The sequence below is a fragment of the Leptospira gomenensis genome, assembly GCF_004770155.1.
In the GTDB taxonomy this organism is placed as follows: Bacteria; Spirochaetota; Leptospiria; order Leptospirales; family Leptospiraceae; genus Leptospira; species Leptospira gomenensis.
In genome coordinates, this window is the sequence record NZ_RQFA01000080.1 from 173,015 (window position 1) to 230,685 (window position 57,671).

Here is a 57,671-nt window from a genome sequence, read left to right on the forward strand (position 1 = left end):
GTCCGGATAAAAATCTCTTGTTCCCTTGTAAGGGGCTGTGGTTAAAAAGTTCTTCTGATTTTCCAAGGCAAATTACTGAGTCTTAATGAAGTTCATATTTTTCTTCAATAGAGTCATATTTGCCTTTGCATCGTTGGAGCCAACTATTTCTGCACCTACGTGATAGATTTCTCCGACTTGGGAAATATGTCGGATATGAAACGCGAATCTTAAGGGAGCCTGCATCTTGAATGTGATGTCGGCCGTAAAAAACGGTTTGTGTAAAAAGGATTCGATCAGTTCGGATTCAGTGACTTCGAGTAGAATTCCACCTTCCGAAATATTCAAAACATTCTGTTTTACATCGAGCGCTTTGGTGTTTGAATCTCCCATTCTGGAATTAAAGATCTCCTCCATTTCCTTGTAAAGAGGTACGACTTCTTCGGATACGGGACCTTCCGTCGATTCGACCACGCCCATTGCGAAAATCTGCAGATCGTCTCCGTTCTTAAATGAAATCGGATAAATCAAAAGGGAACGAACCTTTCCGTTTTTGAAATAATGCGCCCTCTCCTCGAAGAGCAATTCCTCTTGAAGAATTTCCTTTAAAGGAAGAAGTTCTATTCCGGCGAAGTCGGGTTTCGTTTCCGAATCCAACGCGGTCGTATCCGGAATATAAATCGGTTTTTTATATTTTTTGACGAGCTCTTCTTCGGGACTTAAATCTTTGGAGGAACTGAAGATCAGGCGGGAGCCGGGATAAGCCTGTTTTATTTTTCGATTCAGATCGTTGAGTATGATTTGTCCGGAAGTTCCGAGTACTTTGGTGATTTCCAATTCTTTTCTAGGAATCAGGAATTTATGAGATACGACCTTTCCGATCAAACCCTCGATTCGAGGCGAAGTCCTTTGGGTTTTCGCTATTTTCGCGAAGACGGGTTTGCAGAAAATTTGGGTTTCCGTTTTTTCTATCACTTCGAATCCGATTTCGATATGTTTAGAAAGGGTTCTATATAGTACGAGTTCCTCTTCCACGTTGGTCAAAGTTGCATCTATCGGAAAAACAAAAATGCCGTCTTCCCTGATTTCCATCGGCTTTAATTCCTGATGAAAGGGCGATTCCTTCACCAACAAACCTTGAAAGTGGATATATTCCTTGAGAATATATTTTATCTTATTTACGTCTTGGATCGTTTCCCAAGATCTCGGAGCCTGTAGATATTTTTGATAAGCGACGTTCATGAAAACTCCTTAGAGTTTTCGGAAACCCACCCTTCGATTTTTTGCTCTTCCGTTTTCCGTTTCATTATCTGCATCCGGCTGCGAGTACCAATAAGCTCTGACCTTAATCCGTTTTTCAGAAATTCCTTTACTCAGGAGATATTCGTAAACGTTACGTGCCCTTTTGGCGCTCAATCTCGTATTGTATTCTTTTGAGGCGACGTTATCCGTATGTCCCCCGATTTCAATTTTATCGGACGCATTTTTCGATAGATAGTCTACAAGAGGATCCAATAACTTTTTGTGATCGTCCGTCATTTTTGTCTTATTAAATTCGAAGTATACCCGTAGATTATAGATCGGATCTACGTCCTTCTCCGCTTTAAGGTAAATCGTCACGACTCCGTTCTTGGAAATATTTTTTTGAATAATATTTACGCTCTCGGAAATATATTTCGGAGCGGTTGCAAACAACTCGAAGTCTATCTCGGGAAGTTTTTCGATCGTAAAGGCCTTTTTGTCAGCGTCGAGCGGTAGGTTTTCCCCTTTTCTGTTGGTAGGAGTGAATAAAGTAACTTTTGCTTCGGGGATTACCGCTTTGGTCGCGGCGTCCGCAACTACGACCTTAAATCCGGTCGAAGTTTTCGGTTCTTCGTTTTGTGTTACCGGATCGTTGTTTTTGACCGGTTCCTCGGCTTTTGCTTCCCCGGTTTTGATCGGAAGTAAGACATAAGTCCTGTAAACTTTCCTGTTTTTTCCGATGTTTCCCCGCAAATCCAATATGTCTTCTTGCGGATGGAAACCAGGTGAGCTGATTTCTATCTTATAAATTTTTCCGGTTTGTAGTACGGTATTGAAGTTGGATGGTTTTCCTTTGGTAAGATCCCCTCCGATACGTTTCGAGGTGATGACGTTCGCAGGTTTTGTTCCATCATAAATTTTTAATGTAGCATCGAGACCGATCATCGTCTTTTCGGAACCGTCCAAAACTAGACCCTTAAAATTGAGCGCGTACGAATTGCGAAGAGCTTCCGGAACTTGAAAACGATATATGTCGAACTGACCTTCTCCTCCGGAACGATTGGATGATATAAAGGCCCAGATTCCGTCTCTATCGAAACTGATTCCTTCGTTATCGAAACCTTCCCACTTATCGGTGTTAAACGGTTTGGGTAGAAGAAAAAGGGAGGATTGATCGATTTTCGGAATTTCGACGTTTTGAGATTTAACGGAAGTAGCTTTCGTTTCCTCGACGGTTTCTTCTTCGTCTTCCAGCATATGATCCAATGAGGATTTGTAACGGAGAAAGATACGATAGATCTTGAATTTTTTTCTTTCGTCTTCCCGATTGGAGCTGAAGTAGAGTTGTTCTCCGTCCTGATGTATAAACGGCAGGATTTCGCTCTCGGAAGAATTTAGCGGGGAGCCTAGATTTTTAGGCTGCGACCAAACCCCCGTTTTGAGATCGCGGGTCGAAATCCAAAGATCGAAATCTCCGTAACCGCCCGGCCGATCCGATGAAAAGATCAAAAACCTTCCGTCGGGAGAGATTGCGGGCATCTTTTCGTTGAAGTTCGTGTTGATCTCGTTGAGATGTTCCGGATCGGTCCATCTTCCCGTTTTTTTATCTTTGATCGTGCGGTATAGGTTCAGTCCTTCAAAGCCGTTTCTGCCATGGGTTTGATTTACCGTAGAGGTGAAATAAATTTCCACCGGAGAATTGTTTTCGTCGAAGAGGATCGAGGCACCTCCTTCGAAACCGTTCGTATTGAATAGGTTCGGTTTTTTAACTCCGGAAACGGAAGCGCGTTTTAATTCTTCCCTGATACTTTGGTTCATGTTGACCGGTTTCGTCCATTCTGCGGGAGCTTCCTTATCGAGATACTGGACGTTTTCGGAAATCCAAAGATCCATTCCTCCTTCGCCACCGGGTCGGTTGGATTGGAAGACGACGTATTTTCCGTCCGGGCTGACGATAGGATTGTATTCGTCGTTCTGCGTATTCAAAGGTTGTCCGAATTGTTTTTCCGGAAGATCGGGCAAAGGCTGCGAAAGTACGTGCGATCCGATGCAGAAAGTAAGGATAAAAAGAAACTTGGAAAGAAGACGCATGAATCACTCCAAAAAGAAAGTAGAACGAGGTGCCGTTTTTAGTTTTAATTTCAGGATCTCCTTTAAAGTATCGGTCTTAAGAGCGATATTTTAAAGATGGAAACCCTTCCGGATTCGAATTCTTCCCGCAGTTTACCGGTGATCTTCGGCGTTCTTAACATCACCGAGGATTCCTTTTCGGACGGCGGACTTTACATAAACAAAAAGGATTCCTTAAAACACGCGGAGGAAATGATTCTCGGCGGTGCGAACGTGATCGATGCGGGCGCTCAATCCTCCAACATCCAAGCCGATTTAGTGGGACCGGATGTGGAATGGCATAGATTAAACGAAGTGATTCCCGATTTGGTTGAAAAAAAAATCCGGGTGTCGGTGGATTCCTTTCAGCCGAGCGTTATCCGTAAATCTTTGGAGGCCGGTGCGGAATTCATCAATCATATCCGGGGATTCGTGGACGATGAATCGGTTTATGAAATTTCGAAATACTCGAATACTGAAAAGAAATTCATTCTGATGTTTTCGTACAATCGCGCCAACCGTGCTGGAATCGATTCTCACCTAACAACGGATAACGTAATTTCGGAAATAGTCTCCTTTTTTAGGGAAAGAAAAAAGGTTTTGATCGACGCGGGCATTTCCCAAGAACAATTGATCTTCGACCCGGGAATGGGTTTTTTTCTGAGTCCCGATTTTAGAGTGAGTTTCGAAGTCCTCAGAAAAATCGAATCCCTCCGGGAGGAATTTTCTCCGACGATGGTTTCGGTCGCTAAAAAATCCTTTTTAGGAAACGCGTTAGGCGGTCTTCCGGTTGCGGAACGTGAAATCGCCACGGCGGTTTCGGAGTTGTTTCTTTCCCTAAAAGGAATCGATTATATCCGTACTCATCAGCCCAAGAATTTTCTGCAAGCGCGTCGGATTTGGGATTTACTCCGAGCCTGAAACCTGTTTTCGAATTCGTTCGGTATCATCTTCCGGACTTGATGTCCTCCATCGCTTTTTTACCGGCGGGATTCAGGGTCGGAAGGATGTCTTCTTCCTTGATCTGAAGTCCTTTTGCCTGCATTTTTTTTACGTACGGAAGAAGAGGGCTAAGGTCCGCGTTGGGATTGACTGACAACAATATCCGTTTCCATAACTCCAAAAAAGCCAGAGTTTCCCTTTCCGAGTCGGGAGATTTGCGGATCCAATCCAGCGCTTCCTGGTAATTTCGTTTTTCATAATATGCTTTCGCGATATAATAATTGAGATCGGGAATTTTATCGTCCGTGGAATGAAGGTTAACGGCGAACATCAGAAGATCGTCCCATTTTTCCATATCGTGCGCCAAAAAAACCATAGAAGCCCGTGCGTTTTTGTTGTACGGATTGATTTGCAGGATTTTTTCGAGATAATAATACGCTTTTTCGAAATCGTGTTTTTCCAAAAAATAAGAAGCCAATTCTTCCCAGGAAACGACCTCCATTCCGGGAACTTTGGATTGAACGTCCAAAAACAAAACGGTCTCTTCCCTTCTATTTTGTGTGTTCCATATCTTTCTGAGTTCGTTGACTTGATTTTTCTTTGCTGATTTTAGATAGGAGGCGATTTCTATCTTGGCGCTTTCGTATTCGTCCACGAGAAAATACATCCGGATCAGATTGGAAAAGCAGATCGGATTTTGATCGGAGGATTTGAGACATTCCTTCCAATACGACTCAGCGTCGTCCAATAGGGAGTTTTTTGCGAACAAAATCGCCAGGTTATTTTTATCCTCGGGGGAGGTTCCTTTTCCGCGGAAGCCGCGCACCGCCCAAAGGGAGATCGGTTTCTCCAATTCCGTCTGCGAAAATTCAGCCGAATTCAAGTAAAGAAACTGAGGATCGCTTTCGAGAGTTTCCGCATAACGAATAGGATAGATGCAGGAACCTAAACAACAAACGAAGAATAGAAGGAATAAAAAAAGACGATTAATTTTCCTGAGCACCGGATTCTTCCAATTGTTTCTGAGCGTAGAGCATGTATTTCAAAGCGCGCTCTTTATCACCATGGAATAGATACATAAGCGAAAGATCAAGTGCATCCTGAGGATTGGGAGCAGCGAAGTCTTCCGGGTTTTCCTTGCTCATCTCGAATTTGGAGCGGAATTCCTCGAGTTTCTTTTTGGTAAGTTTTTCCAGAGAATCGAAAAAGGCGGCCTCATCCTGATTTTTTTTGCTCTCTTCGACCGCGTCCGAAAATTTAGTGAAGCCTTTGGATTGGGAAGTGGCCTGTTTTAAAATTTCGAAAGATTGTTTAAAATTTCCGAGTCGAGAATGGACTTCGGAGATCAACACCTGCATTCTGGAATCTCCGGGATACAATCCGTTTACCTTGGTCGCGGTTTCCAAACATTCCCGCCAGCGTTCCTTTTCGAATTGAAGCGTGGCCAAGGCGGTCAACGCCATTCGATTTTTCGGATCGAGACGGATCGCGTTTGTGAGATACAATTCCGTCTTATCGTCTTTTTCGATTTGTCGATAACAGTATGCGAGAAGGATATGCGATTTCAAAAATCTCTTTTCGATTTCCAGGGATTTTTTGAGGGAACGGATCGAAGTTTCGATTTCTCCCAATCGATACAACTCTACGCCGATATTGTAATATAGCTCCGGAGTTTTGGAGATCGATAACGCGTTTTGATAGATTTCGATCGCTTTTTTGGAATCTCCTTGTTTGGAGTAAAGAGCTCCCAAGTTGAGATACGACTTTTGGTATTTAGGCTGGGAGAGAATGATACTTTCGTAAAGTCGGATCGCTTCCGGATATTTTCCTTCCTTTTCCAACGCGAGTGCTTGGTTGAATTTTTTGCTTATATCCGTTCCGGTCATATACGAACTATCGGTTCGTTTTCCCTTGAGGACGATCGAAAAAGTTGTCATGGAATTTTTATAATCTACCGATTGGATAAAGGAATCACTAGGACCCGAGGGAACAAATGAAACAAATAGCAATTTTAGTTGCCCTGATCATCTTTACGTCGTGCGCTTCCGTCGAATCGAAACGCAGCGTCAGCGCGTCGGGCGATCCTTCCGAAATCTTTTTCGAAAAGGAAATCGCACCGATGGACAGGGAAGCGGCCGGATCCAATACCGGATCCACGAAACCGATCCGAAGATCGTTCGAGGAGGAACTGAACGTCGAAAAGTACGCGAAAGCGCAACCTCCTGAAAAAACGAACAATTCTTCCGGAGATTTCGACGAAATCGGAATGTCCTCCTGGTACGGAGCCAAGTTTCACGGAAAACCGACCGCAAGCGGGGAGAAGTTCGACAAAACCAAATTAACCGCGGCGCATCCGACTCTTCCGTTGGGATCCATCATTCGGGTTCAGAATTTGGAGAATCAGAAAGAAGTACTCGTGAAGATCAACGACCGAGGACCGTTCGTAAAGGATAGAATCATCGATCTTTCCGAAAAAGCGGCGGAGACTTTGGATTTCAAGGACGTAGGAATCGCAAAGGTTGGAATCAAAGTTGTCAAACGCGGAGGAGCCGGAAGTGAAGAATCCGAGGACTTGGAAAACGCGGACGACGAAGAAACTTTGCTCGGAGACGAAACCGGAAAACCGGAAAAACTACATCCGCAAAAATCCGATTATCCGAACAAACCTATTTCCGGCGGAAAATACGCCAAAGGTTCTCCCAAAGGATTTACGGTTCAAGTGGGAGTTTTCCGTGACCAAAACAGAGCCGAAACTTATAAATCCAGTCTGGGTCAAGAATACGGAGAAAAAACGTTCCTCTTTACCAGAGACGGTTTTTTCGTAATTCAAATCGGGGACTTTTCCGGAAGAAACGGAGCCGAGTCCCTCAAATCAAAATTAAAAAACGACGGAATCGATTGTTTCATTCCTAAAAAATAAATCCGTCCGTGGTTCCCTCGAAACGCCGTAATCGTTAAAACGTTACGGCGTTCGTGTTACCGATGGGAACGACAACTGTCCTCTTTCATTTTGGATCTGCATATTTCTTTGGCGAGTTCGACAACGGCGATTCCGCAAGTAGTGGAATTAGCATCCGTACATCCCGGATAAACGAGTAAAAGGGTGGGGTAACATTTGTCGAATTCCTTGATATCATCCGCGCACATTTGTTGGCTGGAGACGAGCAGGTTGCAATTTGTGATTTCTAATAAAAGAGCGATTGCGAATAAAACGGAGAAAATCCTTCTTTTCATGCGGCATATAGAATAGAAGGATTCGGAAAAATCAATTCCGAAACTTTCCTTTCCAACGGGTTGTTTCCGGCAAAAAAGGGCGAGGTAAACGTTATGCGGAACGGACGCACCGCGTTTTTATATTCCGCCTCCATGGATGAATTCGTCCAGGATTTCCTCCAAATTGTCCTTACTCGGTTTGGAAGCCGACTTGGATCCGTCTTTGTGGAGTGAATCCACCTCTTTCTGAAGAGTTTCGATTCTTTCCATCAAAAGGGAGAATACTTTGGCGACCGGATCCGGTATTTCGTTGTGATCCAACATATGTTCGCCTTCTTCTCCGATCGGCATTTTGGATCGAACGATTTTTGCTGGAATTCCGACGACCGTGCTATCGTGCGGGACATCCCGCATCACGACGGATCCGGCTCCGACGCGCACGTTTTTTCCGATCGTGATATTTCCGAGAACTTTCGCGCCTGCTCCGACTACGACGTTCTCCAGCAAGGACGGATGACGTTTTCCGGATTCTTTCCCGGTTCCCCCTAAGGTAACTCCTTGGTAGATCAGACAACCTTTTGCGATCGTCGCGGTTTCTCCGATTACGACCCCGTGGCCGTGATCGATCATGATTCCGTTTGCGATTTTCGCTCCCGGATGAATGTCTATTCCGGTGATAAATCTGGAAAAAGTATTGATCATCCTCGGGATCAAGGGGAGTTTCATCCGATATAAAAAATGCGCGAGCTTATGAAACCACAAAGCATGAAGACCCGGATAACAAAGTATGATTTCCAGATACGATTTCGCGGCCGGATCATACTTTTTAATAAATTTAATATTCTCGAACAAGGTTACGTCTCCGGGTTCTAATTAGGCAAAGGCTAAAAATGCGCGACACGCTGTAAAGAGGATTCTTTCCTATAAGAAGAGAATAAACGATTGAAACAATCACGACCTTTCACACATATCATTCTGTTCGTCCTTACTTTTTTGACTCTAACGTTTCAAAACGAGTTTTTAGAGATTCCGTTTTTACCCGGTTCTTATCTGAAGGAATTATTTCTTCTTAGACTTCCGTATTCTCTTTCTTTGATCGTTATTCTTTCCGCTCACGAAATGGGTCATTTTTTGGCCGCGAGATATTACGGTATTAAATCGACTTGGCCGTATTTTATTCCCGTTCCTTTTGCGCCGATAGGAACCATGGGCGCTGTGATCCGCATTTTGGAACCGATTCGAAATAAAAAACAACTCTTCGACATCGGAATTTGGGGACCGCTTATGAGTTTGATTCTTTCGGTTCCCTGTTATATTCTCGGAATTTATTGGTCCACGTTAGTTCCGATCCAATCCGTAAAGACGAATCCGGCCGTAATCACGTTCGGCGAATCCCTTTTTACGATATTCGTCAATCAATCCGTTTTAGGGCCTTTCGATCCTTCTTTACAAGACGTGTGGATTCATCCTTTGGCACAAGCGGGCTGGGTCGGACTTTTGGTTACGGCGATCAACCTTCTTCCGTTCGGGCAGCTGGACGGAGGACACGTAATTTATTCGGTTTTCGGCGAAAAATACAGGAACTGGATTTATTATCTTTTTACGGGCTTTTTACTTTTGTGTTTTTGGAATTTCTCCTGGTTGTTGTGGGGATTTCTCATTTATTTCCTCATAAAAGTAGAACACCCGTTTGTCCCTGACCCGGTGGTTCCTTTGGATCGAGTTCGGAAGATCGGCGGAATTGCGATTTTGCTTCTGCTGTTTTTCATTTTCGTCCCTTCTCCGATTCAAGTTGGAACTGATATACACAGACCCGGTCTTGCAGAGGAGTTATGGATTTCGCTCAAGTCAGTTTTTACAGGTTTTTGATCGTTCTTTTTTGTTTCGTTTCCGTTCCGGCGCTTTCACAGGATCAGGATATCAAACTCACCGATGGAGCGTACGGATTTACGTACGACGGAACGAATTTTTGGTACATCGATTCCTCTCATCGATCCTTGTATCGTGTCGATCCATCGGGAAGACAAGAATCGTTTCCTATGAACATTCCGTTTCTTACTGGAATTCATTTCGACCCGAGGGAAGGTAGAATTTACGTAGGTTCCAAAAAGTTGATCCTTAAGGTGGAACCGAATACGGGCGGAGTCACGGAACGGATTCCCGTTCCAGTGGATAAGATCGGAGGAGTGGCCAGCCAGGATTCTCTTCTTTATATTTTAGATCAGGAAAACGGGAAAATCTCCATCCTCGATAAGGCCACGGGCAGAATTATAGGAGGGTTTTTGACCGACCGCGCTCAACCGAGGGATTTAGTCTTCGCTCGTGATTCTCTTTGGATATCGGATTCTTCCGACGGAAACATCTATCGATACAATCCCAATAACGGAGCGATTACCGGTTCCGTCAAAACGCCGGCCAAAGATATCCGTGGAATGGTGTTTTTAGGAAGTAAGATCTTCGTTGTGGATCGAACCGGCAAGGAAATCAGGAAAATTTCCTTCGTAGAAACGGATCGTTTCATCGCTTCCGGAGAAGTCACACGTCAGATTAAAGTGCGTCTAACGTTCTCTTTGGATCAGCTTTCGATTGCGGGCGGTTCTTTAGCCGTGTTACAGCCGCCAACTACGGAACACCAAAGGATTCGAAATCTAAAAATGGGGGAATCCGGATTCAAACAAGACTTTATCGGAAACGCAAGGGCGTTTTCAAAACTTCTGAGCGTGGACGATAAAAAGGGAAAACAAACCTTGGAATATTCTTTCGAAGTAAGAACGCAGAACATCCGTTATTATGTGACCGACGACTTTTTGGAAAAGAAGGAACGGATCGGCGACGATCTCAAACCCTTTCTCAAAGGCGAACCTCTGAATGATCAGAAGAACTCCTATTACGTGGATAAAATTTTCGATGCGCGTCTGTTTCGAAACAATATATCCGCTTTGAAAAAGAATCTGATCGAGGCTTTCATTCCGGTTCGATCCTTGTATTCCGTTTCGGTTCAAAGCGCCGGTCCGGTTTCCTTTAAGGATTCCCTGGAAGCATATATTCCGGGCTTCGGATGGGCTCCGATCTTAAACGTAAAACCCGCCTCGGATGAATCTTCCCGCGTGTTCAAAAAAGGAGAGGAAAGTTTCGATCTGTTCCGCGCGGAGAATCTCGAAGACATCGTGTCCCCCGTTTTCTATAAAAGCAGGGAATCGCAGGAATGGAAGAACGTGCCGGCTGAAATTCAGATCGTTTCGGAATAAAACGCGAATGATTCGATCCTAAAACCGAAACGTTTTTTTTCCGATCGGTTCCCGAAAAAATAGGAACGAGCAGGATACGGACGGGCACCTAACACTAAAAATACGACGCACGACGTTGTATGTAAATAGAGAGAATATAACGCACAATACAATGGACGCAAAGATAAAGAAGGATTCGTATATGCCGACTAACCGCGCGTGAAACGAGCGATTTTATCATCCGCATAACACGAATAATTCGAACAACAATTACAACTCCGCCGATGCGGATATCTCGCCGGCACGAACGGGCTCATTGTGGCTCTTAATAAACCTGACACGAACGTTCCGCACAATAGAACTACCGTAACTCCCTTTGAATTTCGGGGGAAGACGTGCTCGAGAAAATTTCGTCTTTAAATTCGGGGGACTCATTCACTTCGCGTAAAAATTTTCTGGCTTGGAAGGAAAGAGTGATTGCCCGTCCGCTCATCAGAAGCGCAATCGAAAGCCAAAGAAGATGATTGTTTTTATCTGCTTTTCCCAGTAAGGCAACGGGTAAAAAGAACAAGGTCGCGCTGATCAACATGGAATTCCGAAGGATTTTACCACGGGCCAATCCGATAAAAAATCCATCCAAGATAAAAGCGACCGCTCCGATCTCCAGAATCGGAACGAGCCAATAACGATATTCGCCTAACAGAATCGATACGGAAGGGCTTTTGACGATCGCACCGAAGGTGGATTGAGGAAATACAAAAATGATTCCCAAATAAATACCTGTGAAAAGAAAACCAGTGATCAGAGCGAGGTTTAAAAGTTCTCCGAGCTCTTTCCATTTTTTTTCTCCGTAAAGAATTCCGGCCATACTTTCCATTGCAAGGGCGGCCCCGTCCACCAAATAGGCGCTGACTAAAATGAGTTGCAACAAAATCGAATTGGCCGCTAAAACCTCAGCTCCGGATTCCGAACTGAAGTTTCGGAACAAACTGAAGGTTAAAATCAAAAACAAGGTCCGTAAAAATATGTCCTGATTCAAACGCAAAAGGGAAATAAAACTTTTGGGCGAAGTTAAATCCGATTTGCGTAAAACCGCGGATCTCAAAGAGGAACTCGTTTTCCATTCCACGATGAGGAAAAAGATAAACACGAATAACATCCCGAACTGACTGATGTTTGTGGCGAGCCCGGCTCCGTATGCTTCCCAGCCCAAGCCGAGAATGAACCAAAAATCCAAAAGGATATTCAAAGCGTTCGCGATGATCGTTGCCGCTAAAACGAAGGAACTTTTTCCGCGTCCCAAAAACCAACCGATAAAAACGTAATTGCATAATACGGCGATCGAACCTGAAATTCGAGCTTCGTAATACGCGGTTCCCGCCGCTTTGACGTCGTCGGCTCCTTTTAAAATTCCGAAACCCGCGTCCAAAATCCAAGGAGACATCAGAAAAATCCCTAACCCGAAAAAACAGGCCAATAAAAGCGATCGTATCAAAATCAAAAGCGATTCCGTTTCGTTTCTCTCGCCGAGAGACTGGGCCGTAAGTCCGGTCGTTCCCATTCGTAAAAATCCGAACATCCAAAATACGAAATCGAAGATGATTTCGGAAAGGGCGGCACCGGCCATAAATACATGAGTATCAAGGTTTCCTAATATGGCCGTATCGATCAATCCCGTAAGCGGGACCGTTATGTTTGCGAGAATATTATAAAAAGTGAGTTTATAAAACGCGGATTTCACTCGATCAACTCGTTTTGTCCATCACACACGACGCGGTTATATCTCCGGTAACGTTGATCGTAGTTCGACACATATCCAAAAAACGATCCACTCCTAAAATGATTCCTATTCCCTCAGCGGGAATTCCCAAACTCGAAAGGATCGTTGCCAGGATTACGATTCCGATCCCGGGTGTGCTCGGCGTTCCGATCGAAGCCCCGACGGTGGAAAAAAGAAGAAATACCAATTGTGCGATTCCGAGCTCGATTCCGTAATATTGCGCCAGAAAAATCGATGCCACCGCCTGATACAATGCGGTTCCGTCCATGTTGACCGTGGCTCCGATAGGTATGATAAATTCGGCGATGTTCTTTTTCACTCCTAGATTTTCTGTTGCAGTTTGAATCGAAACGGGCATGACCGCGGCCGAACTAGAAGTGGAAAAAGCGAGTAGTTGAAGACTTGCTATTTTTTGAAAGAAGCGGATCGGATTTCTTCCCGCGATAAATATAAGAATCAGCGAATAAAAAACTAAAACACAAATCAAACCGAGCAACACGGTGCCCATATAAATTCCCAGAGTCAAAAGCAGCTCCACTCCGATCGAAGCTACGGCTTTCGTCATTAAACCGAAGACAGCGAACGGCGTGAGGGCCATAGCCCAGTTTACGATTTTCATGCTGATTTGAAAGATAGAGTTTAGAATTTCAAGGATCGGTTTGGAAATTTCTTTCGAAACAGAAAGGATGGCAATTCCTATCAAAAAAGAAAATACGATCACGCTTAACATTTCCCCTTGAGTTACTGCAAGCGCTGGGTTTTTAGGAAAGAAGGACATGAACAATTCCGGATATTTATCCGGACTAGGAATACCCGCTGAGATCGGAATTTTCGAACTTTGTACGTGGGTTACGATCGAAGTCATCGACTTTCCCGGAGCGATCCAGAGAGCCAGCGCGATTCCGATCGAAACCGCGGCGAAGGTGGTTAAAACGAAATACAGGATCGTACGAATTCCCAGTTTTTTTACGTTCTCTATGTTTTCGGCCGAACAAATTCCGAGAATAATAGAAGAAAAGATCAACGGAATCATGATCATCTGCAGAAGACTGATGAAGATAAGGCCGGGTAGCACAAGCCAGGAAGAAGTGAGTTGAGCGACTTCCGCGTTCACTAAAGACAAATCCGATCCGAGTAGGATACCGGTCAAGATGCCCAAAGCCATACCGATAAGAATTTTGAGCCAGAGTTTTTCCTTGAGATGTCTGGAAATCTTGAGATTGAGAGATAGGAGTTTTTCAAAAACGGGCATAATTGAAAACTCTTTTGAATCCTTATTTTTTCTATTGATTTTTAGTTTTGGTATGAATTATTGAAACCGTTTTCAAGATTTTTGAATTAACCGTGCTTTTTTCGAACAAAATAAACAATTAGAAAGACGGCTGGAGATTATGGGATTGGACTTTCTGGGATCGGACTTGGTTCTCTTTAATTATTATTCTTTTGGCAGTCTTTTAGTAACGATAACGACCTTTTTTCTTGCGGCGTTTTTTAATAGCCTGCGACGCAAGACGGTCGCGACATATCACCTCGGAATCGGCTTTTTTATTCTGGGGTTTTTCGAAATCGGATATTTTTTCGCAGCGTTGTTTTATCATCCTCTTGCCGCGTATCATAGATGGCTTACGGGATGTTTGATTCTTCCTTCGATCGCCCACTTCACCCAATTTTTTCTCCGTTATCCTAACAATAATAACAAACGTCTCGCTTCTTGGGTTCTGATTGCGGAGCACATCATCGGAATTATCGTTGCCTGTCTTTTCATTTACTTCACTTATATTTCGGAACGGATCTACCACTTTACCGCCCATCATTGGGATTTCAACGCGTTGGGCGCAAGTAGATATCTGGCGTTCATCATCGCCGCTTACAGTGTGATCGCTTTTATTTTAGTTCCCGCTTGGAGAATTATCACCGATAAGGAAAAAAAGCGCTTCGCTATCTTTTTATTCGCATTCGGTTTTATCATCGCCGCTTTTTACCCGAACATCGCCAACGTTTTGAGTCGGGACGGAGTGATGGATCGTTCCACATACATGACGTCTAACGTTATTTTCTTTATCGCGGCGTTTTCCGTCGTGGCGATCGTATTCATCAACAATAGTACTGAACGGACGACGTTCATGGTAAAGATCGTCGGAATTACGCTGTTTACCATTTGTCTGATCATGCAGGCTCTCGTTTTTATCTCCAACCAGGATAAAGAAGCCGAATACAACAGCTTGCACGTCGTAAACAGCGAACGCGTTTTGGAGAACGGTCGGAAAAACAACGAGGTCCAGTATATTCTCCGATACGAGGAGAAAACGGGGGATCTGATTACGACCGATTACGATTTCAAATACGGAATCGATCTTTCTTCCGTAAAAGTGGATTTACAGAACACTTTGATCTACGAGGAGATCGCCGCCTTAAAGGAGGACAACTTCCGCGAAAACCTGAAATTCATTTTGGATTCCTCTCCCGAATATTTTTCCGGTTATAAGGATGCGATTTACAAATTCTTAAAATCGAATTCTGCGTTGCCGGTCAAAGACTTGAAAATCGCGCTTCTGGATCATGCGGAAAAGTTGAATAAGGATGCGTTCGTAAGCACGAACAAACTTCAGGGGATTCGCGCGGATCATTTCTGCGAAGAAGGAAGAAGTTATCTAGAAAAAAATAAGGATCTGGAATCCTTTAGAAACGGGATCTTAAAAAATCTCAACGGTTGCTCCTGGAAAGGAAAAGAACTTTCCGGAAAAGAACTGAAAGCGGAATTCCTAAAATATTTCGGCTACTTCAAAGCGGCGGAAACCCGGCATTATAGAAGAAGTATGGACGGAGCGGGACATCACGTCGCGTTTATGAAATACATTCCCGCCAAAAAACAGGTCGTGGAATTGGGATTTTCGTACAAACGATATAGGGAATTTATGCACCCGACATCCGTAAAACAAACGATCATTCTGCTCGTTGTGATATTCGTTGTGTTGGTGTTGTTTCCTTTGTTCTTTAAGAGTAGTCTTGTCAATCCTCTCAATAATTTATTGTCCGGAGTTGAAAAGGTCAACAAAGGGGATCTGGACGTTCAGGTTCCCGTGAAAGTTCGGGATGAAATCGGATTTTTGGCGGATTCCTTCAACTCGATGGTTTCTTCGATCAAACAAGCGCGGAGGGAATTGCAAGACTACGCGGAAAATCTGGAAGAGAAGGTTAAGGAAAGAACCCAGGAAGTACAGGAAAAAATGGAGGAAGTCCAACGGTTGAAAGTTCAACAGGACGGGGATTACTTCCTGACTTCCCTTCTTGCAAAACCGCTTTTTTACAACGCGAACAAATCCAAATTAGTTCAGACTGAATTCGTCCTAAAGCAGAAAAAACAATTCGAATTCCGCGGAAAACATTCGGATCTCGGCGGAGACATTTGCGTCACCGGAAATTTACGACTGGGTACCCCCGAAAATTATAAACGTTATACTATGGTCATGAACGGCGATGCGATGGGTAAGTCCATGCAGGGAGCCGGAGGCGCTCTCGTTATGGGGGTCGTGATGAATTCCATCATGGCTCGTTCTGCCGCCAACAATAGAATTTTGGAAAAGACTCCGTCCGAATGGTTGGAAGACGTCTACAACGAAATCCATTCCGTTTTTAAATCGTTTAACGGGAGTATGGTGATCTCCGCCACGATCTTTTTGATCGAAGAGGAAACCGGAAAATGTTTTTATTTCAACGCGGAACACCCGTTTACAGTTTTATACCGGGACGGAAAAGCCAGCTTTTTGGAAGAGGGATTACAACTTCGTAAATTGGGATTGGATTCGGAATTCGATTTTAAAATACGCTACTTCGATTTAAAAAAAGGTGATATTCTAATTCTAGGATCGGACGGTCGGGACGATATCGACCTTACTCCCGAGGAAACGGTCAGAACCATCAACGAGGACGAAAATCTTTTTCTACAAAACGTCGAAAAAGGAAGAGGTAATCTAGAGGATATCGAGGCCGAGATACGCAAATACGGAGAACTCACGGACGACCTTTCGCTTCTTAAGGTAGAGTTCCAAACGGAAAAGAAAAAGGACGAACTCGACGAAATGTTTACCGGCGGGGATCGAATCGAAGTCGTCTTGAACCCCGACACGATTTACGAAGACGCCAAACAACTCTATAAAAACGGCAAGGTGGAGCAGGCGCTTGAACTTTTAAAAACCGGTTATACACACGACACCGCCAACCAGAAAATCAACAAACTTCTGGGTCTTTTGAGTTTTAAAGGAAAGGATTATTCGACCGCAATCGAGGTCTTGAACAATTATCTTAAAACGGATCCGGGTTTACACGAATACTGGTTTTATCTTTCCATCGCCAATAAGAAGGTCGGAAAATACGAACAAGCTCTTCAAGCTAGTTTAAAACTTCGTGATATTCAACCGGACAATCTTTCCAATCTCGTAAACCTTTCGGACATCTATCGACTGATGGACCAATTCGATCTGGCCGAGGAAGTGGCGCAGAAACTGATGCATCTGGATCCTGGAAATCAAAACGGCGAAAGACTTTTGAAACTCATTGAAAGAGATCGTGCGTAAATCCGTTTTTTGGATCTTATTTTCCCTTTCCTTTCAGATTTTTCCGGATTCAAAACCGTGGATTCGAAAGATTCCCCTTTCCCGAGGGGATCTCATTTTGGAAATCAGAAACACTTCGCAGGAAAAAAATTGGAACGAATTCGCTTTCCGCAAAACGACCGATCTGTTTAGGGCTCTGGAATCCTATTCCGGAATTTCCTTTCACGAGGCGAGTGCGGCCGTTTTCGAAGGTCAAAAGTCTTCCGAAAAATTCCGCGTTCTTTTGGTGGTTCAGGATCAGATTTTTTTAAACGGAACTCGAGTGGGAGGTTATAACAATATCTCCGGTGATCTCGGTCCGGCGCGCGGAATTTTTATGGAGCCGGATCTTTCCCCTCCCGGACATCCCGCGCTGCTCTTTCACGAATTGGGGCATTTTTATTTTTCGGATCTTCCTTGGTTGAGCGAGGGTTTGGTTTCGTTTTTGCCTCTCGTACTTTATAAGGAAAAAAAAATCCAACTTTCCAAAGGGGAACTTATTTCCATTGCGGAAGAATGGAGTACGGAAGAGGGACTTCCGGGAGGAAAGGATTTTCCACTCGATCCTGACTTCCGTGAAAAACATCCCGCTTCCACTCCTACCTTTTACAATAAGGCTCTAAAAGTACAATATATTCTTTATAAAGAGTTGGGCCCTTCCGGTTATCGGGAATTCGTTCGTAAATTGGTCTTCGAGAATTCTCCCAAATCCTCCGCGGAAGCGATTCTACTTTTGAAAAAAATTAAAGATAAAAATTGGAACCGTCTTTTGAAAGGTTGGATTTTCCCCGGAGCTTATGAGGAATATTCCTGGAAAACCTTTCAAAAAGAATCGATTCTGCGGAATTTCGTTTCGTTTCCCTAAAACGAACAGGCGTTTTACTTAAATCGGATTCTTTCCTATTTTATCATTGAAACCTAAAATCGTTGTCTATAGAGTTACGTCTGCTTGCTAAAAATCGGATCCGTCCGTTAGGAATTGAGATTCGGTATTTTAAAGAAAGGTAATTCAAAGATTTATGGGCGCCAACCAATCCATTTGGAACGATATTCTTCTCAATTATTATTCATTCGGAAGTTTACTTTCTTTTTTGACTTCGATGTTGATTTCCGGCGTTTTCCTTTTTATCGACAAAAAGGTAACGAGCACGAAACACCTTGCGTTAGGTACGTTTTTGCTCGGTATATTCCAATTTGGTTATGTATTTGCCGCCGTCTTGTATCATCCGTTCGCCGCGTATCATCGTTGGATTACCGCGGGTTTAATTCTTCCCGCGATTTTGCACATTGGCCAGTTTGTCGCCCGTTATCCGGAAAACGATTCTCCGCGTTTTAACGCTGCAACTACGATCGTCCTGTGGATCGTCGCTGTTTGTTCGGATATTTATTTTTTCTACTCCACTTGGAGCGCTCCCGTTAAATATCATTTCACCGCTCATTATTGGGATTTTAACGCGGAGAACGTAAGTAGAACCGTCGCCATCATCATATTCACGTACGTGTTCATCAATTTCGTCGCCATTCCGATTTGGAGGATGGTCGTTCTTCCGAAACGCGGACGTTGGATCATCTTCGGATTTATGATGTCGTTCCTGGTCGGAGGAACGATTCCCGTGATCGCCAACCTACTGAGTCGGGACGGATACATCGAACGTTCGATGTATCTCACTTCGATCGTGTTGTTATTCATGGTTGCCTTTTTCATCATTCTCATCCTCTATCTGAATTTTTCTGTAGAGAAAACTTCCTTCATGCTCAAGATCGTGGGTATCACGTTCGTGACCGTTCTTATCATCATGCAAGCGCTTGTCTTTATCTCCAATCAGGATAAAGAATCCGAATTCGATACTCTCAGTAAAATCCATCTCGAACGGGTTTTGGAAGGAGGAGAAGTCGAAGACGGAATTTCATATATCGTCCGATGGGACGGAAAAAAGGATACGCTCGATCGCACGAAGTTCGATTCTAAAATTCATCCAGACGAAAAACAATTGGAAATCGATTTTAAAAATACGATGCTTTATGAGAAGATTTTCAATCTTCCCGAAGAAGGATTTAGAAACGCGGTCCTCGATCTCGTGGAACATTCGCACGAGAATTTCGGGGGTTATCGTTATTCGATCGTGAATTTTCTAAAGGAAAATCCGGATTTGGAAGGGCAGCTATTAAAGTCCGCTTTAAATAAGGAGCTTTCCCGTTTGGGTCTGTATGTTTTCGTCGCTTCGAATAAGTTGGATAATATTTTTCCAGAGGATTTTTGCACCAAGGGAAGGAGTTACTTAGACGGAGCTAAAGAAGTGAAACTGTTTCGGATTTCTTTGGAGTATCGTTGGAATTTCTGTAAATGGGACGGGAAAACTGTGAGCCCAGAGGTATTAAAAGAAGAGGTTCTGAATTATTTTCGACCGTTTACTCCTTCCTATACCAGATATTATCGGAAGAGAGATGTCGATCATCACAACAATCATTATATAGGATTTATCAAATACGATCCTCAATACGAGTCGGTCAGCGAGGTAGGATTTTCGTACCGAGCTTATCGCGAATTTATGCATCCGACCGCGTTAAAACAAATCGTAGTTCTCGGCGTCGTGATCATAGTCATCATTCTGCTTTTTCCGCTTTTTTTTCGTGGAAGTCTCGTTTCACCTTTGAACGATTTGTTGAGCGGGGTGGAAAAGGTAAACGACGGAAGTCTGGAAGTCAGGGTTCCGATCCGAGTCAAAGACGAGATCGGGTTCCTGGCGGATTCGTTTAACAATATGGTTTCTTCGATACGCGACGCGAGAAAAGAACTTCAGGATTACGCGGAACATTTGGCTATGAAGGTCCGGCAGCGGACTGAGGAACTTTCCGAACGTATCGAAGAGTTTCAAAGATTAAAAATCCAACAAGACGGGGATTATTTCCTTACTTCCCTTCTCGCGAAACCGCTCAACTATAACGCGAGTAAATCGACGAAGATATCGACGGAGTTTTTGCTTCGTCAAAAGAAACAATTCGAGTTTAAGGGAAAACGGGCCGACTTAGGAGGAGATATCTGCGTCACCGGCAATTTACGACTGGGAACTCCCGCCTCTTATAAACGTTACGTCTTTGCGATGAACGGGGACGCTATGGGAAAATCCATGCAGGGGGCGGGCGGATCGCTCGTAATGGGAGTCGTCATCAATTCCATTTTGGCCCGCTCCGCGGCGGACAATAAGATTCTTGATACGACTCCGGAACAATGGCTTACCGAAACTTACGAGGAAGTGAACGCGGTCTTTAAATCGTTTAACGGTAGTATGGTGATTTCGGGGACGTTCTTTCTCATAGAAGAGGAAACCGGTAAAACGTTTTACTTCAACGCGGAACACCCCTTTACGGTTCTTTATCGCGACGGTAGGGCTACGTTTTTGGATTCTTCCTTAATGTTGCGTAAAATCGGATTGGAATCGGAATACGCGTTTCAGGTTTTTACCACTACTTTGCGACCCGACGACGTTCTGATCATAGGTTCGGACGGTAAAGACGATTTGGACCTTACTCCGGATCAGGAAACTAGATCGATCAACGAGGATGAAACATTGTTCCTAAGATGTGTGGAAGCAGCAAAAGGAAACCTGGAACAGATCGAGCAGTTGATCTATAAAAGCGGAGAAATTACGGACGACCTTTCCTTATTGAGGATCGAATATGGAGTTCCCGCTTCCGAAACGAACGGAAAACATTCCGACGCGGATAAAAGTCTGAACGATTCCTTTCACGACGATTCTTCCGATTGGAATATAGCTTATTCCCACGCGCGTCAATTGTATAAAGACGGAAATATCAAAGAAGCGATCGACGAACTTCAGGATTTATATTCTAAAGCTCCCGAAGATTCGAAAGTGATAAAACTATTGGGCCTTTTGAGTTTTAAAGATAAGGATTACATCAAGGCGGTGGAAATATTAGGTAAGTATTTAGAACTGGACCCAGATCTGAATGAATACTGGTACTACCTTTCCGTAGCGAACAAAAAGTTGGGAAGAATATCCGAAGCCGTTTCTGCTTCCGAAAAAGTTGCGCGAGAACAGCCCGATCACGCGAACAATCTAGTCAATCTTTCCGATTTGTACCGTCTTCAAGAGGAATATTCCAAGGCGAAAGAGTTCGCGGATAAGGCTTTGGATTTGGATCCTCAGAATGAAAACGCGAAAAAGATCCTGAAGAAGATCGAAAATAAAATCGGAACTTAGAATCGTAAGTCCGCTTTCTTCCGTTTTGTTGCCGAGCGTTTGACCGTAAAATTTATCTCGGTATTTTGCTCAAGAAGAGAAAGTCTTTCGGTAAAAAGTATCAAGTACGAGCGAGGTGGGATAAAAAAAGAATCTCTCCGAGAAATCGAAGAGATTCTTTTCTAAAAATACTATCGGATCTCACAAGGTTTCAAAAACGTGAAACCGTTGTTTTTTATTTTACGCGAGTCCAAGTAGATTCTTTTCCGATCATCATGAATCCTACTTTGTAGCCGCCTTTCAGATCGAGCGTGTCCGCGTTTCTCAACGTTAGTCTTCCATCGTAGGTTTTTCCGCCTTTCGGATCGTAAACTCTTCCTCCGGACCATACTTGTTCGCCTTCATAGATGAAGTTGGTCAAAAAAACCATACCCATGGTCTGGCGAGTACGTAAACTTTCGTCTTTGTTATGAATGTCCAATTTCGGGGTTCCGGGGGTTCCTTCCGTACTTCCCGCGGGATAGGTCGGCTCTTTTAGCCAAATAATTTTACCGCAAATTTTTGCACCGCATTTGTATAGTTCCACTTGGGCATCTTTTTCTTTGTTCCACCATTTTCCGAGAATTGCATCTTCTTCGCCGGCAAACGCAGGCGCTGCAAGAAACGCAAACGCGAGAAAAATTGCGATCGTTCTAAATCTGGTCATTCCGTTCTCCAAAATCATATTGTGAGGTCAAAATTTAGGAGTGATTGCGGATAAAGTCAACAAAAAAGAAAGGATTTCTACTTCTCGAAGTCTTTGTATAACATCGAAGGTTGGATTCCTTGGTTGGCTTGGTATTTGCCGGAGGAATATTCCGTTATTTGTCCTTCAACGGTGTGATAAAAAATCTGACAAACTTCCACTCCGGGATAAATTACGAGAGGTTGAATGACCGAAATTTCCAGAGTCCAAAATCCTTTAAAGCCTACGTCGCCGAATCCGGCCGTCACGTGAACGAGCATTCCCAAACGTCCGATCGAAGAACGTCCTTCCAACATAGGAACCAAGTTATGCGTTTCCGTATATTCTAATGTTCGTCCTAAATACAAAACTCCCGGCTTTAAAAGAAGACCCGATTCCGGGATGATTAACTTTTCCGCAGGATTTGGTTTTTTCATGTCCAGAGGAAGTTCGGTATAAACTAAAAGTTCTTCGTGAAGTCTGAGGTTGTAGGAATTCGGATTGAGTTGTTTTTCCGTATAAGGTGTGATAACGATTTCTTTTCCGATCCGCTTTTGAATTTCTTTTCCCGTGAGAATCATCTATTTTCCTTTAAAAATCGGTTTTCGTTTTTCTTGAAACGCCTTTAACGCTTCCAACCGATCTTCCGTCTTCAAGGTTTCGTTATAGTATTTACTTTCCGTCTTGAGAGCCGTATTTATATCCTGACCATAACCTTCCTCGATTGCTTTCTTTGCAAGCTGAAGAGCGATCGGTGCGGCGTGTGTCGCTATTTCCTCCGCTAGCATTTTGGCGGCAGGCAAAGATGAGTCGTGCCAGATCGAATTCGCAAGTCCGATTTGAAGAGCCGTCGTCGCGTCCACGGTTTTTCCGGTAAAGATCATCTCTTTGGCTTTGGAGATTCCGATCCTACGAGGAAGTCTTTGTGTGCCCCCTCCACCGGGAATAATTCCCAAGCGAGTTTCGGTGAGGCCGACTCGAATATCGTTTTTCATCAGAATAAAATCGCAACAAAGAGCTAATTCCAACCCACCGCCGAATGCGTCTCCGTCCAAGGCTGCGAGAGTCGGTAGCGGAAAATTTTCCAGTTCCAAAAAGCAGTTTTTCAGATCCTCTAAAAATCGTTTTACGTCCGGAGGAGCCATGGTCACCCTTTCTTTGAGATCGGCGCCCGCACAAAAAGAAGGACCGATTCCTCCCAGCACTAAGGCTCTTACCGAAGAGTCGTTTTTGGCTTGGACGATCGACTGGTACAAGGCCGCGAGAAGTTCCTTGCTGATTGCGTTTCTTTTTTCGGGTCGATTGAGTAGGATGACCGCCACGTCCTGTTCTTTCGTATAAATTACTGTGGAAGGTTCGCTCATTTTCAGCACCATTTTTCAGGTAGAATAATTCTTGCCGAAACCTTTTTACTCCGATAAACTAGGTGCCCGTCGTAAATTTTGCGACCTTACGTTACCATTTATGCTACATAAATCGACAGTTTTGCTCTTGGTTCTTTCCCTTTTCTTACTTTTGGGTTGCAGTGAAAAAAAATCCGACAACGAATTGCTCGGCGATTTGGGTTTGGGAAGTCCGGTGATTACTTCCATCGATCCACCGGCCGGTTCACCTCCGCAATCCAACGGAGTTTCTTACACCGGAACTCAAATTACGATCAAAGGTAGGAATTTTGCACCGAGCCCTGTCGATTCTATCGTACTGTTCAACGACCTCGCCGGAACCGTTTTGTCTGCGACCACAGAAGAAATCATCACCACGGTTCCTATCGGAGCGAAAGCGGGATTTTTGACCGTTTCCAAAGCGGGCGGGGTTTGTGATACCGTTTATGGAACCGACGGTATCAATTGTTCCGCGAGACGATTTTACGTGGACTGTTATAAAGCCTATGCGAATACTCATGGAGACGAAATCGCGGTGAATTATCCCGACTCGCAGACGATCAAATTTACGGAAGATTTTTCTACCAAGGCGTTCCGCTCCAATTTGCGGGAAGTCGGTGGAACGATTTTGACCTTCGAATGTGATAATCTGATTGCGGTTACGTATTTTTCCACAAGTTGTACGACGGCGGAAATGGGAACTACGGCCGCGCCCGTTTATAACCCCAGCATCAATCTCGTGGACAACTACGCGGTTCAATATTTCGTAACTTCCGCAAAGGGAAATTGTAAGATCAGCTTTCAGTAATCTTCTCGAGGAAGAGAGAATTTCCGCAGAAAAATGTTTGGATTTTTGTAAAGATCTGGTAGAGTTCGATTAGGAGTCGCGTCATGAAGGTAGTTTCCTCAGTTCAACTCGGGCTTCCGGAAAAGGGAGTCAAAGATACAAGGAAAATCCCCAAGGAAGAAGGGATGATCCACACCGAGCCGTATGAAAATAAGTTAGCGAACGTGAGCGATAAAAGGGCTTTCTCGGTGGAGGCCGGTCAAAACGGGGATTTCTACAAAGTCAAAGGCACTTTCATCGACAAGGTAAGCTGAATCGGGAAAAAGATTCGGCGCTTTGGAGAATAAAAAAGCCTCTCAGGGAGAGGCTTTTTTGTTGTACTCGACGTTTGAGATTTCGATCAATCTTTATAACTGATTTCCAAAACGTTTCCGGAAGGGTCGAGGAAGTGGAGAAATTCTCCGGTATTATTCGTTTCCGGGCCTCGAACGATGGAGATTTTGTTTTCTTCCAATTCGGCGATCGCTTCCGTAAAATCATCCACATCGAGAACGAAACTGAGAACCGGAATTTTACTTTCTCCGAGAGAGTTTTTAAAACCGGAAATTTTTTGAAGACGGATGTTAATGGAATCCAATCCCATCACGACGTATTCTCCGGATTTTTCCTCCACGGTTTCGAAATCGAATATATCAGAATAAAACTTCGCAGAGGATTCCGGGTTCTCCGCAGGTATTAAGAAATAGTCGATTCCTTCTACGATAATCATGGATCAGTTCCTGTTTAACTTTTTCGTCATTATGGAAGGAAAACCTGGATTGTCTATTTAAAAAAGGAAGTCAGGTCTGAATGTGTTCGAATTTCAAAAAAACCTCTGAAAATCCGTCAGTCTTCGGAGATTCGAAAGAAATTCCGAAGTTTAGGATTCGGAGTTCCGACCTTCCAAAGAAACGCATCGAGAATATAATGGGTAAACTGGGGCAGAAAGAGCGCGGAAACTAATAACGAAGCGGCGAAGTCCGGAATTTCAACCGTATAAAAACTCGAGTTTCTAAAAATCGTAGCATGGTCTTTCCAAATAAAACTATCCCAGATCCATTCTTCCCCATAAGCGAATAAAAACAGAATTCCTAAAAAACAAAACAGGAGAAAAACGTTCGATCGTATGTCCGAAAATTTTCCCCGAATTTCGGAACGATTTCGTAAAGTGTAATAAAACAATAAAAAAATATACGGAACTCCGTGATTGACAACGTTCGTGACGGTGAACGAAAAGTCGGAATTATAATACACGATGCCGAAAAACCAAACCGCCCACGTGTTGAGCACGAGTAGAATTTTTCCCAACGGTAAAATTCCGAAACGAAAGAAAAAATACGAATGTATGAAAAGATATACGACGAGCCAAACGTGTTCGAACCAGAGAAGAGATTGTGCGAACGCGGGAATCGGATAAGTCAAAAAGTCCCCGTTCATAAACCAGGAAAATTCGCGCTTCTGGTCGGTAAAATGCCAATATAAAATCGGTATTCCACCCATTAGATAAATCGTATATCGATCCAATCGAAACGGAATTTTATCGTCAGGGAATTTCTTTCGATACAACGCCATAAATCCGAACTGTTGCCGTATGAAATGAAATACGGCGATATAAGCCATGATTCGCCAAAACCATAACGATCCGAACGAATAGAGCACGGTCGAAGATAAAAAACAGAATATCGGAACGGTGATGAGCAGACTTTTTTTACGTTTCCATTCCTCTTCGTTGAAATACGAACGGAACAAAGTGGAATAAACGTGCGCGACGTCGATGAGAAGTACGGTGAAGAACCAAGTCCACGGGGAAATTTCAGTAGGCAACAATCCCATTCCGTTCAGGACGAAAAGTAAAAAGACGGTGCAAATTCCCGGAAGAATGAGGAACGTAAGATCGAGTCGAGGATGGAAGATCCAAACGTTGTGATTCATATTTTTTTTTCGCCGAGAATTTTCAATGCGGCTTCATGTCCGCGTAACAACGATTCTTCGAAGATGGAAATTCCGCTCAAATCGGAGTGGGCGAAATGAAGGTGAGGATAGGACAAAGCGAGTTTACGTCTTTGTTCCCCCCAGATAAAACCGGGAACCGGCCGTATCATCGCGTGTGCGTAAACCGCGACGTCGATACGACTTACCCTTTTTTCGATATCCGGATGCGGTTTTTTTAAATCGGAAAGGATCGAATCCTTCCACTCGGACCAACTCGTTTTCATCATCCTTTTCCGGGTGGAAACCGTATCCTTTTGTCCGAAGGCGTGGTAGTAAGTCAAAACGGATCGTTCCCTTCCCGCCCTTAGATCCTGATGTGTGGATACGATATAACCTAAAGACGGACTTTGATAAACGACATTGTCCCAACAAGGGGGAATTCCTTTTCCGGCGGGAACGCGATCCACGGTTAGGTTGGCGACCATCCAAGGGGAATAGGTCAGACCGTCGGTGAGTCCGGAGGTTTCTCCGAGAACGTATTTTCTCGTAAACGACGGAAGAGCGTATACGATGGAATCACAGAAAATCGAGCGTTGTTTTTTCGTTTCAACGGAATATGTTCGAACTTCGAAACGGCCCCGTTTCGTTCCCGACGATAGAACCCTCTCCACGAGAGTCCGGGTTTGAATCCGATTTTCTAACCCGTCCTTCAATCGGTTTACCAAAAATCCGTTTCCTTCGGGCCAAGTCAAAAGCGTAAGGTCTTCGCCGTTTTCGTCAACGGGTCTTGAACAGAAATAATGAAGGCCGATCCATGCGGAAACCGTATCCATCGATCCCCCGAAATCGTCTCGGACGGAGTAGTCCAAAAACCAAAAAAGTTCCCTCGAAGAAAATCCTTGTTCTTTGATATATTCAAAAAAATGAATGCGATCTAGTTTTAGAATTTCAGGATCCCGCGAAGATAAGTCGATCGGGATGGTGAAGGCCTTTTTTCCGTCTTTCCCCCGTTTGTTTCTCCAATAACGGATCAATTCCTTGAACTTTCTTTCTTCGATGCCCGCGGCTGAATCGGTTCCTCCTCCCGGAAATAAACCTTCGTTCCATTTTCCCTGATAAAAAATTCTTTCTTCGGGATCGAAACAAAGATATCGTTCGTCGAACACCGGATTGCCTCGTTTGTCCTTTCCGACGATCACTCGATTTTCTTCCAGAAATTTGCGGACCAACACGGATTCTTCGCTGGGTTGAGGAAGATAATGCGCTCCCCAAGGATACGAGCCTACTTCGTTTTTTCCGGACTTCGAATTTCCACCCGATTCCGATTCGAGTTCTAAAATTTTGAAATTCGAAAATCCGAAACGTCGTAGATAATAACCGGTGCTTAGTCCTGAAACTCCGGCTCCTAAAATGAGAACGTCGATGGTTTCGGAATTCTCCGAGCCGGAAGCTAAGTAGGAATCTCGGTTCTTGTTCGAACGAATTCTATGTCCGATTTCCGGATCAGGGCCTATGATTTTTCCGGAGATGAAATTTCTGAACTTTACAAACCAAAGTCCTCCGATTGCGGATAGACAAACCGCGATGATCGTAAGGAAAGATTTTCTCGTGATCTGTTTCGGGTTTTGTTTTTCCATCTAGGAAAGGATGAATCGAATTCGAATTCGTGCAAGGAAAAAGAAAGAAAAGAATTGCGTCGCCGATCGGAAAGAATCTTCTTCACGGAATGGCTCTTTTTTTAGACTTGGACAATACGTTCGTGGATTCGGTTTCGATTTACAAAACGACGATCCGTTTTATGTGCCGAAACGCGAAGAGCTACGGGTTTTCATCTTCGATCGAATTTTCGGAGTTATATGAAATCGCACGTAGGGAAGTCAAAGAGGATTTATATGATTCTCCTTCCAATCGTCTTCGTCTGATCTATTTTAAAAAGATGTTCGTTTCCAAGTTCGGAAAAGTCGAGCCGGAACGCATCTTAAAGTTGGAGTCCGATTATTTTTCCCTTTTTCAAAACGGCATCAAGGATCTGAAGATGAAGTACGCTTCCGAATACGCGGAAACGTTCGCGCTTTTGAAATCGATCTCGAAAAAACAGAAACTTATATTCTGCACGAACGAAAATTTACGCACGCAACTTTTGAAATCGAAAATTCTTTTTCCGAAGTCGATCGAATATCTGATTTTAAGTTCGGAAGAAGTGGGAAAGGAAAAACCATCCGAACTTTTTTTTACGAGAGCGAAGGAACTCGTCTCACCTGAGTCGATTTCCGCTATGATAGGAGATTCCTTAAAAGACGACGTAGGGGGAGCTTTGCTAAACGGAATTCCCGCAATTCACGTTCGTTCGATTTTTTCCGCCAGACCGCGTACGGAAAAAAAAAGGATACAGGTTTCCAACGACGTCGAAGACGTAACTTATACGGAAACGAACGATATCAGAAACGCTCTAAAATTATTTCTTTAAAACGGCGAATAACGTGTTGTTTAGGTTCACGGTTTTAAAACTCAAAAGCCAGATCGCCTTGGTTGCGTAGTAATAACTTTTCTTAAATAGTGTTCCCAATTTTCCGCCGCCGCTTCCCGATACGGATGCGATAGGTTTAAGGATCGTAAATCTGCAACTTTTAAATCCTGTTTGTTTGGCGAGCATCCCCATCGTTTTTTCCGTATAATCGTTGATATGATCTTTTGCTTCTAGGTAGTGTCCGTCCGGTTTCATACCTTTCAGAAGAACCTTTAAATTCGCCTTAAAAAGTTGGATAGGAAAGTTAGGCGTTTGTAGAAATAGGATTCCTCCGGGTTTTAAAAGAGAATGCAAATATTCTAATAAACTATGAGGTTTCGGAATATGCTCGATCACGTCCCAGAGGGTGATGATGTCCAAGGATTCCTTCGGGATTCCGGATTTTTGAACGATACCCGGAAACACGTTTTTGAGTCCGTTTTGTTGTTTGGCGAATCGTACTGCCTTTTCCGAAATTTCGTATCCGATCGCTTCCCAACCCGGCTTCCGCTGGCCGATTCGTTTTACGAAAAAGCCGAGTCCGCAGCCGACGTCCAAAATTCTTCCCGAAGACGCGGTTAAAAATTTTCGGATAAAGTCCTCGTAAATTTCCCTGTGTGCGAGGTCCCACCAGCCGAGGTCGTACGAGGATTCGTCGTCCCAATAACCTTCGTAGTGTTCTTCCTGTTCGTACGTGGAAAAAACGTGACCGCAATTCGAACAACGGACGATGTCGATTCCATTTTCCACGAAGACGACGGAATTTTGATCGCTTGTACAGAGGTAACAGGTTCGGTTCAAATAAATCTCCTCGGACGAAAGGTCGAATTTCAATGTCTCCCGGCGAACCCGGAAAAGCCAGAAAAAAGTAAGATCGTTTTTCTCGTTTTTGAATTCCCTCGACGTCGGTCTAAAAAAAGATAGAATCATCTCATCTACGAGGGAGTTTCCGTGGCCGCAGTTAAGTTTACGAAAATGGAAGGAATCGGCAACGATTACGTTTATATCGACGCCACCAAAACGGACGTGCGTCTGAACGCCGAACAAATTCAAAAGTTGTCGGATCGCAATTTCGGAATCGGAGGCGACGGAGTGATTTTTATCCGTAATTCCGACAAAGGCGATTTTATGATGGATATGTACAATTCGGACGGAAGTTCCTCCGAAATGTGCGGAAACGGCATTCGTTGTGTGGCGAAATACATTTACGATCACGGTCTTACGAATTCGAAAAATCCCAAAATCGAAACAGGGGCCGGAGTACTTGCAGTGGATCTTAGCGTCGATTCCGGCAATAAGGTGAATTTGGTCAGCGTTGATATGGGAAAACCGATTTTGATTCCCTCCAAAATTCCGATTCTTTGGAAAAACGAGGAAACCGTCCTCGAACAACCTCTGGAAATTGCCGGAAAAAATCTGAAATTTACAGCGGTGAGCATGGGGAATCCGCACTGCGTGATCTTTGTAGAAGACGGAGATCGTTTTCCGGTGCGGGAAATCGGACCTTTGATCGAAACACATTCCTTATTTCCTCGTAGGATCAACGTCGAATTCGTTACCGTACGGGGAAAAGATCATTTGTATCAAAGAACCTGGGAGCGTGGCGCAGGCGAAACTCTCGCGTGCGGAACCGGAGCTTGTGCGGTTATGGTCGCCGGTAATTTGACCGGTCGATCCGGAAAAGACGTTCGGATCGATTTGCGCGGAGGAACGTTACGAATCCAATGGCAGGAATCGGGTCACGTTCTGATGACCGGCCCCGCCCGAGAAATTTTTTCCGGAGAAGTTGAAATTTAAAATATTAGAAAAATTGAATTTTGCGATCGAAGCCGAACTTCTCGAAAGTTCCTTCGAGCGGCTTTTCCGGGGCGATGAATGTTTCTCGTAAATTTCCGATTCCGGTTCGTTCGCTACGAAACGATTCGCACAAAAGCAGTATTTTTCGGAGCGTAAACCGAAATTTGGTCGGGTCGGAACTCCGGTTTTCTATTAAGCGACGTCGGTTTTCTGAAGCGTTTCCATACGAAGACGGACTTCGTTGGAGAGTTTGATCAGATTGTCTTCGAGTTTTCCTTCGAGATACGGACGATGATCGATCTTGGGTCCGTAAAGAACCTTCACTTTTTTGTAAATCGCCCTTCGTTTGATGTCGCAGACTTCTTTGGGCATTCCCATAAAAGAACGAACCAGAGAGGGAATCGGAATATCGGAATAACTTTCTTCTGCGGGGACGATTACGGAAGGAAGGATATCCACTTTGTTACGGATGGAAAACGCAGCAAAACCGTCGTGAAACTTAACCATCGGACCGGAAAAATCGTTTTTGACCATATAGTCGTGACCTTCCGGAAATATCCCGAGAACACCTTGGTTTTTAAAAACCTGCTGCACCATTTTGATGCTCGCCATCGAAATTTTTCCGTCGATCGCCATCGGAATTCCTCCGGCCAGTTTTGCCAGGTCCTTGAAGATGGGGATTCGAAACGTATAATCCGCTGCGATCCAAGAAATATAACGAGGGAACGTATAAGAAAGAATAAACGGATCCATATCGGATCTGTGGTTACTTACAAGAATCAATTTTCCTTCGGGAACGATATGTTCCGTTCCGTACGCATTGATATTGACGGCGAAACCTAAAAAAGGTGCGACAAACTGCTTCAATCTTAGATATGTCTGAGCTTCCTTTTCCATCGATTTTTTTCTCCCCTCACTGGAATAACGAGGGGAGTTATTTTATTCCCCCGTAAAAATAGACCACCATTTCTTTTTTTCTTCCGGAGAATTCGGATTTCTCGTATCGGAAGCGGATTCTTGGGAATACGTTCTCTCTCTTCCCAGATCTTGAGGCCGCAACGGCTCTCTTCTTTTTTTCACGTTCGTCGGAATGGAGCGTTTCAGTTCTTCCAATTCCTTTTGTGCCGAAGCGCTGGACTTGATATAGTTCCGTATATCAGTCCATTCGGGATCTTGTTCGTTCCCGTAGACTGCATAATTCATAAGGTCGATCGAATCAAACTCGGGCATAGAAGCATCTTTCCAGGAGTGTTTATAGAAGCGGGGCAAATTCCCGCGATCTCATATAGTCTTCTCAAGGGAAGGAATGTGGCAACAGTTTTCACATTGGAATTCCCAAAAAATGCGATCGCGGTTTTTTTCGGAACCTTCTCGTCGTTTTTTCCGTTCTCCCGCGTTACGGGCTTATTCTTTATCATAGATCGATCCTCATATAAAAAGAGAAGAATTTAAGAAAGGTCCTATTTTTTTTCCCGGCTTTCTGAAGATCGGGGTCTGCGAATCCGAAAGTACTATCAATGGGGAAAAAAGAGATCGGTTTTGAGAAACGACATAATTTAAAAATAAAGGAAGCGGATGTTCGGGAACGGGAGAATCGAAACGAAACCGGAAAAATCCTTCCTTTTCCCCGGGCAAGGCTCTGGAATTCGGAAAAAATCAGAAAACTCTGCGAGAAATTATTTTTCTCGTAACGCGTTTTTCGAGAGGAGAATTTTCGGATCCTGCGGAATCGATCCGAGTCGTTCGGTCTGTGCGCGGTTTTCGAAGGAAAACCGGGAAATACCTTTTTCATTTTCGGTGAATTAGGGTATGATCGTTTCGTTATATAAATCAGTTTCAGGCAAACAGGCAGAATGGAAATTTCAAAAGAAGATTATTCCGTCGAGATGGAAAAAAATCGGGGAAGAATCAACGTTTCAGGGACGTTGCGTCTACTGAACGTCGAAGAATACGAGCCGATCATTACGTTGATCGAAACCGCTCTGGAAAATTCCGGGCGTGGAAAAGCCGTCATCGATATTAGAAATTTAGATCATTTAAACAGCGCCGGAATCGCAAGTTTTTCGCGTTTTGTCGCCGGTTATGATAAGAAGAATTTCGGTAATGTGGAATTCAAAGGGAATAAGGATCGTTACTGGCAGATTAAGTTCTTGGATAATCTGAAAAAGTTGCGACCGGAGATTAAAACGACTTTGGAATAAGTCATTCCCACTTTTTAAGGATTTTGGATTTTTAGCTTAGCGCGTTCCGCTTCCCGCAGATCCAAATACGCTCGAACCGTAATTTCGTATCTTAGGTTTTCCGTTTTATCGATCAGAAAACCCAATCGCACGGGATAATCTTTCGATAACAACAATAAACCGATTCCGGAATTTTGCCCTGTTTCTTCGTGGTGTTTGAGTTTATCGATATAAATTTGATCCGAGTTCCTATCGGTCAAACGTTTGATGGATTCTTCCAATTTCTTTTTGGAAGTTTCGTCCGCCTCATTCTTAATTTCGATTTTTAACATTTCGGAATAGTATTTTATTTCCAAAAGGATTTCTCCCTTTCTGTCCTTGGAAAATTTAGCCGCGTTTTCGATGAGTTCGTTTAACACGATGGAGATGGTGTACGCGGAATCCGGATCCAGTTTCTCCTGAATCGAACAATAATCGGAAATATAATCGGCGGTGAGGGAACAACGTTTCCAATGAACCCGTAAATCCATCGGTCTCAATTTGAGATTGAATTCGCTTTCGGACGGAAGGGAATCGGGAATTAAATTGTAATGACCGTATTTCACAGGATAAGACATGACGCACTTCGATGAAATGAATTGACGAACCGGATCACGGAGATTGCAACTAGGATCTTCGGATAGAAAAGTAAAAAAAGAAATCGGTATAAAAAATCGATTCGGTTTAGAAAAGTTTTCGGAGCGATTCGAGATATTGTATTCGACTTGGATCGGATTCGGATGGGGCCCATTCGGCAAAGTCCTTGTCGGTGGTCGGATCGTACGGACCGGATTTTCCTTCAAAACAAATCGCGTGTTGAGAAAGGCAAACCAAAGTATGATACACTCCGGGTGCGACGTCGATTCCGTAAACCGGACCTTCCGCGTCGAGACGATATGTTTCGGATACGTGGCCCTGTTCGTCAAACAGTACGAAACCTAAAGTTCCCTTTAAAACTAGGAATGTTTCCGGTTTCGGCGGGGTTTTGTGTCTGTGAGCTTGGACGTACGTGTTTTCGGTTAGTACGTTGAGAAATCTTTGATAAACTTCCGAAAGCTCGTGAAAGTTGTGGTTGGAACGTCCTCGAGGGGAGGTCTTTGCCTGGCGTAGGACCTCCTCGAACAGAGAATCGGTGATCAGTTGTTTATGCGGTTTGGAGGAGTTCGAGTCTGGATTCACAGTACTCAATTAGGTAGGATTTGCAGGCGGTGCAAGTATTTCCCGCATTGACGCGCTCTATAATTTCCCGATAGTCAATGCCCTCGGTTTTGGCGGTTTCTACGATCGTTTCAAAGGCTACTTGTGCGCAGTGACATTTATCCATCTTCGTTCTAACTCTCCGCTTTGTCGTCTTTTACAGAGTAAATGAGACTCAGTCTTAATGTCAATACGTACTGCACGATTTTTTATTATTTTGTATGATTTTTCGTGTGGGAACTCTCACCCAACTTTTTTGAAAGGCGGATACTTTTTCCCGCCCGATTCTTTGGAATCATTTACGAGTCGATCTTTGGATTTCCGAAGCGTTCTACAAAAACCGGACGATAAACTTGATTTCGGGAAATTTATGGTCGGAACTCCGAATCATTCCTCAGTAAAGCTCGGATTCTCAGAAATCCAAACGCTGAAAACAGAAGTGCTTTTCTTTCCAAGAGCTCGCCGTCTTGGATCGAGTTTTTAGTTTTAGGGAACGTTGAGGAAACAAAAAAAGTGGCGCGCCCAGAAGGAGTCGAACCTCCGACCTTCTGATCCGTAGTCAGACGCTCTATCCAGCTGAGCTATGGGCGCGTATCGATTTAATGGATATAAGATTCCAAACGAGAAAGATGTTCCTCAGGAATCCTAAGTGCAATCTTTTTTCCGGTTGTGTAATTGTATAGCAGTAATCCGGAGATTCCCAGATAAATCAAAATCCCGGATAAATGAACCAAGTGGCCGAGCCACGGACCGGCCACCGGAATCCAGGAAACGAATACGCTTCCCATAAGAAATGTAAGAAAATAAAGAAAGTTGAGAAAGGAAAGACCGGAATGTTTTCGAACCGTCCGATTATCCCAAAAGAACGTAAATCCGATCAACCAAGTTCCGAAAAGGGGAAGGGAAACCAAATAAACCAGAAACTTTTCGGATTTGAAAAAACGTTCCGCGGTTTCCGGTGCGTTACGGAGAACCGGTTCGTATTTTTTTAAAAACTCTTTGAATTTCATTCTCCATCTCCGGAAAAAAAGGCAACGTGTATTCTTTCTCCTGATACGCTTTCCAGGCTCCCAAAAGGGAATAACCTAAAAACGCGATCCAGGAAATATAACTGAGAAAATCGGTTACGATCGGATTCACCTTTATCAGAGATAAAACCCAACTCACGACCGGAAATTCCCGCAAAAACCAAACGACCGAATAGATCGCGATAAAACCGGCGTTCAGTTTCATCGCTTGCAGAATATGGAACGAAGCGAACTTCTGCGTTCTCCGGAAAAACCAAAGAAAGATCCATCCAAAAAAAGGAATATAAGAAAGGGCCGCGACCTGGCCTGGGAATTCTTCACTTCGTAAAATTCTCAGGGTTTCCTGTAAAAATTCCTGGGTTTTGAACCGCTCAGAGGACATGGGATGAGAATTCCAAATGTAGGATAGAATGAAAACAAAAATCCGGAGACGCAGGGATTCGAACCCTGGGTACAGTTACCCGTACGACAGTTTAGCAAACTGCTCCTTTCGGCCACTCAGGCACGTCTCCAAAGGTTGTCGGAGAAGGTAGGATTCGAACCCACGGTGGGATTACCACGACGGTTTTCAAGACCGCTGCTTTAGACCACTCAGCCACTTCTCCTGACGGAATTACTTTACCGTGGGAAAACCCCCCCGTGTCAAGGTGAATTGTTCTTTGCGCTCCCGGTTCGACGTATTTCCTGGGAGCCGGCCTCAAAAAGAAATGAATCGACGTTCTGCGGGACATAAAAACCGATTTCGAAAACGGAAAACCGAGTTTTCTTCGGAGAAGATTTCTCTTTCCCCACGCGCTTGGGTTAATCTCGGTTACTCGATCGCTAACACGGAGGAATCTACCTTTTTTCTTAAGAATGCGATTCCCGGAGAAGAAGTCGAAGCGATCGTTTCGAAAAAAAAGGGTACGTTGTATTGGGGAATCGCGTCGGAATTCCTTCAAACTTCCCCGAAGAGAATTACATCCGATTGCGCCGCTTACCCTAGATGCGGCGGTTGTTCGTATCGTCATATCGATTACGAAACGGAACTCGAGGTAAAACGGTTTCTTTTACAGGAAACCCTGGAACGTTCTTTTTCGAAAAAAGGGATTTCGATTCCGCCTATCGAAATCCTGTGTGCGGATCCGATCGGTTACAGAAACACGGCGCAGATTCGGTTAGGTTTTTCGGGTTCGAAACGTATCGCAGGGTTTTACGAAGAATTTTCCCATTCGATCGTTGCGCTTCCGCCTAACGGATGTTTGAATCTTCCGAAGGAAATGAACGACACCATCCTAAAACGTTCGAGCCGGGAGAAAAACAGATCTTCGTCGGTTTCCAAATCGGAGACGTTGTCGTATCGTATGGAAGGAAAACGGGTGGTCCAATATCGCAACGAATCCGTAAAATTCAAGGAAACGATCCGTGTTCCGGATCCTGTCGAGATCGAATGGGAGATTCCGGCGGGAGGTTTTTCGCAAGTAAATCGTTTTTTGATTCCGCTTTGGTTGGAAAAAATATACGACTTGGTCTCGCATTCGCAAAATAGAATATTAGAGTTTTATTGTGGATCTGGATTGATTTCGATCGCCCTCGCATCCAAATGCGAGGTTTGGAGCGGTTACGAACTTTCCCCGGAGTCTGTGGAACAGGCGGGGAAAAACGCGCGTTTAAATCGAAGTTCGGTTTCGACGTTCCATAGGTTTTCCGTTTTGGATCTCGAAACGGAATCCGTGTCCGATTCGGAGGATTTAAATTCTCGGTTTTGGATCTTAAATCCGCCGCGCTCCGGTTTGTCCGGGAAAGTATTGGATACGATCGCAAAAAATCTACCGGATTCGTTTTTGTATTCCAGTTGCAATCATACCACCTTAGCCAGGGACCTTGCCTTTCTTTTGGAAACCGGCTACGAATTATCAGATCTCGTTCTGGTGGATTTTTTTCCCAGAACCAAACACTTTGAAGTGATCGCAAAAGCCGTAAAACCGGATTATACTTCGTCTTCCGTTTAACGGTTTTAGATTCGTAAACGGCACATTCAGGACCGGATATTCGAAATTCTGCGTTTTTATCTTCGAAAGTTGCTTGTAGCCTTCCCGATTTCGATCCCTTCATAAAGTTCGTAAACACGCTCGAAAATTTATTGATAAACGTACGCATAGGAACAATATCACCGATAACTAATAAACAAATCTTTTAGGAGATATTATGCGTATGAATCCATTTCTTCGATCCGCGTTCGTCGCGGCCATCGTCGCTCTGCTCGGCTTTGGAACTACAGGTTCGTTGTCCGCCGACAGCGTTTGTCAGGGACTTTCTTCTTCCTCTTGCAACGCAAACGACGATTGTACTTGGGTCAGCGGTTATACGAGACAGGACGGAGTTTCCGTCGATGCTTATTGCAGGGCGAAACCCGGAAAGGCAGGAGACGGGGAACGGAAAACATCCAAAAAAAGTAAAGATGACGGCGACGATGATTCCAATGTAAAAGAGAAAAAATCCAAGAAAAAAAAGGATAAAGACGAGGACGCGGACGACGACAAAAAATCGAAACGTAAAAAGAAAAGTAAGGAACAAGACGAATCGGATAAAGATGACGATTCCAAAAAATCCAAAAAGAAAAAGAAAGATAAAGAAGAGGATTCAGACGAAGTAAAGAAATCCAAGAAAAAAGAAAAGAACGAAGACGATAAGGAAGATAAGAAAAAATCCAAAAGGAAAAAAGACAAAGAAGAGGACGATAAGTCCGAGAAAAAATCCAAAAAGAAGAAGAAAAAAGATAAGGACTGAGGTTCCGATCGTTTCTAAGATTTATCTCGAAAAGCCGGGGTCTTTCTCCGGCTTTTCCTATTTAAGGTTACCTAAAAAAAGACAACGCAGAAAACATTTTATTTTTCTAACTTATCAAGATTCTTCCGTCTCGACGTTTATGTTTGAGCGGAACCAATATTTTGGACTTTTTCCGGTCCGTTTTTTGAATTCACGGATGAAATGAGCCTGATCGTAATACCCTGCGCGATGTGCAAGATCGGTCAAGTTGGACGATTTAACTTTAAGATCGACGGCCTTACGGAATCTCACGAGACAGGCGTATTCCTTCGGAGAAAGTCCTAATACAAGTTTATAATCTTTTTCTAATTTACTTAAGCTGATTCCCAAGTCCGAAGCCATAGAGGAAATCGAAGTTTCTCCGTTTTGTAAGCGGATCCGTTTTATAGATTCGCGAAGATATTTTGGCTCTTCTTTGAAAGTCCGTAACTCGGATCTGAATCGATTCCACGCCCAGCCCGGTTTTTTTCCTTCCAGGAATTCCAGAATACAATCTTCACGCAGATTATGAACCTCGCTTATAGGAAAAATATCCTCCAACGAAAGGCTTTGATCCACGATTTCGGACATTGGAATCTTAATATGACTCGCGAGTAAAAACGGAGGAATACGAATCAGAAACGAAGTCGTATCCTTTTCCGATCGGAAGGTTTTTGATCGAGTCATAATTCCGGTGATTCCGGTGGAATCCAAGGTTTGAAAAGAATTTTCCCGGTATACGTTGATTCTGCCTCGCACTTGAACTCCGAGCACGCAGTATTCTTCAGGAACAACGGAATATTCGGAACTTTCCTTTTGGGAGATCCAGTCGTGTAGAATCGGTTCGAAATCCATAATCAACTCGGTCAATTATATTCTTTTTCCGAGGGAAAATCAATGTTTTCCCGGTTTTAGGACAATAATTTGCGCGTCATAATTTCGAATTTTTCCCTTTCTTCCGATGGGAGTGTCGGTAAAACATAACGAATCCATAATATTAAATCCTGCTTGGAGAGGGCGTTCATAATTTCTTTTCGATGATCCTCGAGTTGTGAATCGCTGAATTCTTTCCAAAGATAGGGTTGTGTCTTCGTTTCCTCTTCTTCCATGTGGATTAAATAAGCGGTCTGAAATCGTATTAGGGAATTGTAAAATTCATTCTTAAATTCCTTTCTTAATAAAAGGTCGGAGTTGCCTATGGCGATCAATTTTTTCCTGATTCCCGAGATTTGATTGTCCAAGCTGGCGTGTGTTTGAAGATCCTTTTCGGAATAAGCCGGATCGATGTCGGAAAGGTGTCTCAGGCTTACGTTTTCCTCGTCGCGAGCGTGAATTTCGAGAAGCCTAAATATCTCGAAACAAAGATCGGTCAATCGATCCCATTCGTTTTGATTTTGAAAGTCGGTCTTTCCCGTTTCCAGAATCCAGATTGATAGAGCGTTTCTGATGCCACGATGTGGAAAGTCGTAAACCTGCATTCTCGGATTTGATGTCGTATTCATAAGAAGAACATAACATTTTTTCGAAACGAAAAATTGTATAAATTCGGAATTTCGCTATAAAAAATCGAAATTCCAATGAGCGCGACGGAGTAAACGACGCGTTATGTTTCTTAATTGCCCGCGATTCTGTTTCGCTTTCGTATCCGTAAATCGACTCCGTTCCTATGCTAGAATCGATTTTCAAGAGATTCGTCTTCAATTTTTCGAGGATGTATTGTGCAGTTCGGATTTTCTAACAAAGTATCAAAATGGATTGAGAGGTTCTTGTTTTTGAAAAACGTTTTATATCGAACGTTATGGGAAATCGAAAATTTTTTATCGGCGTCCGTTCATATTTCTTAATTCAAGTTGACTGACTGCTCGTTACAGACGTAGGATTGGTTCGGGCAAAAACCCGGGCCGGCAGAAGAACGAGAGATGGGTCCTTTTCGGATTAGGTTCGTTCTCCCGCGCCAATTGAAAAATGGAGAATAGTGAAAGATGAAAAAAGCTAATTTGATGGCGACTCTTCTGTTTGTGCTCGGAATTTCTGCGGGATCCATATCCGCACAAACTCAGGCGCAATTGTTTGCAAAGCCTGCGGTGATCGGCGACTCTTTGAGCCACGGTTTTTTCGGCGCTACAGTGGAGAAAAAAACTCAGGATTGGGCTTACCCGGTTCTGGTCAGTAAACAAGCCGGATCTTCCGTTTCGTATAACGTTCTGAAAGGACCTTATATCAATTTGGAAGACGTTCTTAAAGGCGATTGCGGAGTCTTCTGTATCGCAGGTTCCATCATCGGAGGAAACGCCTCGACGGTAAGTCTTCCTACGCATGCTGGAATTACGGGTGCGGAATATACTTCCGTTTTAAGAACTTCCGGTAAATGCGAAGATATCACCGCGACTAAGTGGGAGAAAGATTGGTACTGGGCGACTTGGTATTGGTATACATATCGCTGGGTTCAAGTTCAGGATTGCAAAGAACCTGACAAATTCCATCAATTCGGGCTTCGGGATTCCGGAACCCAGATTCAGATCATGGAAAAAGTCAGACCTTCTTTTCTTTTTGGAACCGTTGCCGCGAACCATGTTCTTTGTACTGCGCTTTCCACTACGACAGCATGTTTGGACGAGGCTCGTTATAAAAGGGACATCCGTGAAGTGATGAGACGTTTGGCCGCGATTGGAAGTTTGAAAGGCGGAGTGCTTTTCACGATTCCGAACGTTACCGCGATCGCATTTTTGGAGCCTTATAGAGATCCTCAAGGAAGAGCGAATTATACCGGACTGAAGGCATTCTTCCGGAATTCGGTTTCCGATCCGAATCAGGTTTTGGACGCGAGTGAAGTAGCAACCATTACGAACTTCTTAACTATGTTGAACAACGAAGTTAAGGCTCAAGGTGCGGCGATGGGATTCGCAGTTGCTGATCTGAAAGTCGTTTTCGATGATATCAAAGAAAACGGTCGCCAGGTAAAAAGTCCTTCCGGTTGGAGTCCCGGTTATGCCCGTGCAAACTGGCCTTTACCGAACCAACCAGGAGTTTTCGGTCTGGACGGAGTACACCCGAATATGTACGGACATTCGGTGTTCGCCAACGAGCTGATCAAAGTCATCAACGCACGTTATGGCTTGAATCTGGCGCAAGTGAGCGAATATACCGCTTGGTACTACGACAGTTTAAACAGAAATCCGATCGACTTGAAGAGATTCCTGACCGATACGATTTTCGGACAGTTCATTTCCTGGGTAATCGGGATTTTCGTTTAAAATCGAATTCTTTCCCGATCATGTGGGAGAGAGAAAAACAACGCGAAAACGTCGCCTTTAACCGAGGCGGCGTTTTTTATTTTATAACCGCTTATGGAATTCAAAAAAAAGATCTTTTTTGTAACGCTATTACTTGCAATATTTCTAATGCTTTTTCTGCTTTTTTGGCCCGAGGATGAAAAAAAAGAATCCTTGTCCATGCTCGAGGAAAGCGAAACCGTCCTAAAAACGAAATACTATTCCGAAATGGATCCGTATTTTCCGGATGCTCCTCATCCCTTCAACGAAGATCCCGATTTGGAAGGACAGGCGAAACGGTTATGGCCGGAAGCGTTTAAACCCAGGAAAACCCCCGAAGAAAAGGAACAGATCCGCAAAGAATGGACCGATTTCATCGCTCGTTACCCGAAGAATATTTATATTCCCTCCGAATTCAAACCCGCTTTGAGCGAATCGGAGGAAAAGGAAGCTCGGGACAGATTAGACAGTGTGTCTAACGTGGAAACGAAAAACGCGATCAACCGCGCTTTAGGAAAATACGCCGAACCCGGAAACGAACCGAAATCGGCGCCCTCCGAATCGAGCGTAAACCCGAAAGAACAGCTGGCCTACATAAATTATAAGATCGAGGAATTGGAATCGCGCATTCAGCTTATCGAATATACGATTCAACAGGGAAAGTTGGACGCGGCGCAGATTCCGACGGCTAATCAGGATTTGGCGATTTGGAAAAAAGAACTTTCCCAACTAAAACAGGTCCAAAGTTTAATCCCTAAATCCTAATCGAATTCAGAATTTAGAATATAAAAAATTTTTTATAAGGAAACGACATGAAATTATTTTATTTTTTTTTGATTATTCTTCTGGGATGTGGAGGGCCGCCGCGCCCCGATCTTTTGCCCGTTCCCGAAGATAAAAAAGAAATCCCTCTCGAACAGATTCTGGAAGAATCGACCTCCTCCAACCCTCAGATAAAGGCGCAGGCGATATTAGAATTGGCGAATCGTAACCACAGGCCTTCTTTGAACTTTATCCGGCAAGTTTTGAAAAAGGAAACGAACCCTGCGGTACGAAGCACGGCGGCAATCGCACTGGGGACTTTGAAAGATCGAGCTTCCTTATCCGAAATCGTAAAACTGTTCGATGTGAATTCCGGTATTTCTCCCGATATCGTGATGGAATCTTTGGCGAGAATGGAGGATCCGAACGCGGCATATTCCATTCTTCCTTTTTTGCAATCGCCCGATTCCACTTTAAGATTGATCGCGGTCGATACGTTAGTCCGCATTGGGGCAAAATCCTCCGGAAACGATATATTGAATCTTGCCCAAAAAAATCAGGATCCTGAATTCGCGAAAACTTACGCGATGGCTCTCGGTAAACTCAAGATAAAAAGCGCAGAGCCTTATTTGATTAAATTGGCGAGCACCACCGAGCGTTCTCCCACGTTAGCCGCAGCTTACCTTGCTTTGGGAAGGATTTCCGGCAAAAACGGAATTCCCATTTTGGTTCGTGGGCTCGGAGGAGATTTCGATAAGGGTAGTGAGAATTGTATGTTGGCTTTGATCGAAATCCGCGATGCTTCCGCGATTCCGACCGTACTTCCGATTTTAAAACATAACAACCGCGATGTCCGTTTTAGAGCTTCCAATGTATTATCGGAAATTCCTTCTTCAATGACCGGGCCCGGTGCTCTTAAGATCTTGGAGGAAAATCTTCCGGATTCGATCGCGCCGGCCTCGTTGGTTTTGGGAAAAATCCGTTACACTCCGGCGCGTGTATCCATCGAACAGAAGTTGTCTGATTCCAAACTTCCCGATCGGGAAATCATCGCTCAGTCGCTCGGTTATTTGGGAGATACAAAAAGTATTCCCGTGTTGATTTCCGTTTTACGCGAAAGTTCGGGAGAAGGGAGATACGGCGCAGCTTGGTCGCTGGGCGCCTTACAAGCATTAGACGCTTTCGAGGATTTGTCCATAGCTTCCAAATCTTCGGATCCAAAACTTGCGTCGATGGCGATCGAAGCGCTCGGATCCCTCGGTTCGAAAAAGGCTCTTCCCGTTTTGGCGGAAATCGCGGAAAAAAATCCCAATTCCGCTTCCGTGGTGATTCCTGCGATCTCCGCAATTCCAGGAGAAGAATCGCGAAATATCCTGGAAACGTTCGCACAAAAGGAAAACGTCGCGCTTCAACAAGTGGCGATTTCGGAATTGGGAAAAAGAAAAGAACGGTCCAGCATTCCTTTATTGATACGGATTCTGGAAGAGGATCGCGCGGCCAGTGCGAAACTTTTAATGAGTTCCCTTTCTTCGATCACAGGAAAGAACTTTTATTCTCGGAACGAATGGCTGAACTGGTATAAACTTAACTCGAAGTAATCACGTTTATGTTTCATTCAAAAAAAAATCCCGTATTCGTTTCGGGACTTTTGTTGTTCGTATTTTATTGTAAGACCGAAACTCCGCGTAATCCTTGGGCGGTTCCTCCCTTAAGGGAAGAGGAGCGTCTTTTTCTGGCGCCGTTAAAAACGGATGATTTCGATTCCAAGGATTTAGGCGGTAGACATTATCCCGCTTCGAACGAATTGAGAATCGACCTTTTTAAACCGTATATCGAAGATTTGGAAGGCGGTTATCTCGGTGCGGGAACGGATCAGAATTTTACGTTCATCGTATGGGCGAAAAGTAAATACGCTTGGTTGATGGATTTTGATTATACGATTTGTTTGATCAATCGGATTCATATCTTATTCTTTAAAACCGCTGCCACTCCGGAAGAATATAGGGATCTCTGGTCCAGGAAAAATAAACAGTCATCCTTAGAACTTCTCAAAAGGGAATGGAGTTCCGACCCGGAGTGGAGTTCGATCAAAGAGGCTTGGGAAATCGCACACCGCGGTAAGTCGGATATTCCCCAACGATGGAACGAACTCGATAGGACTTCGCAAAGATTCGGTCTAAAGACCTTCATTCATTCCAAAGAGGAATACGACTATATTCGAAATATGGTTCTTCAAGGTAGAATTCAGATTTTAAAAGGAGATATCAACGCGGAAAAAAGTATGCGTTCGATCGCGGAACGTGCGGCGCGTTTGAATATTCCGATCCGAGTTGTTTATCTTTCCAATATCGAGGATTATTTTTCTTATACTCCGGGATTTCGAGATAACCTATTGAGTTTGCCGACCGACGAAAAAGGGGTCGTATTGCGTACGATGCAGAACGGCACCAAGGAGGAATACGGAGCGCCCGAAGGAGAAAAAATCCCCGTGGATTATCCGCTTCATTATAACGTTCAATCGCTCGAGAATTTACAGGAGTGGATGCTTTTGCCGGGTCATTTACATAAAGGAATTCTAATGCAATTCAGAACGCCGGTTCAGAAAGGACTTTCCGTGGTGAAAAGCGGTCCCGTCGAAAGTTTAAAATGAAATCGGTTTTCTTTTCGGTTTTGGTCTGTTCCTGTTCGATCGTAAGTTCGATAAGTTGTATCGGACAAAAATCGAATCGAACCGCCGATCGTTCCGAAACGATCTCTTCCAATAACTGCAAATCCGATTTCGGTTTGTATGTCTTCTCTTACGGAAGAAGTTCTTATCCGGATCGTTTTTTAAACGTGGAAGAAGAAAGAGGAAATCGTGAAATAGTATATCTTTTTTATCTCATTCGTTTTCCGGGAAAAAATATTCTTGTGGATTCCGGTTTCATCAACGAATCGTATCGAAAAAAATTCGGATTTCTCGAATTCGAAAATCCGGTTAAACTTTTAAAAAAATGCGGAATAGATCCCAAAGAAATCACCGATATCGTTCTTACCCATTTTCATTTCGATCACGCGGGCGGAATTTTTCTTTTTCCTTCGGCGAAGATTCATATCCAAAATCACGATCTAGATCTTTTGAAAAAACAAAACTACTTTCCCAATCAGGCGAGTTTTATCCGATCTGCGGATTCCACCGGTAGACTTCATTCATTCGACGGAACGTTTTCATTACTTCCGGATTTACGGATTTTGTTTACGGGCGGGCATACTCCCGGATCGCAGGCATTGGAATGGGTCGTTTCTTCGGGAAAAGGATTTTTATTTACCGGAGACGAATGTTATCTGATCGAAGAATGTAAAAAAGGAATCGGTCTTCCGCAAGAGGCCGCTTTTTCGTTAAAACGAAATCGGGATTTTCTGGATTACGTCCGAATCGTGAGCGAAAAAGGAACCAAAATTCTAACTTTACATGATCCTTCGATTTTATTACAAGGCCGGGAGATTGTTCCCGGTGTTCGAAGGATCGAATCTTTTTAAAGTTTTTAGTTTCTTCGCAAATCGAAACGATTTTTATTTTTGCGAATAAGCTCCTCGTTCTCGTTGCGAGGACTATATTAAATAAATATAATATATCATAAAAAAGGCCCGGAGGCAGATCTCCGAGCCTTTAGGCAAAATACGAAAGAAAACCGAAATCAGTCTTTGTCGTAGACCTTTTTGATTTCTTTGCTGTATTTTTCCGTGATCACGTGGCGTTTCATCTTGAGAAGGTTGGTCAATTCATCACCGACTTCGAACGGCTTTTTGGTGAGAATGACGTGTTGTACCTGCTCGAAAGACTTAAATCCCGTTTTCGTACTGTTGTAGCTACGGACTTCTTTTTTGTAGAAGTCTATCACTTTTGGATTTTTGATCAGTTCGTCGATCGCGGCCGAATCGAGTCCGTTTTCCTTACACCAAGCGCTCAGTTGTTCGACGTCGGGAACGATGATCGCTCCGAGAACTTTTTGATCTTGTCCGATCACCATCGACTGTTTGATATAAGGTGATTCGTCCATTTTGTTTTCGATAGGAACCGGCTCAACGTTTTCTCCGCCTAACAATACGACGGTGTCTTTGGCTCTTCCGGTCAAAGTTAACGTTTTCTTAAAGTTTATGAACCCGATATCTCCCGTATTCATCCAACCGTCCACGATCGTCTTTTTCGTAACGTCCGGATTTTTGTAATATCCTTTCATCACTTGAGGTCCTTTAACGAAAACGACTCCTTTTTGACCGAGCTTACCTGCGAGAACCTGTCCTTGGTCGTTGATATGCGTCAGCACGTGTCCGTTATCGTCTTTGATCATCAATTCCGACTTGGGAACGAGAAAACCCACGGAACCGATAATCGGTTTTACGAAAGGACGCACGGAAATTACCGGACTGGTTTCCGTCATTCCGTATCCTTCGAGAACCAACATTCCGATGTCATTGAAGAAGTTATCGACGTGCGATTGTAAAGCGCCTCCTCCGGACATGGATCCTTTCAATCTTCCGCCAGTCGCTTGGCGTATCTTGGAAAGAACGATCGCGTCCAAGGTCTTCGCATTAAAAATCAAACCTAATCCCGCGACGGTAAAGAAGAGCGCGCTCGGTAAATGTACTCCGTACGCCGGAAGCGTCAAATATGCGAGCAAACTCAATGCGGTAACGGTGAACGGTCCGGTTAAAAGCAGAACGATCAAAGATTTGATTCCGATGGCAAGGGACTTGAAAATATTGCGATTTTCGTAATCCACTTCCAGGCCGGTTAAAAACCTTCTCGCAGCGTTGTAGTTTTTGGAGAAAAAGTAAGCGAGTTTAAACAATGCCCTTCTGATCGGAGGAGTCTGTTTCGGATCGTTTACCTTATTGTAAATTCCCGTATAAACGCTCTCCCAAACACGCGGCGCGGAAGCCATAAACGAAGGTTTCGCTTTTGCCAGGTCGTTTTTTAGATCCGATACTTTGGTGTAGTAAGTCTGAATTCCGCTCGAAATGGCGCCATATTCGTTTACTCGTTCGAATATATGCCAAATCGGTAATATGGAAAGCATACTATCCGTCTGCTTAATGTTCGTCAAAAGCATCGGAACCACGTAGATCATCTGATGGATCATGTTCGAATGCATGAGCATAACACCTTTCGGCATTCCCGTGGTTCCGGAAGTGTAAATTAAGGTGAATAGATCGTCCGGTTTGATATCCTCGATCCGCTTTTCTGCCTTTTTACTTCCTTTGGCTCTCAGCGCTTTTCCTTCCTCGATGAGATCGTAGATTTTATGGATATTCTTTCCCTTTGCGGAGGAGGCCTTATCCATTACGATGATGGTTTCTACGTTGTTCAATTTGGGTTTTACCTTGTTGAACTTTTCGAGCATCTTATCGTTTTCCACGAATACGATCTTTGCTTCCGAGTGATTGAGAATGTATTCGAGCTCCGACTCTGTTACGTCGGTGCCTCTCGGGACGTTTGCCGCTCCCGAAAATTGAACCGCGTAATCGGTGATTATCCATTCCAATCGGTTGTCCGCAAGAACAGCGACGTGTTCTCTGGCTTTGAGTCCTAAGTCAATTAGAGATTCTGCAAGTGCAATTCCCATATCGTACAGCTGTTTGTAGGAAGTAGGATGGAATTCTTTATCTTCTCCTTTGCTCCAAAATACGGGTCGATCTCCAAATTTCTCGGTGGACTGTATTAACATATCCGCGAGGTTTTTATACATTTCTAAATCCTCTTTTGTGATTTTACCGGGAAACCCGGTAGGTGTAAAGGCTGGATTAAACTAAGAGAAAAATCGAAAGAGTCAATCAAATTTTAGAAGGAATCAAAAGGAGGGTGCGCCGCAAAAAAAGGGGAGCGGAAGAGAAGTCGCCTATCTCGACGAGATAGGCGAAGGAATCTTACTGTTCTTCTCCAGCTGGAGCGGAGGATTCGGTAGAAGGAGCCTCTTCTTTTTTATTTTCTGTTTTTTCCTTCTTGGATTTTTTCTTAGCTTTTTTTGCCTTTTTGGCTTTTTTGGATTTCTTAGATTTCTTTCCTTTCTTTTCCGATTTAGTCTCTTTAGGAGTTTCGGTTTGTTCCGCAGGAGCTTCGGTGTTCGGTTCTTGGGCGGTAAGAGCCGCAAATCCGGTGAAAACGAAAGCCGCGATTAAAAGTTGGACAAGAATTTTCTTAAAAAGGGTCATTTTAGAGTTTCCTATTGAAATAGTTTGATTGATTCTGAGAAGTGCAACATCCTCCGTAAAAAAGTAAATACGTTTTTTTACGGAATAGAACGAGGCGGACTCCATTTTTTTCCGGAGGCCGCTGCGGATTCCAATCTTCTAAGATATTCGTTTTTGGATATTTGATACGCGCCCAGACCTAAAGTAACGACGTTTAGTTGCTGCGTATCGAACAACGTAAAACCGTCCTTCTTCAAAACATCGAATAAATGATACAAACCTATCTTTCCGAAATCCGGAACGAAAGAGAACATGGATTCGCCCGCGAAAAAATTTCCGATTGCGACTCCGTAAACGCCTCCGCCTAACACGCCGTTTTCGTCCCAGACTTCGATCGAATGTGCATAACCGAGTTTGTGGAACTCGGTATATCCTCGGATAAAAAGGTCCGTGATCCAAGTTTCTTCGCCGGGACGATATGCGCAACAGCGCATTACTTGTTCGAAGGCGCGGTTGAAGGTAATCTTATATTGTCTTTGATTGATCTTTCGTTTGACCCGTTTCGAGATATGAAGTTTTTCAAGATCGAAAATTCCGCGAGGATCCAAACAGTACCAAAGAATCGGTTGGTCAGACCAGGGAAAAATTCCGTTTTTATACGCGTACAATAAACGTTCCGGAGAAAGGTCGCCGCCTACGGCGACGATTTCCCGGTCCCATACGCGAGGGTTTCTGAAAAAATCGGAAAAATCTTTCAAACCCGTTTCCTCATGTTTTTAGTAAGACGGTAAAAGAGAAAAAGATTCCTCAATCGAATAGACGGGGCCTTCGGAGAAAGTTCGAGACGAGTAGATATGAAATTCCGAAACGTAGAATTCGGAAGAAGTGAAACCGGAAAATTCCTCGAGATAAGCGGCTACTCGTAAACCGTTCGAGTTTTTGAATCTTCCCAGCGTGAGATGCGGACGATATTCCTGTCGTTCGGGCGCGAATCCCAACTTCCGAATTCCGGAATCCAACTTTTTTTGCAATTTAACGAGCTCCTCGTTAAGAAGGACCTTTGCGAAAAGGATCGAAGGAGATTTCTGTTTTTCGAAAGTGCCAACGGATTGTAGATTCAGGCGAAACGAAGGAGATGCGATCGTGGAACAAAAATCGGATACGACATCCACTTGCTCCCTCGATTGTTCTCCTAAAAAAAGTAAGGTTACGTGAAAGTTTTCCGGTAAAACCCAACGGATATCCGGTAAACCGTAACAGATTCTCACAAGTTGTTCTTTTACTTCCTCCGGAACGGAAATCCCGAGAAAAATTCTCATGCTTAAAAGTTTAGAAATCCCGGCGTTTTAGGCAACCAGATTCCGTAGTTTTCGGTTAGGTGGAGTCGATCGTTTTTTCGACCCTGAGTATTCCGCGCAAGGAATTACAAAGAAAAACGGATTCCGAATTTTTCATTTCGGATACGGAAATTTTTTTCTCGCGAAAACCCTTTCGTTTTAAAAGTCGATTTCGATAAACTCCCGGAAGAACTCCGGATTCTATCGGAGGGGTATAATATTCTTTTCCGATTTTTACGAAAACGTTTGCGATACTTCCTTCCACGATTTCGTTTTTTTCATTCACGAATATCACGTCCAAAAAGCCGGCTTCCCTCGACTTTTTTCCTTCCCTATCGTACGTTTCGCGGAGCCCCGTTTTGTGTCTTCGGAAAATTGACGAAGAATCGGTTTTGAGTCGGCTGATCGTTACGTTTCCCTTTTTGGGGTAAGGTGCCAACTCGGACAAAACGGTTTTAAATTCTCCGGAAGGGTAGAGATCGATCCTAACTCGATACGGTTTTCGTTTCGGAATTTTTTTGGAAAGTTCTTCTAAGGTTCGGTTCCATTCTTTTTCGGAAAACGGAAATTCGAACGTCTTCGCGGAATTCGAGATTCTTTCGAAATGTTCTTTATGGAAATAGAATATTCCATTTTTATAAAGAATTGTTTCGAAAAGGGTGAATCCGTTCCGCGTTTCCGTTAAAAATTTCGCCTTTTCGAAGATTTCGGACCATTCCCGCAAGGGCTCGGAATCCCAAGTGATTCCGGAACCGACTCCGATCGAACCCTTGCCGTTTCGAATTTCCAGAGTGCGGATCGCGATCGAAAACGCGGCGTTTCCGTTCGGTTCGATGATTCCAATGATTCCGGTGTAAATTCCGCGCGGCTTTTCCAAAGTACGGATCAATTCCATCGCCCTTAGTTTCGGTGCGCCCGTGACGGATCCTCCCGGAAGAAGCTCCCGAAAAATGTCCGACCAACCTACCGATTCCGAAAGTTCGGAACGAACAGTACTAGTCATTTGATAGATCGTTTTATAGGTTTCCACGGAGAATAATTCGCTTACGGAAACGCTTCCCGTTTTACTGATCTTTCCGAGGTCGTTCCGCATGAGATCGGTGATCATAAGATTTTCCGCTCTTTCCTTTTCGGACTCTTGCAGAAGTTTCCTGTTTGCCCCGTCTTCCTCGGGGGATTTGCCTCGCGGATAGGTTCCTTTCATCGGTTTGGTGATTAGGATTCCGTTTTTCTTTTCGAAAAAAAGTTCCGGTGAAAAGGAAAGAATGTCCGCGGTTTCGGTCCGGATCCACGATCCGAAACGGACCGGCTGTCTTTCCGAAAGTACTTTATAAAATGATAATATATCTCCCTCGAAATCGAAATCGATTCTGTCCGTATAGTTGATCTGATAAATTTCTCCCTCGAAAAGACGTTTTCGTATTTCGTCGAGGTTGTGGAAGTATTCGGATTCTTCGGGGCGACGGGTTACGTAAAAACCGAAGTTGCGGAGATAATCCTTTCCTTCGTCTCGGATCTTTTCCGGATTTTCAAATACGGCCAGACGCAAAAGTGGTAAAACTGTTTCATATTCTTTCCAATTCATACCGGAAAAGAAAGTGCCCGCCTCGTATGAAATAAACCCGGCCACATGAAAACCTTTCTTGAGATAGGAATCGATTTTGTTTAGCGAAGCGTTTAATTCTTCAGGTTTATATGCGTCTATCGTATCAACCGGATTTCGAAAAATGATTTTTCCGTAAGGATGGAATCCCTCTTCGAACATCATAAAAGGCTGGTCAGAGAATTGGAGTTCTTCGATTCTCATTTTAAAACGAACTTAACAAGGATCGACGATTTTGTCTCTTCGTTTCAAAGAAATAATAAAAACCTTAGGAATAATATTCTTCTCCGGTTCGATCTATTATGTTCTTGCACAAATCGGAAGGAATACGGCCATTCATCCCGGATACGCTTCCGCGATTTGGCCCGCATCGGGCGCCGCTTTGGGGCTTGCGTTGTTGTTCGGCGGTTATTCCATTTTAGGAGTCGGAATCGCTTCCTTTCTTTCCAATTCGGGTGTGGATTTGTTTTCCGGTTTGTGGATCGATCCCGGAAAAAATTTATATCTAAGTCTATTGATCGCTTTGTTCTCTTCGCTTCAATGTTACGTCGGAAAGAAGGTGCTTTTTTCCAAAATACCGGGTTGTAAAATTTCGGATCAAACCCGTTATGTTTTTCTTTTTATCTGTCTGGAAGCGCTCGTTTGCGCGATCAGTTGTACCGGATCGGTGGCCTCGCTTTATTTTTTAAATGCGATCGACGAAAGCGCCGTCCGTCAAAGTTGGATCACGTGGTGGGCGGGAGATACGCTCGGTGTTTATATCGGAGCACCCTTTATCCTGTTTTGGTTTCGGGGGAAATATTCGCGTCCGAAAATCTGGGAAATTTTAGAAACCTCCGTATTACTGATCCTCATCGTGTTTTTTTCTTTGGCTTCCTTCGATTTGGTGATTCCGTTATTATCGATCAGCTATCCTCTCGGTTATATTCTTATCCCTTTGATTTTATGGGCCGCGTTCCGTTTGGGCGAACGCGCGAGCAGTCTGGCCGTAGTGTTATCTTCGGTGATCGCAATCCTGGGAACGATCTCCGGCTCTCCGCAGTTTTATGCGGAATCGATGAACACTTCTTATATTCTTCTGCAGTCTTTCGTGGCGGTTTTGTCCATCACAAGTCTTCTCGTAGCAAGTATCGTCAACGAAAGAAAGGAAGCGGAGAATCAACTGCGGCTATCACATCAGAATCTCGAAACGAAAGTTAAGGAAAGGACGGGCGAACTTCTTCGATCCAACGAAATCCTTAGGGAGGAAATCCGCGAGAAAAACGAGGCCCGTTCGGCTTTGGAAAAAAGTCAGATCCGATACATGGGGCTTTTCGAAAATCTTCCGGTCGCGATCATTGAAGCGGATTACTCGGGGCTTAAGGAAGTTTTGGATTCGCTTCCGGAAAGTCTACAAGGAGACGAATTTACCGATTTCGTCGAAACACATCCCGATTTCGTCCAACGTTGTTTCGATTCTATTCGAGTAACGGGTGTTAACCAGGAGACGGTCAATCTTTTGCGGGTTGATTCGGCGGAAACCATTGTAAAAAATTGGAAACGTTTTTTTAGCCAGGACAACTTCAAGGTTTTTAGAAGAGTTTTAAGAAAGATCCGAGAACAATCCTATTTTTACGAAGTGGAAGTGGGATTTCGAGTTCAGGACAATACGAGGTTGGATATTAAAATCCGTTGGTCCGTACCGCCCGGTTTCGAATCCACATTGTCGAGTGTGATCGTTACTCTTTTGGATTTTACGGAAATCAAAAGTGCGGAACGCAAACTTCAACTTTCGCTCGAAGAAAAAGAAGTGATGCTTAAGGAAATTCATCATAGGGTGAAGAACAACCTGCAGGTGATCTCGTCCCTTTTGTCGATGCAATCGGATTTCGTGGAAGATCAACAAAGCCTTTCCGTGTTTAAGGAAAGTCAAAATCGTTTGAGAACGATGTCGATGATCCACGAAGAATTGTATCAGTCCGAAAATCTAGGAAAGATTCAGTATTCGATTTACATTGAAAAGTTGTTGAATCAGTTGTTTCAAGTTTACGGAAAATCGGATTCGGTGATTCTCAAAACGGAACTGGAATCCCTAGACATCAACGTCAATCGCGCGATTCCGATCGGTTTGATATTAAACGAACTCGTTTCGAATTCTTTAAAGTACGCTTTTCCTTCGGACGCGAAAACGAACGCGAAAGATCTCGGAGAGTTAAAAATCTCACTTTCCAAAGTGAACGAAACGCTCGAATTGATCGTGGAAGACAACGGAATCGGAATGCCTTCCGGTTTCGATCTGGATGAGACGACGTCTTTGGGTTTGAAGTTGGTGAACATTCTCGTGAGACAACTCAAAGGAAAGATCGACTTTTCCTCCGACGCAAAAAAAGGAACCAACTTTAAGATTAGAATTCCGTTAAGCGTCGATTTGATCTAAAAATAAGAATCTTGGGATTTTCCGAACGAACTCCCTTTTCGAAAAAGAATTCCACCGGGCGGGCTTAGTTTTCCAGGGCTTTTCTGTATTCTTCGATCAAAAGATCCGGATTTTCGGTTCCGACCGAGATCCGAATCAGATTTGGATCCAATCCGTTTTCTTTTAGGAATTTTTTTCCCTCTTCGGTCGTGGCCAATTCGTAATGAGCGAGATAAACGTAGAGCATATTCAGCGTGAACTCCGTTCCGAAACTCGGTCCTTTGAGCAATGCCAATCGATCGTAGAATTTTTCCAAAGGAATCGAAAGTTCGATCGATAAAACCCCGGATTGAATTCCGGGTATTCGCGCGATCTTGGAGAAATTTTCGGAGGATTTTTTCGAACCGGTCCAATACACGTTTCTAATCTCCGGCCGCTTCATAAAAAAAGCCGCGAGTTTTTGGACGTTTTCGCTGATACGCAAAACTCTTTGTTCGTAGTCCCGGATCTCGTAGGCGAGGCGTTCACAATCCCGAAGATACGGTTTTTCTACCAGTTCTCTACAAACGGGAAGAAGCTCCGAATACCATTTCGAATTCCGGTTCAACAGGATGCTTCCCATCATCAAATCCCCGTTTCCACACGCGAACTTGGTAAGACTTTCCACGACTATGTCCGTAAACGGAAGTACGTCGATTACGGCGGAACCGGCGACGGAAATGTCGGCGATCAACGGGATTTTATATCGATCCACGATCGTTTTCAGACGAGGATAATCCGGAACCAATAGAAGAGGGTTTGTGGGACATTCCGTGATGATGCCGGCCACTTTTTCGGAATTCGTTTGTAGGAACGTTTCCAATTCCTCTAAGTCGGTGGCATCGTGAATCACATACGAATCGCTCGTGTATTTTTCCAAAATTCGAATGTTGTCCACATACAACCAACCGAGACGGATCCAAATCGTTTTCCCTTCCTTTTTGCGAATCCGATCCAAGGATTCGAAAGCGGTGTAAATTCCGTTCATTCCGGAAACGGAAAGTAGGATTTCGGGTTTTTGTTCCGAAGAAAAGGAGGATAGCTTGGAAAGGATCTTTTCGACGGGCGAATCCTTTTCCGCGTCTTCGCGGAATACTTCCCGAAGAATTCCCTTTTTTACGAGAAAATCCTCCGCCATACGGGAGGAAGCGAGACATCCGGTATGTTGTATGAAAGCGAGAATTTCCTTTTCCAAATCCGCATCGTTCGGAATTACGAGAGTCGTGATCCCCTCATCCTCCAAAATTCTGAAGTCTCGAATATCGAATTTTCGGACGATGGTTTCCCCGGCTTTTTTCGAGGAGAGGATGAACTGAGGAGTATCGATCTTTTCGGTTTCGCGGTTATAATCGAGAATTCTTGCGATATAGGAATGGGCGACGAATCTAGGATACCCCGATTTTAGACGGGAAAGAGTTTCCGTCCTTTTTTCTTCATAGCCGATCACATCCTTCAATTGAGGAAGGCTTACGGAAACCGCATGAATGTTGTCGAACGGAATTCTTTCACCGCAGACGGTCCGCTGAGGCTCTTTGATTTCTTTTAACATCTCTTTGATTCCAGTCCGGAAGGTTTCCCGGATTTTTCAATCCGTAAATTCGAACTAGAAAATCTTTTACTTGGTTTGCGTTTCGGAAATTTTACGGGAGCGATCCTCTTCGGTAAGAGCTCCGATCAGTTCGTCCAAATCACCTTCCATAATCGCCGCAAGATTGTGGCTCGTAAAACCGATCCGATGATCCGTACATCTTCCCTGTGGAAAGTTGTAGGTCCTTACCCGCTCCGAACGATCGCCGCTTCCCACCATTTGTTTTTTGATCGCATCCGAAGCCTGCTTTTTGTCTTCGGCCTGTTTTTCGAGAATTCTCGCGCTCAAAATTCGAAGCGCTTTGGCTTTGTTTTTGTGCTGCGATTTTTCGTCCTGACAAGCCACAACAACACCGGTCGGAATGTGTGTGATCCGTACTGCGGAATCGGTCGTGTTGACGTGCTGGCCTCCCGCCCCGGAGGAACGATATACGTCGATTCTCAGATCGTTTTCGTTGATTTGAATCTCTTCTTCGTCCGCTTCCGGTAAAACGGCTACCGTCACCGCGCTCGTGTGAATTCTTCCTCCCGATTCGGTGCTCGGAATTCTTTGTACACGATGGGTTCCGCCTTCGAATTTGAACAGATCGTACGCTCGATCGTCCTCCAACGCGAAGATGATCTCCTTTAAACCGCCGATTCCCGTGGGGGAGGAATCGATCACTTCCGATTTGATCTTTTGTTTGTCCGCAAATTTGGAATACATCCGAAAAAGATCCGCTACAAAAAGACCGGCTTCCTCTCCTCCGGTGCCGGCCCGGATTTCTACGAGAACGTTCTTCCCCGAATTGGGATCCGGAGGCAAAAGCAGAATTTCCAATTCCTTTTCTAGGTTTTCAAGACGTTCCTGCGCTTCCCGGATTTCTTCCTTGAGCATGGAATGCATTTCTTCGTCCTTTTCGGATTGGATCAATTCTTCCGCGTCTTTTTTGTCCTTATAAAGTTTGAGATACTCCTCCACTTTGAGATACAAAGGAGTGAGCCTAGATCTTTCCTTGTAAAGGTTTTTCAAAGCGGAAGGATCTTTGGCTAGGTTCAGCTCTTCGCTGATCCGAAGGTATTTTTCTTGTATTTTTTCAAGTCTATCTATCATTGAAGGAACTCGACCTTTCCTTTGTAAATCAACCCGCTCTATGGAAAACCATATTTCCGTCGCAGAAGCCTTTTCTGAAAAATTCCTTACCTTACTGACAGATCTCAGAGGGTACCGCAGTCCGTTCGGTAAAACCGTGGGAGATCCTTCCGATTTGATCCAAGAATGCGTCCAAAAGGCGTCGATTCGAGCCGGAGCGATCAGCGCCGGTTTATCGATTCCGAAACGGCATTTGGGATATTTGACGCTTTTGCCCGAAATGATTTTATTCTATCGAATTCAAGGTCATCTCGTAAAGGACATCGCGGCTCTGTTCGGAAAGGAAACACAGGTAACTCCGGAAATCATGAGTTATTGTATTTTTCCGGATAAAAACCACGCATTGATACGTTCCATCGTCCGAGATACCGGTAGCCGCGTATTGGTGCGACCTGCGACGTTGGAAATTCTAAGATCGATCGGATATCACCTCGGTTGGAAATTATTCCGTAAAAACCCGGGCAACTCCGCGTCGAGATACGCTTGGCTTCCGTATATAGGCGCGTTGTTGAACGGAGGAATTTCCTTTTTGGATACGAAAACTACGGGAAGACGCGCCGAGGACCTATTCCGGAAAGAATTGGAATTTTATCCGGTCGTCAACGAATAAAGTTTTAAGAGAATCGATATTATATTATGAAATTTGAATACACTTCGAAACATACAAACGACTCCGTATTTTTTTCCGGAAAGACGAAATTAGCGTCGGCGACCGCCTTGATACTTTTGTTTTTAGGCGTCTGCAAAAGCAGTCACGAAACGTTCATCGAAGAAATCCAGGAATTTATAGAACAGGAAAAATACGAGAAAGCGGCGGAGAAACTCAAGGAAAAACTCCAATCCCCCAAGGACAGAGACGAAATTCTTTCCTCTGAAAATCCGGATTCTCCTAGAGTGATCGAATTCTCCCACGATCGTTTGAAACTGGTTTGGACCGAAGATCAGAAGATTTTTTTCCAGGATCTCGCGGCGGGAGAAACTAATTCCAGAAGTTTGGATCAGGTTCCTTCCAATCTTTCTCTTTCGCAAAACGCCAATTATGCGCTCGTCGAATATCCGATGCAGACTTCCGGGGGTTGTAGATACGTCGCGATTTCCCTCAAAAATTCCAGCCTCTCTTACGAAGCCGGCGCCCAAGTTTCGTGCAAAAACCGTGGATCGATTCTGCCCGACGGTTCCAAAATTTATTATTTCGTGGACGATAATCTCTACGAGGAAAAAACCGTGGAGCCGCGGAAGCCGGTTCTCGTTTTGAATAAGGAGAAAATCGTATCTCCTTTTCCGAATTTAAAAACCCGCTCCTTGATGTATCCGGCGGGAAATTCCTTTTTGATCTTTTCCGGAAACGCGGGTGCATACAATCTTTACTGGTTTCAACCTTCGCAAAAAAACGTGGAGAAGATCGATAAGGATATCCTCAGTCCGATCTTGTATTACGGAAACGGGGAAAACGCATATTATATCGGCGGTGAGATCGGCAAACTCCATTTGCGAAGAATCAATTTTTCCGCGAAGGGAAAACCGGTGATCACAAAATTATTTACCGTAAGCCGAAAGGAGATCAATCCTTGGAAACTCGCCAAAAAGAACGAATTTTTATCCGGATATTCGGGTAAGGTCCATCTCTGGGGACCTTTGAAAAAAAGCCAAAATTTGCCGATTCTTTGCGAGAGAGCTTTTCTTTCCGGA

52 protein-coding genes, 3 tRNA genes and 2 pseudogenes (2 of these 57 running past the window's edge) are annotated in these 57,671 nt (G+C 44.0%); 23 read left to right on the top strand and 34 right to left on the bottom strand.

Features of this window, described 5'->3' with window-relative positions:
- The 3 genes in view from hisS to EHQ17_RS18355 are tightly spaced (at most 9 nt apart) and all read right to left on the bottom strand, a layout consistent with a single transcriptional unit that may run on beyond the window.
- Window positions 1-66, bottom strand: partial view of a histidine--tRNA ligase gene (gene hisS, locus EHQ17_RS18345; protein WP_135593673.1) — the start only. The gene continues 1,254 nt to the left of window position 1, outside the view; 66 of the gene's 1,320 nt are visible here — the first part of the coding sequence; it begins with the start codon at window positions 64-66; its stop codon lies beyond the left edge, outside the window.
- A gap of 6 nt (window positions 67-72) precedes the next feature.
- Window positions 73-1,221: a DUF1577 domain-containing protein gene (locus EHQ17_RS18350; protein ID WP_135593671.1), complete on the bottom strand. Its 1,149-nt coding sequence runs from the start codon at window positions 1,219-1,221 to the stop codon at window positions 73-75.
- 9 nt (window positions 1,222-1,230) lie between these two features.
- Entirely contained in the window at window positions 1,231-3,312 is a 2,082-nt protein-coding gene (locus EHQ17_RS18355) for an OmpA family protein (protein ID WP_135736226.1), read from the bottom strand.
- Between the two features lie 96 nt (window positions 3,313-3,408).
- Here EHQ17_RS18355 and folP point away from each other — a divergent pair, with 96 nt between their 5' ends.
- Window positions 3,409-4,251: a dihydropteroate synthase gene (gene folP, locus EHQ17_RS18360; protein WP_135593666.1), complete on the top strand. Its 843-nt coding sequence runs from the start codon at window positions 3,409-3,411 to the stop codon at window positions 4,249-4,251.
- Window positions 4,252-4,276: 25 nt separating this feature from the next.
- On the opposite strand, the gene EHQ17_RS18365 is transcribed toward folP, so the two are convergent.
- Both EHQ17_RS18365 and EHQ17_RS18370 read right to left on the bottom strand, forming a co-directional pair.
- Window positions 4,277-5,275, bottom strand: a complete 999-nt coding sequence (locus EHQ17_RS18365) for a tetratricopeptide repeat protein (RefSeq protein WP_425460726.1) — start codon at window positions 5,273-5,275, stop codon at window positions 4,277-4,279.
- Window positions 5,259-6,158: a tetratricopeptide repeat protein gene (locus EHQ17_RS18370; RefSeq protein ID WP_135593940.1), complete on the bottom strand. Its 900-nt coding sequence runs from the start codon at window positions 6,156-6,158 to the stop codon at window positions 5,259-5,261. The genes EHQ17_RS18365 and EHQ17_RS18370 overlap by 17 nt, the downstream gene beginning before the upstream one ends.
- Before the next feature lie 107 nt (window positions 6,159-6,265).
- On the opposite strand from EHQ17_RS18370, the gene mpl36 reads away from it, so the two are divergent.
- On the top strand, window positions 6,266-7,192 hold the full coding sequence (gene mpl36, locus EHQ17_RS18375) for an RlpA family plasminogen-binding lipoprotein MPL36 (RefSeq protein WP_135593664.1): 927 nt from the start codon (window positions 6,266-6,268) through the stop codon (window positions 7,190-7,192).
- Between the two features lie 56 nt (window positions 7,193-7,248).
- On the opposite strand, the gene EHQ17_RS18380 is transcribed toward mpl36, so the two are convergent.
- Together EHQ17_RS18380 and cysE are read right to left on the bottom strand one after the other, a co-directional pair.
- Entirely contained in the window at window positions 7,249-7,506 is a 258-nt protein-coding gene (locus tag EHQ17_RS18380) for a hypothetical protein (RefSeq protein ID WP_135593662.1), read from the bottom strand.
- Between the two features lie 117 nt (window positions 7,507-7,623).
- Window positions 7,624-8,337, bottom strand: a complete 714-nt coding sequence (gene cysE, locus EHQ17_RS18385; RefSeq protein WP_135593660.1) for a serine O-acetyltransferase — start codon at window positions 8,335-8,337, stop codon at window positions 7,624-7,626.
- Between the two features lie 90 nt (window positions 8,338-8,427).
- Here cysE and EHQ17_RS18390 point away from each other — a divergent pair, with 90 nt between their 5' ends.
- Window positions 8,428-9,354 (top strand): site-2 protease family protein, encoded by a 927-nt coding sequence (locus tag EHQ17_RS18390; protein ID WP_135593658.1) that lies wholly within the window; start codon window positions 8,428-8,430, stop codon window positions 9,352-9,354.
- Window positions 9,318-10,733, top strand: coding sequence for a Vgb family protein (locus EHQ17_RS18395; protein ID WP_135593656.1), 1,416 nt, complete (start codon window positions 9,318-9,320; stop codon window positions 10,731-10,733). The genes EHQ17_RS18390 and EHQ17_RS18395 overlap by 37 nt, the downstream gene beginning before the upstream one ends.
- Before the next feature lie 340 nt (window positions 10,734-11,073).
- On the opposite strand, the gene EHQ17_RS18400 is transcribed toward EHQ17_RS18395, so the two are convergent.
- Both EHQ17_RS18400 and EHQ17_RS18405 read right to left on the bottom strand, forming a co-directional pair.
- Window positions 11,074-12,453, bottom strand: coding sequence for an MATE family efflux transporter (locus EHQ17_RS18400; RefSeq protein WP_135593654.1), 1,380 nt, complete (start codon window positions 12,451-12,453; stop codon window positions 11,074-11,076).
- Between the two features lie 4 nt (window positions 12,454-12,457).
- A complete protein-coding gene (locus EHQ17_RS18405) occupies window positions 12,458-13,744 on the bottom strand; it encodes a dicarboxylate/amino acid:cation symporter (RefSeq protein ID WP_135593652.1) in 1,287 nt (428 codons plus the stop codon).
- 139 nt (window positions 13,745-13,883) lie between these two features.
- Between EHQ17_RS18405 and EHQ17_RS18410 the strand changes: the two genes are divergently transcribed.
- The 4 genes and pseudogenes from EHQ17_RS18410 to EHQ17_RS20450 all read left to right on the top strand — a co-directional run.
- The gene (locus EHQ17_RS18410) at window positions 13,884-17,066 is read left to right on the top strand and encodes a SpoIIE family protein phosphatase (RefSeq protein WP_135593650.1); all 3,183 of its coding nucleotides are present in this window, start codon (window positions 13,884-13,886) and stop codon (window positions 17,064-17,066) included.
- The gene (locus tag EHQ17_RS18415; RefSeq protein ID WP_425460727.1) at window positions 17,047-17,949 is read left to right on the top strand and encodes a gluzincin family metallopeptidase; all 903 of its coding nucleotides are present in this window, start codon (window positions 17,047-17,049) and stop codon (window positions 17,947-17,949) included. Before EHQ17_RS18410 ends, EHQ17_RS18415 begins: the two co-directional genes overlap by 20 nt.
- Window positions 17,950-18,103: 154 nt before the next feature.
- A pseudogene (locus EHQ17_RS18420) lies at window positions 18,104-20,771 on the top strand (SpoIIE family protein phosphatase); the annotation flags it as partial.
- A 68-nt stretch (window positions 20,772-20,839) separates the two neighbouring features.
- A pseudogene (locus tag EHQ17_RS20450) lies at window positions 20,840-21,307 on the top strand (tetratricopeptide repeat protein); the annotation flags it as partial.
- Between the two features lie 214 nt (window positions 21,308-21,521).
- On the opposite strand, the gene EHQ17_RS18425 reads toward EHQ17_RS20450, so the two are convergent.
- The 3 genes from EHQ17_RS18425 to EHQ17_RS18435 form a co-directional block, all read right to left on the bottom strand.
- Complete coding sequence (locus tag EHQ17_RS18425; RefSeq protein WP_135593646.1) at window positions 21,522-21,992, bottom strand: DUF2147 domain-containing protein; 471 nt, start codon at window positions 21,990-21,992, stop codon at window positions 21,522-21,524.
- A gap of 77 nt (window positions 21,993-22,069) precedes the next feature.
- On the bottom strand, window positions 22,070-22,591 hold the full coding sequence (gene dcd / locus EHQ17_RS18430; RefSeq protein ID WP_135593644.1) for a dCTP deaminase: 522 nt from the start codon (window positions 22,589-22,591) through the stop codon (window positions 22,070-22,072).
- On the bottom strand, window positions 22,592-23,374 hold the full coding sequence (locus EHQ17_RS18435; protein ID WP_135593936.1) for an enoyl-CoA hydratase/isomerase family protein: 783 nt from the start codon (window positions 23,372-23,374) through the stop codon (window positions 22,592-22,594).
- A 100-nt stretch (window positions 23,375-23,474) separates the two neighbouring features.
- On the opposite strand from EHQ17_RS18435, the gene EHQ17_RS18440 reads away from it, so the two are divergent.
- The gene (locus tag EHQ17_RS18440; protein WP_135593642.1) at window positions 23,475-24,200 is read left to right on the top strand and encodes an LIC10067 family putative lipoprotein; all 726 of its coding nucleotides are present in this window, start codon (window positions 23,475-23,477) and stop codon (window positions 24,198-24,200) included.
- An 83-nt stretch (window positions 24,201-24,283) separates the two neighbouring features.
- Window positions 24,284-24,493, top strand: coding sequence for a hypothetical protein (locus EHQ17_RS18445; RefSeq protein WP_100748076.1), 210 nt, complete (start codon window positions 24,284-24,286; stop codon window positions 24,491-24,493).
- 86 nt (window positions 24,494-24,579) lie between these two features.
- Here the strand turns inward: EHQ17_RS18445 and EHQ17_RS18450 are convergent, their stop codons facing one another.
- The 3 genes from EHQ17_RS18450 to EHQ17_RS18460 form a co-directional block, all read right to left on the bottom strand.
- Window positions 24,580-24,948, bottom strand: coding sequence for a VOC family protein (locus EHQ17_RS18450; RefSeq protein WP_135593640.1), 369 nt, complete (start codon window positions 24,946-24,948; stop codon window positions 24,580-24,582).
- Between the two features lie 116 nt (window positions 24,949-25,064).
- Entirely contained in the window at window positions 25,065-26,150 is a 1,086-nt protein-coding gene (locus tag EHQ17_RS18455; RefSeq protein ID WP_135593638.1) for a hypothetical protein, read from the bottom strand.
- The gene (locus EHQ17_RS18460) at window positions 26,147-27,787 is read right to left on the bottom strand and encodes an NAD(P)-binding protein (RefSeq protein WP_135593636.1); all 1,641 of its coding nucleotides are present in this window, start codon (window positions 27,785-27,787) and stop codon (window positions 26,147-26,149) included. Before EHQ17_RS18460 ends, EHQ17_RS18455 begins: the two co-directional genes overlap by 4 nt.
- An 89-nt stretch (window positions 27,788-27,876) precedes the next feature.
- Between EHQ17_RS18460 and EHQ17_RS18465 the strand changes: the two genes are divergently transcribed.
- Window positions 27,877-28,617 carry an HAD family hydrolase gene (locus EHQ17_RS18465; RefSeq protein WP_135593634.1) on the top strand — a complete coding sequence of 247 codons (741 nt, stop codon included), beginning with the start codon at window positions 27,877-27,879 and terminating at the stop codon, window positions 28,615-28,617.
- On the opposite strand, the gene EHQ17_RS18470 is transcribed toward EHQ17_RS18465, so the two are convergent.
- Window positions 28,606-29,457: a class I SAM-dependent methyltransferase gene (locus tag EHQ17_RS18470; RefSeq protein ID WP_135593632.1), complete on the bottom strand. Its 852-nt coding sequence runs from the start codon at window positions 29,455-29,457 to the stop codon at window positions 28,606-28,608. The two genes, EHQ17_RS18465 and EHQ17_RS18470, sit on opposite strands and share 12 nt — an antisense overlap.
- Before the next feature lie 150 nt (window positions 29,458-29,607).
- Here EHQ17_RS18470 and dapF point away from each other — a divergent pair, with 150 nt between their 5' ends.
- Window positions 29,608-30,453 (top strand): diaminopimelate epimerase, encoded by an 846-nt coding sequence (gene dapF / locus EHQ17_RS18475; protein ID WP_135593630.1) that lies wholly within the window; start codon window positions 29,608-29,610, stop codon window positions 30,451-30,453.
- Between the two features lie 192 nt (window positions 30,454-30,645).
- On the opposite strand, the gene EHQ17_RS18480 is transcribed toward dapF, so the two are convergent.
- Together EHQ17_RS18480 and EHQ17_RS18485 are read right to left on the bottom strand one after the other, a co-directional pair.
- On the bottom strand, window positions 30,646-31,350 hold the full coding sequence (locus tag EHQ17_RS18480; RefSeq protein WP_135593628.1) for a lysophospholipid acyltransferase family protein: 705 nt from the start codon (window positions 31,348-31,350) through the stop codon (window positions 30,646-30,648).
- Between the two features lie 42 nt (window positions 31,351-31,392).
- Window positions 31,393-31,683 (bottom strand): hypothetical protein, encoded by a 291-nt coding sequence (locus tag EHQ17_RS18485; protein WP_135593626.1) that lies wholly within the window; start codon window positions 31,681-31,683, stop codon window positions 31,393-31,395.
- 623 nt (window positions 31,684-32,306) lie between these two features.
- Here EHQ17_RS18485 and EHQ17_RS18490 point away from each other — a divergent pair.
- Entirely contained in the window at window positions 32,307-32,654 is a 348-nt protein-coding gene (locus tag EHQ17_RS18490) for a slr1659 superfamily regulator (RefSeq protein WP_135593624.1), read from the top strand.
- 14 nt (window positions 32,655-32,668) lie between these two features.
- On the opposite strand, the gene EHQ17_RS18495 is transcribed toward EHQ17_RS18490, so the two are convergent.
- From EHQ17_RS18495 to EHQ17_RS18530, 7 genes are all read right to left on the bottom strand, one after another.
- Window positions 32,669-33,250: a slr1658 superfamily regulator gene (locus tag EHQ17_RS18495; RefSeq protein WP_135593621.1), complete on the bottom strand. Its 582-nt coding sequence runs from the start codon at window positions 33,248-33,250 to the stop codon at window positions 32,669-32,671.
- A 106-nt stretch (window positions 33,251-33,356) separates the two neighbouring features.
- On the bottom strand, window positions 33,357-33,860 hold the full coding sequence (locus EHQ17_RS18500; protein WP_210412899.1) for a WbuC family cupin fold metalloprotein: 504 nt from the start codon (window positions 33,858-33,860) through the stop codon (window positions 33,357-33,359).
- Between the two features lie 523 nt (window positions 33,861-34,383).
- A tRNA-Arg gene (locus tag EHQ17_RS18510) sits at window positions 34,384-34,460 on the bottom strand.
- A gap of 8 nt (window positions 34,461-34,468) precedes the next feature.
- Window positions 34,469-34,879: a hypothetical protein gene (locus EHQ17_RS18515; RefSeq protein ID WP_135593613.1), complete on the bottom strand. Its 411-nt coding sequence runs from the start codon at window positions 34,877-34,879 to the stop codon at window positions 34,469-34,471.
- A complete protein-coding gene (locus tag EHQ17_RS18520) occupies window positions 34,833-35,279 on the bottom strand; it encodes a magnetosome magnetite crystal formation protein family (protein ID WP_135593611.1) in 447 nt (148 codons plus the stop codon). Before EHQ17_RS18520 ends, EHQ17_RS18515 begins: the two co-directional genes overlap by 47 nt.
- Before the next feature lie 43 nt (window positions 35,280-35,322).
- Window positions 35,323-35,409 (bottom strand) — tRNA-Ser (locus EHQ17_RS18525).
- A gap of 9 nt (window positions 35,410-35,418) precedes the next feature.
- A tRNA-Ser gene (locus EHQ17_RS18530) sits at window positions 35,419-35,502 on the bottom strand.
- 102 nt (window positions 35,503-35,604) lie between these two features.
- Between EHQ17_RS18530 and EHQ17_RS18535 the strand changes: the two genes are divergently transcribed.
- Together EHQ17_RS18535 and EHQ17_RS18540 are read left to right on the top strand one after the other, a co-directional pair.
- Window positions 35,605-36,888: a class I SAM-dependent RNA methyltransferase gene (locus tag EHQ17_RS18535; RefSeq protein WP_135593609.1), complete on the top strand. Its 1,284-nt coding sequence runs from the start codon at window positions 35,605-35,607 to the stop codon at window positions 36,886-36,888.
- Between the two features lie 202 nt (window positions 36,889-37,090).
- Window positions 37,091-37,666 (top strand): hypothetical protein, encoded by a 576-nt coding sequence (locus EHQ17_RS18540; RefSeq protein ID WP_246057618.1) that lies wholly within the window; start codon window positions 37,091-37,093, stop codon window positions 37,664-37,666.
- Between the two features lie 114 nt (window positions 37,667-37,780).
- Here the strand turns inward: EHQ17_RS18540 and EHQ17_RS18545 are convergent, their stop codons facing one another.
- Complete coding sequence (locus EHQ17_RS18545; protein ID WP_135593605.1) at window positions 37,781-38,554, bottom strand: AraC family transcriptional regulator; 774 nt, start codon at window positions 38,552-38,554, stop codon at window positions 37,781-37,783.
- A gap of 41 nt (window positions 38,555-38,595) precedes the next feature.
- Entirely contained in the window at window positions 38,596-39,186 is a 591-nt protein-coding gene (locus EHQ17_RS18550) for a hemerythrin domain-containing protein (RefSeq protein WP_135593603.1), read from the bottom strand.
- 480 nt (window positions 39,187-39,666) lie between these two features.
- Here EHQ17_RS18550 and EHQ17_RS18555 point away from each other — a divergent pair, with 480 nt between their 5' ends.
- From EHQ17_RS18555 to EHQ17_RS18575, 5 genes are all read left to right on the top strand, one after another.
- Complete coding sequence (locus EHQ17_RS18555; protein WP_210412898.1) at window positions 39,667-40,938, top strand: hypothetical protein; 1,272 nt, start codon at window positions 39,667-39,669, stop codon at window positions 40,936-40,938.
- 93 nt (window positions 40,939-41,031) lie between these two features.
- Window positions 41,032-41,721, top strand: a complete 690-nt coding sequence (locus EHQ17_RS18560; protein ID WP_135593601.1) for a hypothetical protein — start codon at window positions 41,032-41,034, stop codon at window positions 41,719-41,721.
- Window positions 41,722-41,768: 47 nt separating this feature from the next.
- Window positions 41,769-43,316 carry a HEAT repeat domain-containing protein gene (locus EHQ17_RS18565; RefSeq protein WP_135593599.1) on the top strand — a complete coding sequence of 516 codons (1,548 nt, stop codon included), beginning with the start codon at window positions 41,769-41,771 and terminating at the stop codon, window positions 43,314-43,316.
- Between the two features lie 8 nt (window positions 43,317-43,324).
- Entirely contained in the window at window positions 43,325-44,368 is a 1,044-nt protein-coding gene (locus EHQ17_RS18570; protein ID WP_135593597.1) for an LIC_10091 family lipoprotein, read from the top strand.
- Window positions 44,365-45,237 carry an N-acyl homoserine lactonase family protein gene (locus EHQ17_RS18575; RefSeq protein ID WP_135593595.1) on the top strand — a complete coding sequence of 291 codons (873 nt, stop codon included), beginning with the start codon at window positions 44,365-44,367 and terminating at the stop codon, window positions 45,235-45,237. The genes EHQ17_RS18570 and EHQ17_RS18575 overlap by 4 nt, the downstream gene beginning before the upstream one ends.
- Before the next feature lie 158 nt (window positions 45,238-45,395).
- Here the strand turns inward: EHQ17_RS18575 and EHQ17_RS18580 are convergent, their stop codons facing one another.
- The 5 genes from EHQ17_RS18580 to pabB form a co-directional block, all read right to left on the bottom strand.
- Window positions 45,396-47,447: an AMP-dependent synthetase/ligase gene (locus tag EHQ17_RS18580; protein ID WP_135593593.1), complete on the bottom strand. Its 2,052-nt coding sequence runs from the start codon at window positions 47,445-47,447 to the stop codon at window positions 45,396-45,398.
- 178 nt (window positions 47,448-47,625) lie between these two features.
- Window positions 47,626-47,910, bottom strand: coding sequence for a hypothetical protein (locus EHQ17_RS18585; protein ID WP_135593591.1), 285 nt, complete (start codon window positions 47,908-47,910; stop codon window positions 47,626-47,628).
- A 77-nt stretch (window positions 47,911-47,987) separates the two neighbouring features.
- Window positions 47,988-48,647 (bottom strand): leucyl/phenylalanyl-tRNA--protein transferase, encoded by a 660-nt coding sequence (gene aat / locus EHQ17_RS18590; protein WP_135593589.1) that lies wholly within the window; start codon window positions 48,645-48,647, stop codon window positions 47,988-47,990.
- 18 nt (window positions 48,648-48,665) lie between these two features.
- Entirely contained in the window at window positions 48,666-49,208 is a 543-nt protein-coding gene (gene thpR, locus EHQ17_RS18595; RefSeq protein ID WP_135593587.1) for an RNA 2',3'-cyclic phosphodiesterase, read from the bottom strand.
- Between the two features lie 55 nt (window positions 49,209-49,263).
- Entirely contained in the window at window positions 49,264-51,033 is a 1,770-nt protein-coding gene (gene pabB / locus EHQ17_RS18600) for an aminodeoxychorismate synthase component I (protein WP_135593585.1), read from the bottom strand.
- Window positions 51,034-51,064: 31 nt separating this feature from the next.
- On the opposite strand from pabB, the gene EHQ17_RS18605 reads away from it, so the two are divergent.
- Window positions 51,065-53,245: an MASE1 domain-containing protein gene (locus EHQ17_RS18605; protein WP_135593583.1), complete on the top strand. Its 2,181-nt coding sequence runs from the start codon at window positions 51,065-51,067 to the stop codon at window positions 53,243-53,245.
- A gap of 64 nt (window positions 53,246-53,309) precedes the next feature.
- Here the strand turns inward: EHQ17_RS18605 and EHQ17_RS18610 are convergent, their stop codons facing one another.
- Window positions 53,310-54,812, bottom strand: coding sequence for a PLP-dependent transferase (locus EHQ17_RS18610; RefSeq protein ID WP_135593581.1), 1,503 nt, complete (start codon window positions 54,810-54,812; stop codon window positions 53,310-53,312).
- Window positions 54,813-54,878: 66 nt separating this feature from the next.
- A complete protein-coding gene (prfA, locus tag EHQ17_RS18615) occupies window positions 54,879-55,943 on the bottom strand; it encodes a peptide chain release factor 1 (RefSeq protein WP_135593579.1) in 1,065 nt (354 codons plus the stop codon).
- Between the two features lie 40 nt (window positions 55,944-55,983).
- Between prfA and EHQ17_RS18620 the strand changes: the two genes are divergently transcribed.
- Together EHQ17_RS18620 and EHQ17_RS18625 are read left to right on the top strand one after the other, a co-directional pair.
- Entirely contained in the window at window positions 55,984-56,592 is a 609-nt protein-coding gene (locus EHQ17_RS18620) for a hypothetical protein (RefSeq protein ID WP_135593577.1), read from the top strand.
- A gap of 107 nt (window positions 56,593-56,699) precedes the next feature.
- Window positions 56,700-57,671, top strand: the 5' portion of a protein-coding gene (locus tag EHQ17_RS18625) for a hypothetical protein (RefSeq protein ID WP_135593932.1). 114 nt of this gene lie beyond the right edge of the window; only the first 972 of its 1,086 coding nucleotides appear in the window; it begins with the start codon at window positions 56,700-56,702; the stop codon falls past the right edge of the window.

Excerpts from the sequence above, each read along its gene's own strand:
- EHQ17_RS18465 (WP_135593634.1), top strand. The coding sequence starts at position 27,877 with ATGGCTCTTTTTTTAGACTTGGACAATACGTTCGTGGATTCGGTTTCG.
- EHQ17_RS18395 (WP_135593656.1), top strand. The coding sequence starts at position 9,318 with ATGGATTTCGCTCAAGTCAGTTTTTACAGGTTTTTGATCGTTCTTTTT.
- EHQ17_RS18555 (WP_210412898.1), top strand. The coding sequence starts at position 39,667 with ATGAAAAAAGCTAATTTGATGGCGACTCTTCTGTTTGTGCTCGGAATT.
- prfA (WP_135593579.1), bottom strand. The coding sequence starts at position 55,943 with ATGATAGATAGACTTGAAAAAATACAAGAAAAATACCTTCGGATCAGC.
- EHQ17_RS18485 (WP_135593626.1), bottom strand. The coding sequence starts at position 31,683 with ATGCCCGAGTTTGATTCGATCGACCTTATGAATTATGCAGTCTACGGG.
- EHQ17_RS18535 (WP_135593609.1), top strand. The coding sequence starts at position 35,605 with ATGAATCGACGTTCTGCGGGACATAAAAACCGATTTCGAAAACGGAAA.
- EHQ17_RS18370 (WP_135593940.1), bottom strand. The coding sequence starts at position 6,158 with ATGACCGGAACGGATATAAGCAAAAAATTCAACCAAGCACTCGCGTTG.
- EHQ17_RS18450 (WP_135593640.1), bottom strand. The coding sequence starts at position 24,948 with ATGATTATCGTAGAAGGAATCGACTATTTCTTAATACCTGCGGAGAAC.
- thpR (WP_135593587.1), bottom strand. The coding sequence starts at position 49,208 with ATGAGAATTTTTCTCGGGATTTCCGTTCCGGAGGAAGTAAAAGAACAA.
- EHQ17_RS18520 (WP_135593611.1), bottom strand. The coding sequence starts at position 35,279 with ATGTCCTCTGAGCGGTTCAAAACCCAGGAATTTTTACAGGAAACCCTG.
- EHQ17_RS18580 (WP_135593593.1), bottom strand. The coding sequence starts at position 47,447 with ATGTATAAAAACCTCGCGGATATGTTAATACAGTCCACCGAGAAATTT.
- EHQ17_RS18610 (WP_135593581.1), bottom strand. The coding sequence starts at position 54,812 with ATGTTAAAAGAAATCAAAGAGCCTCAGCGGACCGTCTGCGGTGAAAGA.
- EHQ17_RS18405 (WP_135593652.1), bottom strand. The coding sequence starts at position 13,744 with ATGCCCGTTTTTGAAAAACTCCTATCTCTCAATCTCAAGATTTCCAGA.
- folP (WP_135593666.1), top strand. The coding sequence starts at position 3,409 with ATGGAAACCCTTCCGGATTCGAATTCTTCCCGCAGTTTACCGGTGATC.
- EHQ17_RS18480 (WP_135593628.1), bottom strand. The coding sequence starts at position 31,350 with ATGGAAAAGGAAGCTCAGACATATCTAAGATTGAAGCAGTTTGTCGCA.
- EHQ17_RS18380 (WP_135593662.1), bottom strand. The coding sequence starts at position 7,506 with ATGAAAAGAAGGATTTTCTCCGTTTTATTCGCAATCGCTCTTTTATTA.
- EHQ17_RS18350 (WP_135593671.1), bottom strand. The coding sequence starts at position 1,221 with ATGAACGTCGCTTATCAAAAATATCTACAGGCTCCGAGATCTTGGGAA.
- EHQ17_RS18585 (WP_135593591.1), bottom strand. The coding sequence starts at position 47,910 with ATGACCCTTTTTAAGAAAATTCTTGTCCAACTTTTAATCGCGGCTTTC.
- EHQ17_RS18495 (WP_135593621.1), bottom strand. The coding sequence starts at position 33,250 with ATGTCTTATCCTGTGAAATACGGTCATTACAATTTAATTCCCGATTCC.
- EHQ17_RS18515 (WP_135593613.1), bottom strand. The coding sequence starts at position 34,879 with ATGAAATTCAAAGAGTTTTTAAAAAAATACGAACCGGTTCTCCGTAAC.
- EHQ17_RS18435 (WP_135593936.1), bottom strand. The coding sequence starts at position 23,374 with ATGAGCGAACCTTCCACAGTAATTTATACGAAAGAACAGGACGTGGCG.
- EHQ17_RS18560 (WP_135593601.1), top strand. The coding sequence starts at position 41,032 with ATGGAATTCAAAAAAAAGATCTTTTTTGTAACGCTATTACTTGCAATA.
- EHQ17_RS18460 (WP_135593636.1), bottom strand. The coding sequence starts at position 27,787 with ATGGAAAAACAAAACCCGAAACAGATCACGAGAAAATCTTTCCTTACG.
- EHQ17_RS18440 (WP_135593642.1), top strand. The coding sequence starts at position 23,475 with ATGCTACATAAATCGACAGTTTTGCTCTTGGTTCTTTCCCTTTTCTTA.
- EHQ17_RS18455 (WP_135593638.1), bottom strand. The coding sequence starts at position 26,150 with ATGAATCACAACGTTTGGATCTTCCATCCTCGACTCGATCTTACGTTC.
- mpl36 (WP_135593664.1), top strand. The coding sequence starts at position 6,266 with ATGAAACAAATAGCAATTTTAGTTGCCCTGATCATCTTTACGTCGTGC.
- pabB (WP_135593585.1), bottom strand. The coding sequence starts at position 51,033 with ATGAGAATCGAAGAACTCCAATTCTCTGACCAGCCTTTTATGATGTTC.
- EHQ17_RS18425 (WP_135593646.1), bottom strand. The coding sequence starts at position 21,992 with ATGACCAGATTTAGAACGATCGCAATTTTTCTCGCGTTTGCGTTTCTT.
- EHQ17_RS18570 (WP_135593597.1), top strand. The coding sequence starts at position 43,325 with ATGTTTCATTCAAAAAAAAATCCCGTATTCGTTTCGGGACTTTTGTTG.
- EHQ17_RS18490 (WP_135593624.1), top strand. The coding sequence starts at position 32,307 with ATGGAAATTTCAAAAGAAGATTATTCCGTCGAGATGGAAAAAAATCGG.
- EHQ17_RS18565 (WP_135593599.1), top strand. The coding sequence starts at position 41,769 with ATGAAATTATTTTATTTTTTTTTGATTATTCTTCTGGGATGTGGAGGG.
- EHQ17_RS18540 (WP_246057618.1), top strand. The coding sequence starts at position 37,091 with ATGAATCCATTTCTTCGATCCGCGTTCGTCGCGGCCATCGTCGCTCTG.
- EHQ17_RS18410 (WP_135593650.1), top strand. The coding sequence starts at position 13,884 with ATGGGATTGGACTTTCTGGGATCGGACTTGGTTCTCTTTAATTATTAT.
- dcd (WP_135593644.1), bottom strand. The coding sequence starts at position 22,591 with ATGATTCTCACGGGAAAAGAAATTCAAAAGCGGATCGGAAAAGAAATC.
- EHQ17_RS18445 (WP_100748076.1), top strand. The coding sequence starts at position 24,284 with ATGAAGGTAGTTTCCTCAGTTCAACTCGGGCTTCCGGAAAAGGGAGTC.
- EHQ17_RS18575 (WP_135593595.1), top strand. The coding sequence starts at position 44,365 with ATGAAATCGGTTTTCTTTTCGGTTTTGGTCTGTTCCTGTTCGATCGTA.
- EHQ17_RS18550 (WP_135593603.1), bottom strand. The coding sequence starts at position 39,186 with ATGAATACGACATCAAATCCGAGAATGCAGGTTTACGACTTTCCACAT.
- EHQ17_RS18355 (WP_135736226.1), bottom strand. The coding sequence starts at position 3,312 with ATGCGTCTTCTTTCCAAGTTTCTTTTTATCCTTACTTTCTGCATCGGA.
- EHQ17_RS18620 (WP_135593577.1), top strand. The coding sequence starts at position 55,984 with ATGGAAAACCATATTTCCGTCGCAGAAGCCTTTTCTGAAAAATTCCTT.